This window comes from Bacillus sp. JK62 (assembly GCF_053663455.1).
On record NZ_JBSJQA010000009.1, the window covers coordinates 1 to 57,671 of the forward strand.

At 45.9% G+C, this 57,671-nt stretch carries 52 protein-coding genes, 2 tRNA genes, 2 rRNA genes and 2 riboswitches (1 of these 58 running past the window's edge); of the genes, 43 read left to right on the forward strand and 13 right to left on the reverse strand.

What is annotated here, in order from left to right:
• Positions 1–81: 81 nt before the first annotated feature.
• From ACWJJ4_RS18305 to tsaD, 9 genes are all read left to right on the forward strand, one after another.
• A 23S ribosomal RNA gene (locus ACWJJ4_RS18305) occupies positions 82–3,011 on the forward strand.
• A 50-nt stretch (positions 3,012–3,061) separates the two neighbouring features.
• Positions 3,062–3,177 (forward strand): 5S ribosomal RNA (gene rrf / locus ACWJJ4_RS18310).
• A 19-nt stretch (positions 3,178–3,196) separates the two neighbouring features.
• Positions 3,197–3,273, forward strand: a tRNA-Met gene (locus tag ACWJJ4_RS18315).
• A 10-nt stretch (positions 3,274–3,283) separates the two neighbouring features.
• Positions 3,284–3,360: transfer RNA gene (locus tag ACWJJ4_RS18320), tRNA-Asp, on the forward strand.
• A gap of 182 nt (positions 3,361–3,542) precedes the next feature.
• A complete protein-coding gene (thiL, locus tag ACWJJ4_RS18325) occupies positions 3,543–4,520 on the forward strand; it encodes a thiamine-phosphate kinase (protein ID WP_146283770.1) in 978 nt (325 codons plus the stop codon).
• A 15-nt stretch (positions 4,521–4,535) separates the two neighbouring features.
• Entirely contained in the window at positions 4,536–5,012 is a 477-nt protein-coding gene (tsaE, locus tag ACWJJ4_RS18330; protein ID WP_003155999.1) for a tRNA (adenosine(37)-N6)-threonylcarbamoyltransferase complex ATPase subunit type 1 TsaE, read from the forward strand.
• Positions 4,993–5,682, forward strand: coding sequence for a tRNA (adenosine(37)-N6)-threonylcarbamoyltransferase complex dimerization subunit type 1 TsaB (tsaB, locus tag ACWJJ4_RS18335; RefSeq protein ID WP_071391371.1), 690 nt, complete (start codon positions 4,993–4,995; stop codon positions 5,680–5,682). The genes tsaE and tsaB overlap by 20 nt, the downstream gene beginning before the upstream one ends.
• Before the next feature lie 10 nt (positions 5,683–5,692).
• A complete protein-coding gene (rimI, locus tag ACWJJ4_RS18340; RefSeq protein ID WP_003155993.1) occupies positions 5,693–6,148 on the forward strand; it encodes a ribosomal protein S18-alanine N-acetyltransferase in 456 nt (151 codons plus the stop codon).
• Positions 6,141–7,181 carry a tRNA (adenosine(37)-N6)-threonylcarbamoyltransferase complex transferase subunit TsaD gene (tsaD, locus tag ACWJJ4_RS18345; protein WP_454021859.1) on the forward strand — a complete coding sequence of 347 codons (1,041 nt, stop codon included), beginning with the start codon at positions 6,141–6,143 and terminating at the stop codon, positions 7,179–7,181. Before rimI ends, tsaD begins: the two co-directional genes overlap by 8 nt.
• Positions 7,182–7,406: 225 nt before the next feature.
• Here tsaD and ACWJJ4_RS18350 read toward each other — a convergent pair whose 3' ends face one another.
• Positions 7,407–9,335 (reverse strand): ABC-F family ATP-binding cassette domain-containing protein, encoded by a 1,929-nt coding sequence (locus tag ACWJJ4_RS18350; RefSeq protein ID WP_020953910.1) that lies wholly within the window; start codon positions 9,333–9,335, stop codon positions 7,407–7,409.
• Positions 9,336–9,474: 139 nt separating this feature from the next.
• On the opposite strand from ACWJJ4_RS18350, the gene moaC reads away from it, so the two are divergent.
• From moaC to tatC, 4 genes are read left to right on the forward strand one after another with little or no spacing between them, the layout of a single operon-like run.
• Positions 9,475–9,987, forward strand: coding sequence for a cyclic pyranopterin monophosphate synthase MoaC (gene moaC / locus ACWJJ4_RS18355; protein ID WP_003155986.1), 513 nt, complete (start codon positions 9,475–9,477; stop codon positions 9,985–9,987).
• Positions 9,984–10,631 carry a redox-sensing transcriptional repressor Rex gene (locus ACWJJ4_RS18360; RefSeq protein WP_003155984.1) on the forward strand — a complete coding sequence of 216 codons (648 nt, stop codon included), beginning with the start codon at positions 9,984–9,986 and terminating at the stop codon, positions 10,629–10,631. The genes moaC and ACWJJ4_RS18360 overlap by 4 nt, the downstream gene beginning before the upstream one ends.
• Before the next feature lie 18 nt (positions 10,632–10,649).
• Positions 10,650–10,820, forward strand: a complete 171-nt coding sequence (locus ACWJJ4_RS18365) for a twin-arginine translocase TatA/TatE family subunit (RefSeq protein WP_003155981.1) — start codon at positions 10,650–10,652, stop codon at positions 10,818–10,820.
• A gap of 6 nt (positions 10,821–10,826) precedes the next feature.
• Positions 10,827–11,585 carry a twin-arginine translocase subunit TatC gene (gene tatC, locus ACWJJ4_RS18370; protein WP_088005343.1) on the forward strand — a complete coding sequence of 253 codons (759 nt, stop codon included), beginning with the start codon at positions 10,827–10,829 and terminating at the stop codon, positions 11,583–11,585.
• A 41-nt stretch (positions 11,586–11,626) separates the two neighbouring features.
• Here tatC and ACWJJ4_RS18375 read toward each other — a convergent pair whose 3' ends face one another.
• Positions 11,627–11,818 (reverse strand): YdiK family protein, encoded by a 192-nt coding sequence (locus tag ACWJJ4_RS18375; protein WP_003155975.1) that lies wholly within the window; start codon positions 11,816–11,818, stop codon positions 11,627–11,629.
• Positions 11,815–12,549, reverse strand: a complete 735-nt coding sequence (locus ACWJJ4_RS18380) for a CPBP family intramembrane glutamic endopeptidase (RefSeq protein WP_003155972.1) — start codon at positions 12,547–12,549, stop codon at positions 11,815–11,817. The genes ACWJJ4_RS18375 and ACWJJ4_RS18380 overlap by 4 nt, the downstream gene beginning before the upstream one ends.
• A gap of 236 nt (positions 12,550–12,785) precedes the next feature.
• On the opposite strand from ACWJJ4_RS18380, the gene groES reads away from it, so the two are divergent.
• The 5 genes from groES to ACWJJ4_RS18405 all read left to right on the forward strand — a co-directional run bounded on the left by groES (position 12,786) and on the right by ACWJJ4_RS18405 (position 19,206).
• Positions 12,786–13,070 (forward strand): co-chaperone GroES, encoded by a 285-nt coding sequence (gene groES, locus ACWJJ4_RS18385; protein ID WP_003155970.1) that lies wholly within the window; start codon positions 12,786–12,788, stop codon positions 13,068–13,070.
• Positions 13,071–13,111: 41 nt separating this feature from the next.
• On the forward strand, positions 13,112–14,746 hold the full coding sequence (groL, locus tag ACWJJ4_RS18390; protein ID WP_003155941.1) for a chaperonin GroEL: 1,635 nt from the start codon (positions 13,112–13,114) through the stop codon (positions 14,744–14,746).
• Between the two features lie 325 nt (positions 14,747–15,071).
• Positions 15,072–17,357, forward strand: a complete 2,286-nt coding sequence (locus ACWJJ4_RS18395; RefSeq protein ID WP_146283768.1) for a glycoside hydrolase domain-containing protein — start codon at positions 15,072–15,074, stop codon at positions 17,355–17,357.
• Positions 17,358–17,414: 57 nt separating this feature from the next.
• The gene (locus ACWJJ4_RS18400; protein ID WP_146283767.1) at positions 17,415–18,014 is read left to right on the forward strand and encodes a hypothetical protein; all 600 of its coding nucleotides are present in this window, start codon (positions 17,415–17,417) and stop codon (positions 18,012–18,014) included.
• An 802-nt stretch (positions 18,015–18,816) separates the two neighbouring features.
• Positions 18,817–19,206 carry a hypothetical protein gene (locus tag ACWJJ4_RS18405; protein WP_070081453.1) on the forward strand — a complete coding sequence of 130 codons (390 nt, stop codon included), beginning with the start codon at positions 18,817–18,819 and terminating at the stop codon, positions 19,204–19,206.
• A 197-nt stretch (positions 19,207–19,403) separates the two neighbouring features.
• On the opposite strand, the gene ACWJJ4_RS18410 is transcribed toward ACWJJ4_RS18405, so the two are convergent.
• The gene (locus ACWJJ4_RS18410; protein ID WP_454021860.1) at positions 19,404–21,881 is read right to left on the reverse strand and encodes an NB-ARC domain-containing protein; all 2,478 of its coding nucleotides are present in this window, start codon (positions 21,879–21,881) and stop codon (positions 19,404–19,406) included.
• A 200-nt stretch (positions 21,882–22,081) separates the two neighbouring features.
• Between ACWJJ4_RS18410 and gutB the strand changes: the two genes are divergently transcribed.
• The 8 genes from gutB (at position 22,082) to ACWJJ4_RS18450 (ending at position 29,876) form a co-directional block, all read left to right on the forward strand.
• Positions 22,082–23,143 carry a sorbitol dehydrogenase gene (gene gutB, locus ACWJJ4_RS18415; RefSeq protein ID WP_015388610.1) on the forward strand — a complete coding sequence of 354 codons (1,062 nt, stop codon included), beginning with the start codon at positions 22,082–22,084 and terminating at the stop codon, positions 23,141–23,143.
• Between the two features lie 73 nt (positions 23,144–23,216).
• The gene (locus ACWJJ4_RS18420; protein ID WP_070082688.1) at positions 23,217–24,593 is read left to right on the forward strand and encodes an MFS transporter; all 1,377 of its coding nucleotides are present in this window, start codon (positions 23,217–23,219) and stop codon (positions 24,591–24,593) included.
• Between the two features lie 101 nt (positions 24,594–24,694).
• Positions 24,695–25,657, forward strand: a complete 963-nt coding sequence (locus tag ACWJJ4_RS18425; protein ID WP_060674424.1) for a carbohydrate kinase family protein — start codon at positions 24,695–24,697, stop codon at positions 25,655–25,657.
• A gap of 232 nt (positions 25,658–25,889) precedes the next feature.
• Positions 25,890–26,207, forward strand: a complete 318-nt coding sequence (locus ACWJJ4_RS18430) for a YjdJ family protein (protein ID WP_454021861.1) — start codon at positions 25,890–25,892, stop codon at positions 26,205–26,207.
• Between the two features lie 114 nt (positions 26,208–26,321).
• Positions 26,322–27,008, forward strand: coding sequence for a PspA/IM30 family protein (locus tag ACWJJ4_RS18435; RefSeq protein ID WP_025853951.1), 687 nt, complete (start codon positions 26,322–26,324; stop codon positions 27,006–27,008).
• Positions 27,009–27,058: 50 nt separating this feature from the next.
• Complete coding sequence (locus tag ACWJJ4_RS18440; RefSeq protein ID WP_263121856.1) at positions 27,059–28,084, forward strand: TFIIB-type zinc ribbon-containing protein; 1,026 nt, start codon at positions 27,059–27,061, stop codon at positions 28,082–28,084.
• Positions 28,084–28,845, forward strand: a complete 762-nt coding sequence (locus ACWJJ4_RS18445) for a TPM domain-containing protein (protein ID WP_039062723.1) — start codon at positions 28,084–28,086, stop codon at positions 28,843–28,845. Before ACWJJ4_RS18440 ends, ACWJJ4_RS18445 begins: the two co-directional genes overlap by 1 nt.
• Before the next feature lie 26 nt (positions 28,846–28,871).
• A complete protein-coding gene (locus tag ACWJJ4_RS18450) occupies positions 28,872–29,876 on the forward strand; it encodes an SPFH domain-containing protein (RefSeq protein WP_025853954.1) in 1,005 nt (334 codons plus the stop codon).
• Between the two features lie 41 nt (positions 29,877–29,917).
• Here ACWJJ4_RS18450 and ACWJJ4_RS18455 read toward each other — a convergent pair whose 3' ends face one another.
• The 4 genes from ACWJJ4_RS18455 to ACWJJ4_RS18470 form a co-directional block, all read right to left on the reverse strand.
• Entirely contained in the window at positions 29,918–31,849 is a 1,932-nt protein-coding gene (locus ACWJJ4_RS18455) for an acyltransferase family protein (protein ID WP_060674433.1), read from the reverse strand.
• A 271-nt stretch (positions 31,850–32,120) separates the two neighbouring features.
• Positions 32,121–32,981, reverse strand: coding sequence for an anti-sigma-V factor RsiV (gene rsiV / locus ACWJJ4_RS18460; protein ID WP_060674435.1), 861 nt, complete (start codon positions 32,979–32,981; stop codon positions 32,121–32,123).
• A complete protein-coding gene (locus tag ACWJJ4_RS18465; protein ID WP_003155802.1) occupies positions 32,981–33,478 on the reverse strand; it encodes an RNA polymerase sigma factor in 498 nt (165 codons plus the stop codon). Before ACWJJ4_RS18465 ends, rsiV begins: the two co-directional genes overlap by 1 nt.
• Positions 33,479–33,666: 188 nt before the next feature.
• Complete coding sequence (locus ACWJJ4_RS18470) at positions 33,667–34,707, reverse strand: 2,3-butanediol dehydrogenase (RefSeq protein WP_003155800.1); 1,041 nt, start codon at positions 34,705–34,707, stop codon at positions 33,667–33,669.
• A gap of 359 nt (positions 34,708–35,066) precedes the next feature.
• Between ACWJJ4_RS18470 and ACWJJ4_RS18475 the strand changes: the two genes are divergently transcribed.
• Positions 35,067–35,435, forward strand: coding sequence for a septal ring lytic transglycosylase RlpA family protein (locus ACWJJ4_RS18475; RefSeq protein WP_003155798.1), 369 nt, complete (start codon positions 35,067–35,069; stop codon positions 35,433–35,435).
• Between the two features lie 65 nt (positions 35,436–35,500).
• Positions 35,501–36,547: a TolB family protein gene (locus tag ACWJJ4_RS18480; protein ID WP_176283156.1), complete on the forward strand. Its 1,047-nt coding sequence runs from the start codon at positions 35,501–35,503 to the stop codon at positions 36,545–36,547.
• Between the two features lie 31 nt (positions 36,548–36,578).
• On the opposite strand, the gene ACWJJ4_RS18485 is transcribed toward ACWJJ4_RS18480, so the two are convergent.
• The 4 genes from ACWJJ4_RS18485 to gabP all read right to left on the reverse strand — a co-directional run bounded on the left by ACWJJ4_RS18485 (position 36,579) and on the right by gabP (position 40,285).
• Entirely contained in the window at positions 36,579–36,737 is a 159-nt protein-coding gene (locus ACWJJ4_RS18485; protein WP_165409795.1) for a hypothetical protein, read from the reverse strand.
• A 98-nt stretch (positions 36,738–36,835) separates the two neighbouring features.
• Complete coding sequence (locus ACWJJ4_RS18490) at positions 36,836–37,045, reverse strand: cold-shock protein (protein ID WP_007408879.1); 210 nt, start codon at positions 37,043–37,045, stop codon at positions 36,836–36,838.
• 207 nt (positions 37,046–37,252) lie between these two features.
• The gene (gene cotA / locus ACWJJ4_RS18495; protein ID WP_454021862.1) at positions 37,253–38,791 is read right to left on the reverse strand and encodes an outer spore coat copper-dependent laccase CotA; all 1,539 of its coding nucleotides are present in this window, start codon (positions 38,789–38,791) and stop codon (positions 37,253–37,255) included.
• Positions 38,792–38,899: 108 nt separating this feature from the next.
• A complete protein-coding gene (gabP, locus tag ACWJJ4_RS18500; RefSeq protein ID WP_012116987.1) occupies positions 38,900–40,285 on the reverse strand; it encodes a GABA permease in 1,386 nt (461 codons plus the stop codon).
• Positions 40,286–40,623: 338 nt separating this feature from the next.
• Between gabP and ACWJJ4_RS18505 the strand changes: the two genes are divergently transcribed.
• The 4 genes from ACWJJ4_RS18505 to guaA all read left to right on the forward strand — a co-directional run bounded on the left by ACWJJ4_RS18505 (position 40,624) and on the right by guaA (position 46,686).
• Positions 40,624–41,586 carry an AAA family ATPase gene (locus tag ACWJJ4_RS18505; protein ID WP_454021863.1) on the forward strand — a complete coding sequence of 321 codons (963 nt, stop codon included), beginning with the start codon at positions 40,624–40,626 and terminating at the stop codon, positions 41,584–41,586.
• Positions 41,586–42,755, forward strand: coding sequence for a DUF58 domain-containing protein (locus tag ACWJJ4_RS18510; RefSeq protein WP_146283760.1), 1,170 nt, complete (start codon positions 41,586–41,588; stop codon positions 42,753–42,755). Before ACWJJ4_RS18505 ends, ACWJJ4_RS18510 begins: the two co-directional genes overlap by 1 nt.
• An 18-nt stretch (positions 42,756–42,773) precedes the next feature.
• Positions 42,774–44,981 carry a DUF4129 domain-containing transglutaminase family protein gene (locus ACWJJ4_RS18515; protein WP_146276258.1) on the forward strand — a complete coding sequence of 736 codons (2,208 nt, stop codon included), beginning with the start codon at positions 42,774–42,776 and terminating at the stop codon, positions 44,979–44,981.
• Positions 44,982–45,144: 163 nt separating this feature from the next.
• Complete coding sequence (guaA, locus tag ACWJJ4_RS18520) at positions 45,145–46,686, forward strand: glutamine-hydrolyzing GMP synthase (RefSeq protein ID WP_007408887.1); 1,542 nt, start codon at positions 45,145–45,147, stop codon at positions 46,684–46,686.
• 196 nt (positions 46,687–46,882) lie between these two features.
• Here the strand turns inward: guaA and ACWJJ4_RS18525 are convergent, their stop codons facing one another.
• On the reverse strand, positions 46,883–47,650 hold the full coding sequence (locus ACWJJ4_RS18525) for a GNAT family N-acetyltransferase (RefSeq protein ID WP_049628018.1): 768 nt from the start codon (positions 47,648–47,650) through the stop codon (positions 46,883–46,885).
• A 326-nt stretch (positions 47,651–47,976) separates the two neighbouring features.
• Here ACWJJ4_RS18525 and ACWJJ4_RS18530 point away from each other — a divergent pair, with 326 nt between their 5' ends.
• The 11 genes from ACWJJ4_RS18530 to purC all read left to right on the forward strand — a co-directional run.
• Positions 47,977–48,510: a sigma-70 family RNA polymerase sigma factor gene (locus tag ACWJJ4_RS18530; RefSeq protein WP_003155783.1), complete on the forward strand. Its 534-nt coding sequence runs from the start codon at positions 47,977–47,979 to the stop codon at positions 48,508–48,510.
• Positions 48,492–49,934 carry a DUF4179 domain-containing protein gene (locus ACWJJ4_RS18535; RefSeq protein WP_454021864.1) on the forward strand — a complete coding sequence of 481 codons (1,443 nt, stop codon included), beginning with the start codon at positions 48,492–48,494 and terminating at the stop codon, positions 49,932–49,934. Before ACWJJ4_RS18530 ends, ACWJJ4_RS18535 begins: the two co-directional genes overlap by 19 nt.
• A gap of 123 nt (positions 49,935–50,057) precedes the next feature.
• A riboswitch (purine riboswitch) is annotated at positions 50,058–50,159 on the forward strand.
• A gap of 133 nt (positions 50,160–50,292) precedes the next feature.
• Positions 50,293–51,615 carry an NCS2 family permease gene (locus ACWJJ4_RS18540; protein ID WP_003155780.1) on the forward strand — a complete coding sequence of 441 codons (1,323 nt, stop codon included), beginning with the start codon at positions 50,293–50,295 and terminating at the stop codon, positions 51,613–51,615.
• A gap of 197 nt (positions 51,616–51,812) precedes the next feature.
• Complete coding sequence (locus ACWJJ4_RS18545) at positions 51,813–52,595, forward strand: hypothetical protein (RefSeq protein WP_014304542.1); 783 nt, start codon at positions 51,813–51,815, stop codon at positions 52,593–52,595.
• 138 nt (positions 52,596–52,733) lie between these two features.
• The gene (locus tag ACWJJ4_RS18550) at positions 52,734–52,907 is read left to right on the forward strand and encodes a Fur-regulated basic protein FbpA (protein WP_003155777.1); all 174 of its coding nucleotides are present in this window, start codon (positions 52,734–52,736) and stop codon (positions 52,905–52,907) included.
• Positions 52,908–53,025: 118 nt separating this feature from the next.
• On the forward strand, positions 53,026–53,580 hold the full coding sequence (locus ACWJJ4_RS18555; RefSeq protein ID WP_014469850.1) for a DUF2179 domain-containing protein: 555 nt from the start codon (positions 53,026–53,028) through the stop codon (positions 53,578–53,580).
• Positions 53,577–53,774 (forward strand): NETI motif-containing protein, encoded by a 198-nt coding sequence (locus ACWJJ4_RS18560; protein ID WP_007609843.1) that lies wholly within the window; start codon positions 53,577–53,579, stop codon positions 53,772–53,774. Before ACWJJ4_RS18555 ends, ACWJJ4_RS18560 begins: the two co-directional genes overlap by 4 nt.
• A 78-nt stretch (positions 53,775–53,852) precedes the next feature.
• Positions 53,853–53,954, forward strand: a riboswitch (purine riboswitch).
• Between the two features lie 132 nt (positions 53,955–54,086).
• Positions 54,087–54,575 carry a 5-(carboxyamino)imidazole ribonucleotide mutase gene (gene purE, locus ACWJJ4_RS18565; protein ID WP_003155768.1) on the forward strand — a complete coding sequence of 163 codons (489 nt, stop codon included), beginning with the start codon at positions 54,087–54,089 and terminating at the stop codon, positions 54,573–54,575.
• A complete protein-coding gene (purK, locus tag ACWJJ4_RS18570; RefSeq protein WP_454021865.1) occupies positions 54,529–55,710 on the forward strand; it encodes a 5-(carboxyamino)imidazole ribonucleotide synthase in 1,182 nt (393 codons plus the stop codon). Before purE ends, purK begins: the two co-directional genes overlap by 47 nt.
• Positions 55,710–57,002 carry an adenylosuccinate lyase gene (purB, locus tag ACWJJ4_RS18575; RefSeq protein WP_007408896.1) on the forward strand — a complete coding sequence of 431 codons (1,293 nt, stop codon included), beginning with the start codon at positions 55,710–55,712 and terminating at the stop codon, positions 57,000–57,002. The genes purK and purB overlap by 1 nt, the downstream gene beginning before the upstream one ends.
• 75 nt (positions 57,003–57,077) lie before the next feature.
• Positions 57,078–57,671, forward strand: the 5' portion of a protein-coding gene (purC, locus tag ACWJJ4_RS18580; protein ID WP_014417101.1) for a phosphoribosylaminoimidazolesuccinocarboxamide synthase. It continues 126 nt past the right edge of the window; only the first 594 of its 720 coding nucleotides appear in the window; it begins with the start codon at positions 57,078–57,080; its stop codon lies beyond the right edge, outside the window.

A 57,671-nucleotide genomic window follows, 5' to 3' on the forward strand; every position in this document is an offset into this window, starting at 1 on the left:
GTTGTTCTTTGAAAACTAGATAACAGAAGTAATTCACATTCAATTAGTAATGCAAGATATCACGTAGTGATTCTTTTTAACGGTTAAGTTAGAAAGGGCGCACGGTGGATGCCTTGGCACTAGGAGCCGATGAAGGACGGGACGAACACCGATATGCTTCGGGGAGCTGTAAGCAAGCTTTGATCCGGAGATTTCCGAATGGGGAAACCCACCACTCGTAATGGAGTGGTATCCATATCTGAATACATAGGATATGAGAAGGCAGACCCGGGGAACTGAAACATCTAAGTACCCGGAGGAAGAGAAAGCAAATGCGATTCCCTGAGTAGCGGCGAGCGAAACGGGACCAGCCCAAACCAAGAGGCTTGCCTCTTGGGGTTGTAGGACACTCTGTACGGAGTTACAAAGGAACGAGGTAGATGAAGAGGTCTGGAAAGGCCCGCCATAGGAGGTAACAGCCCTGTAGTCAAAACTTCGTTCTCTCCTGAGTGGATCCTGAGTACGGCGGAACACGTGAAATTCCGTCGGAATCCGGGAGGACCATCTCCCAAGGCTAAATACTCCCTAGTGACCGATAGTGAACCAGTACCGTGAGGGAAAGGTGAAAAGCACCCCGGAAGGGGAGTGAAAGAGATCCTGAAACCGTGTGCCTACAAGTAGTCAGAGCCCGTTAACGGGTGATGGCGTGCCTTTTGTAGAATGAACCGGCGAGTTACGATCCCGTGCAAGGTTAAGCAGAAGATGCGGAGCCGCAGCGAAAGCGAGTCTGAATAGGGCGAATTGAGTACGTGGTCGTAGACCCGAAACCAGGTGATCTACCCATGTCCAGGGTGAAGTTCAGGTAACACTGAATGGAGGCCCGAACCCACGCACGTTGAAAAGTGCGGGGATGAGGTGTGGGTAGGGGTGAAATGCCAATCGAACCTGGAGATAGCTGGTTCTCTCCGAAATAGCTTTAGGGCTAGCCTCAAGGTAAGAGTCTCGGAGGTAGAGCACTGATTGGACTAGGGGCCCCTACCGGGTTACCGAATTCAGTCAAACTCCGAATGCCGATGACTTATCCTTGGGAGTCAGACTGCGAGTGATAAGATCCGTAGTCGAAAGGGAAACAGCCCAGACCGCCAGCTAAGGTCCCAAAGTATACGTTAAGTGGAAAAGGATGTGGAGTTGCTTAGACAACCAGGATGTTGGCTTAGAAGCAGCCACCATTTAAAGAGTGCGTAATAGCTCACTGGTCGAGTGACTCTGCGCCGAAAATGTACCGGGGCTAAACGTATCACCGAAGCTGCGGACTGTTCTTCGAACAGTGGTAGGAGAGCGTTCTAAGGGCTGTGAAGCAAGACCGGAAGGACTTGTGGAGCGCTTAGAAGTGAGAATGCCGGTATGAGTAGCGAAAGAGGGGTGAGAATCCCCTCCACCGAATGCCTAAGGTTTCCTGAGGAAGGCTCGTCCGCTCAGGGTTAGTCGGGACCTAAGCCGAGGCCGAAAGGCGTAGGCGATGGATAACAGGTTGATATTCCTGTACCACCTCCTCACCATTTGAGCAATGGGGGGACGCAGGAGGATAGGGTAAGCGCGGTATTGGATATCCGCGTCCAAGCAGTTAGGCTGGGAAATAGGCAAATCCGTTTCCCGTGAAGGCTGAGCTGTGATGGCGAGCGAATTATAGTAGCGAAGTTCCTGATTCCACACTGCCAAGAAAAGCCTCTAGCGAGGTGAGAGGTGCCCGTACCGCAAACCGACACAGGTAGGCGAGGAGAGAATCCTAAGGTGATCGAGAGAACTCTCGTTAAGGAACTCGGCAAAATGACCCCGTAACTTCGGGAGAAGGGGTGCTCTGTTAGGGTGCAAGCCCGAGAGAGCCGCAGTGAATAGGCCCAGGCGACTGTTTAGCAAAAACACAGGTCTCTGCGAAGCCGTAAGGCGAAGTATAGGGGCTGACGCCTGCCCGGTGCTGGAAGGTTAAGAGGAGCGCTTAGCGTAAGCGAAGGTGCGAATTGAAGCCCCAGTAAACGGCGGCCGTAACTATAACGGTCCTAAGGTAGCGAAATTCCTTGTCGGGTAAGTTCCGACCCGCACGAAAGGCGCAACGATCTGGGCACTGTCTCAACGAGAGACTCGGTGAAATTATAGTACCTGTGAAGATGCAGGTTACCCGCGACAGGACGGAAAGACCCCGTGGAGCTTTACTGCAGCCTGATATTGAATGTTGGTACAGCTTGTACAGGATAGGTAGGAGCCTTGGAAACCGGAGCGCCAGCTTCGGTGGAGGCATCGGTGGGATACTACCCTGGCTGTATTGACCTTCTAACCCGCCGCCCTTATCGGGCGGGGAGACAGTGTCAGGTGGGCAGTTTGACTGGGGCGGTCGCCTCCTAAAAGGTAACGGAGGCGCCCAAAGGTTCCCTCAGAATGGTTGGAAATCATTCGCAGAGTGTAAAGGCACAAGGGAGCTTGACTGCGAGACCTACAAGTCGAGCAGGGACGAAAGTCGGGCTTAGTGATCCGGTGGTTCCGCATGGAAGGGCCATCGCTCAACGGATAAAAGCTACCCCGGGGATAACAGGCTTATCTCCCCCAAGAGTCCACATCGACGGGGAGGTTTGGCACCTCGATGTCGGCTCATCGCATCCTGGGGCTGTAGTCGGTCCCAAGGGTTGGGCTGTTCGCCCATTAAAGCGGTACGCGAGCTGGGTTCAGAACGTCGTGAGACAGTTCGGTCCCTATCCGTCGCGGGCGCAGGAAATTTGAGAGGAGCTGTCCTTAGTACGAGAGGACCGGGATGGACGCACCGCTGGTGTACCAGTTGTTCTGCCAAGGGCATCGCTGGGTAGCTATGTGCGGACGGGATAAGTGCTGAAAGCATCTAAGCATGAAGCCCCCCTCAAGATGAGATTTCCCATTCCGCAAGGAAGTAAGATCCCTGAAAGATGATCAGGTTGATAGGTCTGAGGTGGAAGTGTGGCGACACATGGAGCTGACAGATACTAATCGATCGAGGACTTAACCAATTTGAATGTATGCTTACTGTTATCTAGTTTTGAGAGAACACTCTCAATGGTTTGGTGGCGATAGCGAAGAGGTCACACCCGTTCCCATGCCGAACACGGAAGTTAAGCTCTTCAGCGCCGATGGTAGTCGGGGGTTTCCCCCTGTGAGAGTAGGACGCCGCCAAGCTTTTCTAAAATTTTATCATCGCGGGGTGGAGCAGTTCGGTAGCTCGTCGGGCTCATAACCCGAAGGTCGCAGGTTCAAATCCTGCCCCCGCAACCAAAAATTAAATGGTCCGGTAGTTCAGTTGGTTAGAATGCCTGCCTGTCACGCAGGAGGTCGCGGGTTCGAGTCCCGTCCGGACCGCCATTTTTATTGTAAACGAAACGATCATGTTTTCGTTTTTTTTGTGTTTTCTTTTAAATGCTGGCAGCTTGGTATCTAACCAAGCTTTCTTTTATATCGTTAAAGTCTTGGATATTGAAACATAATCCGATACACTAGAAAGAGCTGTATTTCACAAGAGCGTCAGAAAGGGAGACGGGAGATATATGGATGAGTTTGAGTTGATTCACAGTATTACTCCGCATTCGCATTATCATCCTTCCGTCGATGTAGGGATCGGTGATGATGGTGCGGTTTATACAGCGTCACCCCATATGCAGCAAATTGTCTGCCTTGATACAATGGTGGAGAATGTCCATTTTAAATTAGAGTATTCCTCTCCTCATGATATCGGTTATAAAGCGCTTGCTGTTAACATTAGTGACGTGGCGGCGATGGGAGGCATTCCGAAGTTTTATTTGGTGTCTCTAGCGGTTCCTTCTTGCTGGCAGAAAGCTGACGTCCAGGCAATGTATGAAGGGATGGCGGAACTGGCGAAACTATATCAAATGGATTTGATCGGGGGAGATACCGTCTCCGCTTCCGGTCAAGCCGTAATTACCGTTACTGTCATCGGAGAAGTTGAGAAGGATTGCGCTTGTCTGCGAAGCTCGGCAAGACCCGGAGATGTTGTGTTTGTTACGGGGGATATCGGCTCGTCCGCAGCAGGACTGTCTCTTTTGTTGGGAGAAACACTTTCTTCTGCTTTTCACACGAGTGATTATTTTATCCGAAAACATAAACGGCCCGTTCCGAGAGTTCAAGTCGGCCGCTTCTGCTCTCAGCTTCAGCGCGCGGCTCTGAATGATATCAGTGACGGATTGGCCAGTGAGCTGCATGAAATAGCTGCGGCAAGTTCAGTTACGATAGAAATTGAAGAACAACTTCTGCCGGTGCATCCGGATTTGCCTGAGGCAAATTCTGAGTGGAAGAAATGGGTGTTATTCGGCGGTGAAGATTTTGAATTGGTTGGAACGGTTTCTCAGCAAGAGTGGACCTCTCTGCTTGATTACTGCTCTCAGTCAGGCATTCCGATAGCGAAGATAGGGGCGGTGTCTGAACGGAAGGAAGCATGTGTTCTTTTGACAGCCAATGATCAGAGACAAATCGTCCTTGAGAAAAAAGGATACAATCATTTTAAATAAGACGGGTGACTCACTTTGAAGACATTACAATGGAGAACGAAAAACCCCGAAGAAACGAAAGCCGTAGCCAAGCTTGCCGCTTCTTTGGCAAAGCCGGGAGACATTTTGACACTGGAAGGCGACTTAGGCGCGGGAAAAACGACTTTTACAAAGGGTTTTGCCGAAGGACTGGGAATCACGAGAGTGGTAAACAGCCCGACTTTTACAATTATAAAAGAATACCATGACGGTTCGATTCCTCTATATCATATGGATGTGTATCGTATGGAGGATGAAAGCGAAGACTTAGGGCTTGAAGAATATTTTGAGGGACAAGGCGTCTGTTTAATTGAATGGGCTCATTTAATTCAGGATCAGCTGCCTGCTGAACGGCTGCAGATCGTCATCAAGAGAGCCGGTGATGAGGCAAGGGACATTACCTTTACGGCTTGCGGAACACGGTATGAAACGCTTTGTGAGGAGATAAATAAACATGACAATACTGGCAATTGATACGTCAAATTACACGCTGGGTGCCGCGCTCGTTCGTGACAAAACGGTGATGGCGGAGTATATTACATATTTAAAAAAGAATCATTCCGTGCGGGCGATGCCTGCTGTCAATTCATTGCTGAAGGATTGCGGCCTGACACCGCAGGACCTTACGAAAATAGCGGTGGCGAAAGGACCGGGATCGTACACAGGTGTCAGAATCGGTGTGACGCTGGCAAAAACATTGGCATGGTCGCTGAAGCTTCCGGTTTCCGCTGTCTCGAGCCTGGAGGTGCTGGCGGCTAACGGACGGCACTTTCAAGGACTGATCTGCCCGTTATTTGATGCCCGGCGCGGACAGGTATATACGGGACTTTATGAATATCAGGACGGCCGATTACAATCCGTTCTTCCTGATCAGAATGTCCTTTTGACTGATTGGCTCGGCATGCTGAAAGAAAAAGCGTCTCCGGTTTTATTTTTAGGACACGATACAGCCATTCATGAAGAAACCATTCTGCATGAATTGACATCTCAAGCAGTGATAGGAACGGCTGCACAGCATAATCCGCGGCCGTCAGAGCTGGCGTTTTTAGGCTTGGAAAAAGAAGAAACGGATGTCCACAGCCTTGTTCCGGATTATTTGCGTCTGGCAGAGGCTGAAGCGAAATGGATGGAATCTCAAAAATAGGGTGATAGGGATGAAAACGAAAACGGCGATTCGAAGCATGCGGCCGGAAGATATTGATCAAATTTATGAAATTGAAACAGCATCCTTTACTTCTCCGTGGACGAAGGATTCATTTTATCATGAGCTTTTGGAAAATCCGTATGCCCACTACCTTGTCATTGAAAAGGATGGCTGTCTGGCGGGGTATTGCGGAATCTGGATTATTATAGATGACGCGCAGATTACGAACATAGCCATTAAGCCGGAATATCGGGGCCAATCGTTGGGAGAAGCGCTGTTTCGCTCTGCGATAGAATTGTGCAGAGAAAAAAAGGCAAGAAGGCTCTCTCTCGAAGTCAGGGTCTCAAATCATCCCGCCCAATCCTTATATAAGAAATTCGGTCTTCAGGCCGGAGGAATCAGAAAACAATACTATACAGATAACGGGGAAGACGCGTTATTAATGTGGGTGACATTACATGAGTGAAAAACAAGATATTTATGTATTAGGAATCGAAACAAGCTGTGATGAAACTGCGGCCTCAGTCGTGAAAAACGGAAAAGACATCATTTCAAACGTTGTCGCTTCTCAAATTGAAAGTCATAAACGTTTCGGCGGAGTCGTGCCTGAAATAGCGTCCAGACATCATGTGGAGCAGATTACCCTTGTGATTGAGGAAGCTCTTTCAAAGGCGGAGATGGGCTTTGATGATCTTGATGCGATTGCCGTAACGGAAGGACCCGGACTTGTCGGAGCCCTGTTAATCGGGGTCAATGCGGCAAAGGCGTTAAGCTTTGCCCATCAAATACCGTTAGTCGGCGTCCATCACATTGCGGGCCATATCTATGCAAACAGGCTGATAGGAGAGCTTCAGTTCCCGGCGCTTGCTTTGGTTGTGTCAGGCGGACATACGGAATTGGTTTATATGAAAGAGCACGGTTCATTCGAGGTTATCGGTGAAACGCTGGATGATGCCGCAGGCGAAGCTTACGACAAAGTGGCAAGAACGATGGGGCTTCCTTATCCGGGAGGGCCGCAGATTGATAAGCTGGCTGCTGCGGGAACGGATTCCATTCCGCTTCCGCGTGCGTGGCTGGAAGAAGGGTCTTACAATTTCAGCTTCAGCGGCCTGAAATCAGCCGTGATTAACACGCTTCATAACGCCTCGCAAAAAAATGAGGTGATTCCTCCGGAGGATCTTGCCGCAAGCTTTCAGCAGAGTGTCATTGATGTACTGACGGCAAAAACCTCTAAGGCCGCGAAAGAATACGGGGTTAAACAAGTGCTGCTTGCAGGAGGCGTAGCCGCTAACAAAGGGCTGAGAGCCGCACTGCAGCGGGAATTCAGCCATTCGGGAGATCCCGAGCTTATCATCCCGCCGATTTCTTTATGCACGGACAATGCAGCGATGATTGCGGCTGCCGGAACCGTTGCTTTTGAAAAGGGGATCCGGGGCTCGTACGATATGAACGGACAGCCCGGTTTGGAATTAACATCCTTTGATCGTCTCACGTTGTAAAACGTGAGGCTTTTTTTTTTACTTATTAACAGATAATTCTAATATATCCACAGGATTGTGAATATATTCAGAAATCCAGTCTGGATAAGGGACTGTAAGTTGTTAGTAAAGTGGATAAAGTCAGAAAATTTTGTGGATAGTGTGTATAAAGCGCTTGCTTAAATGGCTGACAAGGAGGATAGCTGTGGATAAAAAAGCACCCCTTAAAGAGGTGCTTGACTTTTTCTATTCTTCTGAGGAGAGTTCCTCCCATTCTGCTAATAAGTTTTCGAGCTCTTGATTCAGGGCTTCATTCTCCGCGTGAATGGTCTGTACTTTTTCATGATCCTGATACACGTCAGGATCGCACAGCAGCTCCTCATTGGCACTGATTTTCTCTTCGGCGGATGAGACGGCCGCTTCGATTTCTTCAATGCGTCTCAGGCGCTGCCGTTCTTTCTTCTTCCATTCTTTTTCTTCCTCGTAAGTTCTTTTCGTATCCTGTTTGACCTTGCCGGCAGGCTGAGCCTGCTCCTTTTCCTGCCGCTTCATTTCTTCCAGTTCCAGCTGCTGTGCTTTTTTCTCGGTGTAATAGTCATAGTCTCCCAAATATTCTTCTGCATGATCAGGTGACAGCTCCAGCACTCTTGTGGCGATCCTGTTAATAAAGTAGCGGTCATGCGATACAAATAACAGTGTTCCCGGGTAGTCGATCAGGGCGTTTTCCAGCACCTCTTTACTGTCCAGGTCAAGGTGGTTTGTCGGCTCATCAAGGATGAGAAAATTTGCTTTTTGAAGCATCAGCTTGGCAAGCGCGACTCTTGCTTTCTCACCGCCGCTTAACGAACGGACCGGTTTCAGGACATCGTCTCCGCTGAACAGAAAGTTGCCGAGGCATGTTCTGATCTCTTTTTCCGGCATGTCCGGATATTCATCCCACAGCTCGTCCAGCACGCGTTTGGACGAGGTCAGTTCAGCCTGCTCCTGATCGTAATAGCCGATTGTGACATTGGAACCGTACGTGATCGACCCGGATTCCGGACTGATTGTATTCATAATCGTTTTCAGCAAGGTTGATTTGCCGATTCCGTTCGGTCCGACGAGGGCGGCGCTTTCGCCTCTTGTAATGCCGAAGGTCAGGTTTTTCAAGAGCGGCGGCTGGCCGTCATAGCTGATGGAAACATCCTGTACGCGCAGGACGTCGTTTCCGCTCTGTTTTGTAATGTCAAAACGGAAGGCGGCGGATTTCTCATCCCCGAGCGGCTTTGCCATGACGTCCATCCGTTCAAGCTGTTTTCGTCTGCTTTGGGCTCTTTTCGTTGTAGAAGCTCTGGCCAGATTGCGGTCGACAAAATCTTGAAGCTTGGCGATTTCGTCCTGCTGTTTTTCATACAGCTTCAGGTCTTTCTCATACTGCTCAGCTTTTTGTTCTAAATAGGCGCTGTAGTTGCCGAGGTATTTTTTGCTTTCTGTCCGTGAGACCTCGTACACTTGGCTGACGACTTTATCAAGAAAGTATCTGTCGTGGGAAACGATCAGGATTGCGCCTGAATATCCCTGTAAATAATGCTCAAGCCATGTAAGCGTATCGATGTCGAGATGGTTCGTCGGTTCATCCAGAATAAGCAGATCAGGCTGGGTCAGCAGCAGTTTTCCGAGCGCAAGCCTTGTTTTCTGACCGCCGCTCAGGCTTTGCACTTTCACGGAATCGTCAAATTTTCCGAAGCCGAGGCCGTGAAGGATAGATCGGACGTCCGCTTCATATTGATAGCCGCCTTTATCCTTGAAATCCTGCTGAAGCCTGTCATAGGTTTTCATCAGCGTCTCAAGCTCCGCCGGGGCGGCCGTGGCCATCTTTTCTTCAATAGAGCGCATCTCTTTTTCCATTGCTTTCAGGAAATCAAAAACGCTCAGCAGTTCTTCTTTTATGGTAAGCTGGGATTCCAAGCCTGTGTGCTGGGCAAGATATCCCATCGTTAATTCTTTCGGTTTGATTAATTCACCCTTTTCATATGAAAGGTGACCTGCGATAATTTTAAGGAGAGTTGATTTGCCGGCTCCGTTTCTGCCTACTATGGCGATGCGATCCCGAGATCTGACTTCAAGCTTTATATTGTTTAAAATAGGATCAGCGCCAAAAGATTTGGATAGCTGATTAATTTGTAAGATCATCATATTATTTCACCTCTGTTATAATAAGTTAAGTGTAGCTTATCAACCTGCTGTCAGCAAACAATACATCAGAATTGGAACATTATAGGATAAGACATCAGGGAGAAAATAGTGTATGATCAGAAGTAAGGAGAGTTTAAATATGAATGGATTTTCTCATTTTAATGAAGAAGGCCGTGCCCGCATGGTGGATATAAGCGATAAATCTTCAACAGTCCGTACTGCCGCTGCGATATCCAGCGTACACATGAAACATGACGTGTACAGCAGAATCAAAAACCGCGAGATCGGAAAAGGAGACGTGCTGGCTGTCGCACAGGTGGCAGGAATTATGGCCGCAAAGCAGACGTCAGCGATTATCCCGATGTGCCACCCGCTTTCTTTAAGCAGCGTCGACATTTCATTCGGCTGGGAGGAAAAGGATTCCGAAGCCGTTCTTCATATACAGGCAAGCGTAAAAACGAAAGGGAGTACAGGTGTGGAAATGGAAGCGCTAACTTCCGCTTCAGTCTGCGCTTTGACCGTGTATGACATGTGCAAGGCGCTGGATAAAGGAATGGTCATCGGCCCGACCTGCCTCATGGAAAAAACAGGAGGCAAAAACGGTGATTTTAAAAGAGATGCATCTGAGTATAAAGTGGAGGACCAATCATGAACAAGGATCAATCAAAAATTCCACAGGCGACGGCAAAACGGCTGCCGCTTTATTATCGCTTTTTAAAGAATTTACACGCGTCAGGAAAGCAGCGCGTTTCATCGGCTGAACTGAGCGATGCGGTAAAAGTCGATTCGGCCACGATCCGCCGGGATTTTTCCTATTTCGGGGCGCTCGGCAAAAAAGGATACGGCTATAATGTGGATTACCTGCTGTCATTTTTCAGAAAAACACTGGATCAGGATGAAACGACGAACGTCATTTTGATCGGTGTCGGGAATTTGGGGACGGCGTTTCTTCACTATAATTTCACAAAAAATAATAACACAAAAATATCTATGGCTTTTGATGTGAATCAGAGTAAAATAGGAACTGAGGTAGGCGGTGTGCCTGTCTTTGATCTTAATGATTTAGAGCTTCACATAAAGGATGAACCCGTGGCGATTCTTACCGTTCCGGCGGTTGCCGCCCAGTCAATCACCGACCGGCTCGTGTCGCTCGGAATCAAGGGAATCCTTAACTTTACGCCGGCCCGTTTGAATGTGCCGGATCACATTCGAATTCATCATATAGATTTAGCAGTAGAGCTTCAATCATTGGTTTATTTCTTAAAGCATTATTCTGTTTTGGAAGAAATTGAATAGCGAAAGGAGGAGCTGCACATGATCGGTCCTGGAAGCCTGGCGGTTATCGGTGTGGTGGCGGTGATTATTTTCGGTCCGAAGAAGCTTCCCGAATTAGGAAAAGCGGCGGGGGACACGCTTCGTGAATTTAAGAACGCTACTAAGGGATTAGCCGGTGAAGAAGAGGAAAAAAAGAAAGAAGAACAGTAAGATAGGATGACGCGTATGAGAGTGAATCAAATGACGCTTGTGGAGCATATTGCCGAACTTCGGAAACGATTGCTGATTGTGGCGTTATCCTTTACGGTTTTCTTTATTGCCGGCTTTTTTCTGGCAAAACCTATCATTGTGTATCTTCAAAAAGCCGATGAAGTAAAAGAGCTCACCCTTAATGCTTTTAACCTGACGGATCCGCTGTTTATCTTTTTGCAGTTCGCGTTTATCATCGGCATCATTTTGACTTCGCCGATTATTCTCTATCAGATTTGGGCGTTTGTCAGTCCGGGTCTGTATGAGAAGGAGCGCAAAGTAACACTCAGCTATATTCCGATTTCGATCGTGCTGTTTGTCGGCGGTGTGTCGTTTTCTTATTATATTTTATTTCCGCTGGTCGTTGATTTTATGAAGCGGGTCTCGAATGACCTGGATGTCAACCAGGTGATCGGGATCACCGAATACTTTCATTTTCTGCTGCAGCTGACGATTCCGTTCGGGCTGCTGTTTCAGATGCCGGTGCTGATCATGTTTTTAACGAGACTCGGTGTTATCACGCCGATGTTTTTATCGAAGATCAGGAAGTACGCATATTTTGTGCTGCTCGTGATCGCCGCGATGATTGCGCCGCCTGAGCTGCTGTCTCACTTGATGATTACCATTCCGCTTTGCATTTTATACGAGATCAGTATCCTGATTTCAAAAGCGGCGTATCGGAAAAGGCAGACCGGCAGTGAATCTGACCAGGACGTATCAGCATAAAAAAAGCCATTTCTCAATGATGAGAAATGGCTTTTCTTTTATTATTTTTGATTTTTCTTCACTTTAAATGAGAAGGCGAACATTTTAAACGAGATGCTGATATTATAAGCGGCGAAAACCATCAGCAGTATGGAATAAAAAGACCACATGCTTCCCGGAGAGCTTGCGGCCAAATACGTAAAGATACAGCCGACTGCGAAATAAATCAAGCCCCAAGTCATTGGGTTCCTCATACAAACAATCCTCCAATAATTAATTGCATTTGCTCACTATGCTGTTCAATATATTTTTGGGCGGGGCCGAGCTGCATGACCACGACAATGGTATTCATCATGACATGGGCGAATATCGGCACAATAATCCGTTTCGTCTGCACATACAAGAACGCAAAGGTAAAGCCCATGGCCGTATACAGCAGCAGGTGCGTGAGGTCTTGATGCACAATGCCGAAAATGACGGAACTGATCAGTCCGGCGATAAAGAAATTCGTTTTTTCATATAATACACCGAAGATGATCTTCCGGAAAATGATTTCTTCAAGAATCGGCCCGACGATAGAAGAAACGATAATCATGAGCGGCATGGCTTTAATAATGTTAAGAATGGCTTTCGTGTTTTCGGAACCGCTGCCCACATGAAAGACATACTGCTCAATCATCCCGGCGATTCCCTGAGAAAATAAAGCGAGCCATATTCCCGCGACCGCCCAGAGAACGGACATGCCGGCGGATGCTTTCTTCCCGTTTCTTAATGTCTGTTTCGGCGCGGTTCTCAAAATCAAGAGAACGATAATCAGGCAGATAAAAAAGCTTACGACGGAATAAATCCCCTGAGCCATGGTGAGATTCGCATTCGTAGGGTGCCCGCCCGCATAGCCGAATTTGTACATTAAAGGAATGCCGATCAATGCGGAAAGCTGCATGATAACATATGTCAAAATGATATACCAATACTGTTTTCTCAAATGATATGTACTCCTTTATCCTATAAAATCAACTTATTTGTTCTTATTGTAACACAAGTGAACTTGACGTGAAAAAAGGAGAAAATCAGTGCGAGAGAGAATCATGTAAGCGTGAAAATTTTTTATTCTTATGACTTGAAATTGGAAGTGAGATTCTTTATTATAATAACTGTGTTAGCACTCTTTAGAGCTGAGTGCTAAAATTACATATTCATACTATTGAGGAGGTTATTACATTGTTAAAGCCATTAGGTGATCGCGTTGTCATTGAACTCGTAGAATCTGAAGAAAAAACTGCCAGCGGAATCGTATTACCGGATTCTGCAAAAGAAAAGCCGCAAGAAGGCAAAATCGTGGCAGCCGGTTCAGGTCGCGTGTTGGAAAGCGGAGAGCGCGTTGCTTTAGAAGTAAAAGAGGGCGACCGCATTATCTTCTCAAAATACGCCGGTACTGAAGTGAAATACGAAGGTACTGAATACTTAATCTTACGTGAAAGCGACATTTTAGCTGTAATCGGCTAAGCAAATAAATATTTTTAAAAATTCGAGGAGGTTTCGTTAACATGGCAAAAGATATTAAGTTTAGTGAAGAAGCACGCCGCGCTATGCTTCGCGGTGTCGATGCGCTTGCTGACGCTGTAAAAGTAACTTTAGGGCCAAAAGGACGTAACGTGGTTCTGGAGAAAAAATTCGGTTCTCCGTTAATTACAAATGACGGTGTGACAATCGCAAAAGAAATTGAACTTGAAGACGCGTTTGAAAACATGGGTGCGAAGCTTGTAGCTGAAGTAGCCAGCAAAACAAACGACGTTGCCGGTGACGGTACGACGACTGCGACTGTACTTGCGCAGGCTATGATCCGCGAAGGCCTGAAAAACGTAACTGCGGGAGCTAACCCTGTCGGCGTACGTAAAGGTATGGAACAAGCCGTAACTGTTGCAATCGAAAACTTAAAAGAAATTTCTAAGCCGATCGAAGGCAAAGAGTCTATCGCTCAGGTTGCTGCGATCTCTGCTGCTGATGAGGAAGTCGGAAGCCTTATCGCTGAAGCAATGGAGCGCGTAGGAAACGACGGCGTCATCACAATCGAAGAGTCTAAAGGCTTCACAACTGAGCTTGAAGTTGTGGAAGGTATGCAATTCGACCGCGGATATGCGTCTCCTTACATGGTGACTGACTCTGATAAGATGGAAGCGGTTCTTGACAATCCTTACATCTTAATCACAGACAAAAAAATCACAAACATTCAAGAAATCCTTCCTGTGCTTGAGCAAGTTGTACAGCAAGGCAAACCATTGCTTCTGATCGCTGAAGATGTTGAAGGTGAAGCTCTTGCTACACTCGTTGTCAACAAACTTCGCGGCACATTCAACGCTGTTGCCGTTAAAGCTCCTGGCTTCGGTGACCGCCGTAAAGCAATGCTTGAAGACATCTCTGTTCTTACAGGCGGAGAAGTAATCACAGAAGACTTAGGCCTTGACCTGAAATCTACTGAAATCGGACAATTGGGACGCGCTTCTAAAGTTGTAGTAACGAAAGAAAACACAACAATCGTAGAAGGCGCCGGCGACACTGAAAAAATCGCAGCTCGCGTCAACCAAATCCGCGCTCAAGTGGAAGAAACAACTTCTGAATTCGACAGAGAAAAATTACAAGAGCGTCTTGCGAAACTTGCCGGCGGCGTAGCTGTCATCAAAGTCGGCGCTGCGACTGAAACTGAGCTGAAAGAGCGTAAACTTCGCATCGAAGACGCCCTCAACTCAACTCGCGCAGCTGTTGAAGAAGGTATCGTATCCGGCGGTGGTACAGCGCTTGTCAATGTATACAACAAAGTCGCTGCAGTGGAAGCTGAAGGCGATGCGCAAACAGGTATCAACATCGTGCTTCGCGCGCTTGAAGAGCCGATCCGTCAAATCGCACACAATGCAGGACTTGAAGGATCTGTCATCGTTGAGCGCCTGAAAAATGAAAAAATCGGCGTAGGCTTCAACGCTGCAACCGGCGAATGGGTAAACATGATCGAAAAAGGTATCGTTGACCCGACAAAAGTTACACGTTCAGCCCTGCAAAACGCAGCTTCTGTAGCAGCAATGCTCTTAACAACTGAAGCCGTTGTCGCTGACAAACCGGAAGAAAACGCCGGCGGCGCAGGAATGCCTGACATGGGCGGCATGGGCGGTATGGGCGGCATGATGTAAAAAAATTATGATCCCTGTTTGGACATAAGGGGTTGCCAGATGTAATGCCATATCGAGGTCTCTCACAAGTTCAATGAATTTGTGAGGGACTTTTTTTATTTCTATCATTCATCTTAAATTACAAATAAATGATTCTAATTTATTCAAGTTAGCATCAAGGCATATGATTTTGTTATAAATCTTTTAAAAGGATTTATGTTCATTGGCGCTTTGCTGATTTTTATTCTTTACATCTTTTGAAGTAAGAGCAGATATTCTTATTTTGTCATACGTTTGCCACTTTTAAATGAAGTACCTTACTAACAAAAAATAAGGAGTGGAAACAATGGATGAAATGGTACAAAAAGTTCAACAATGGGTAAATCTTGTTTACTTGAACAAGCCAGGTTATGTGAAAATTGATGAAAATGGAAAAACAGGGTGGCCTGTGATTGAAGCTTTGATTACAGGATTACAAATTGAAGAAGGAATTACGTCAACTACTGGAACATTTGGACCAGCTACTATGGCAAAATGTCCTACATTATCAACTAAATCTAATTCTTCGAATGAAAAAACAAGAAATGAAATTATGATTCTTCAAGGTGCATTGTATTGCAAGGGATATAATCCAACTGGTTTTACAGGAACCTATGGTGATGGTACAAAGGCTGCTATAAAAAAATTTCAAACTGATGCAGGGTTGTCTAACCAAGATGGAATTGCAACTCCTATAATCTTTAAAGCGTTATTAAATATGGACGCTTTTGTAAATGTAGGAGATGCCAAAATTCGTAATATTCAACAAGAGTTGAATCGGAAATATTATAAGGTCACTGGCCTTAATCCATGTGACGGTAGATACTCCCGACAAACTAATGAGGCTTTAATTTATGCACTCCAGGTCGAAGAAGGAATAGCAGAACCAACTGGAACATTTGGACCTGCTACAAAATCAAAATGCCCGACAATCTCAATGGGTAGCACAAAAGCTAATTTAGTAAAGCTCTTACAATATGCTTTGTACTGTAATAATCGTGATCCAGGAAGATTTGATGGTATCTTCGATGAAAATATGAGAACAGCACTTATTAATTTTCAAAAGTTTTCAGCATTACCTGCCGATGGAGTAGCTGGAATGCAGACCTGGGCATCTCTTTTAGTAAGCAAAGGTGACGAAGATAGGAAAGGAACAGCTTGTGATTGTGCCACACCAATTAATGCTGCCAGAGCAGCAACTTTGAAAGCCAACGGGTATACAACGGTTGGGAGATACCTTACTGGATCGTATCAGATGACGTTGCCTGAATTAGAGACTATATTTGCTGCAGGGCTTAGCGTATTTCCAATTTACGAGAGAAACTCAATTCAAGCTTCTTATTTTACAGAAACTCAAGGGGTATTCGATGCCAGAGCAGCTGTTGGTGCGGCTAAGGGATTTGGTTTTAAAGAAAATACTATTATTTATTTTACTGTAGATTACGACGCTATTGACGGTGAGGTTACCAGTCGCATACTCCCTTATTTTAAAGCAATTAAAAGGACATTTGCCCAACTCAATAGTGGTTATCAAATTGGTATTTATGGCGCGAGAAATGTTTGTAGTCGCGTGGCCGCAGCCGGTTATTCGGTCAGCAGTTTTGTATGTGATATGTCTTCAGGATTTAGCGGTAACCGTGGCTATTCACTTCCCACCGATTGGGCATTTGACCAAATAAAGACAAGGAGTATAGGGGACGGACCTGGGAAAATAGAGATTGATAATAATATCTCATCAGGCAAGAATAAAGGCGTTAATTCTATAGTTTATAATAAAGAAAATAGTAATAATTTTGTTTCCGCAACAAATAATAAGTTCTTCGAACAATTAAAAGTTTTATATAATACAGCAGTAGATTATGTTACTGAAAAGGAAGGAAATAAACCTAATCCGGTTGGCAATATTACTCAACAGGCAAATGAATTAGTTGCCCAGTATCTAAGAAAAGATGAATATGATGGTTTATTGTGGATTTTAACAGCGGATTTTATTGACACAGATTTTGTTAAAATAGCTGATAACGTATTGAAGGGACAAGAAAAGAGAATCCTGATAGATCCATTTTCTAAACTGACACTAGATGTCGCACATATGATGGCCACTTTTAATGCAATAATTCATAGTTCTGTAGGAATGATACAAGATCTTGCAGGATGGGCAGGTGATTTAATTACAGTAGGGGGAGACACTGTTCGTTATAATGCTAATTATAAAACAACTTATGATGCTGCAATAGATTTAATAGGAGGTCAAATTGGTACATTTGGAATTCAAGATTTATTAGGAGATGTAGACGCTGTTAACCTTGCTATGAATACAAGAACAGGGATTACCTCACAACCAGTTTACAAGGTATTTGAAGAATACTATACTACCGGCTATAGTAGAAGATACTCTCAATTTTTCAAAAACAGATTTAATAATTCATTTGAAGCAGTTACTAAGGATGCAGAGTACTATTTAAACACCAACAATCCTGTATGTTTGGAATTTAAACATCATTTTAATGTTAAGAATTATACCCAAGAGGATGGTCAAGTAATTGCACAAGCATTTGCAGATTGCCTTAAACAAAAAATAAAATTTGAATAATTAATTCTTCCCAAAAGTAAATCGCTGTTTTGATTTACTTTTGGGAAAAGCGTTATAATGCATATTGAGGGGGCGCATATCATTGTGATACAGTTAAAGATTATATATAAGGCAGTATTAGTAATTTTAATAAGTGCCTTTTTTTTATTGTTTAATGGATGGTATTTTCATAAATGTATTATTGATCCGCATTACTACCAATTAACAGATTTTTCGGAAGAAGATATTCAAATTTTTGAGCATTTTTATAATATTGATCTACCTTCAAATACGAAGTTTATTAAAGCTGAGCAATTTGAAACAGGGATAGGTAATTACTCTGCGATTTTGTACGTATCATTACCTGCCAAAAAGGTAAAGCCTTTAGTTTCTGACTATTCTTATATGCCTATCTTTTATAACAATAGGTATACAGTATTTTATGGTGTTAATATTACAAGTAGCAATAAGGAAACAGCACAAATTACATTTGGAGCAGACGATAGTTCGCTGAATGGTTCTTTATGGAGTAAACAAGTAAGGGATCTCTTAGAATCGAAAGGGAAGTATATTGGCGTTTCAGATGAAACTTATGTTATTTCTGCGTTTATATTTAATGTCGTTTTTATTGCATTACTTGTTTGGATCTTGAAAAAGGGCAGAAGAACTAGAGTTTGAATTAAGAAATATTTGAACTCAACAGCATAATGTTGATTAGGAATACTTAAGGGTATATCGGACAGAAAGAGTTTTCATTGCACAGATCTTTATTAAATAATAACGGTAAGCCAAATTTAAATGCAGTTCAAGGGTATTATAATAGTCTTGTTTTCTCAAGATATAAGCTATTATAAAAATAAATTTAATAGTATGGAAGGAAAGAGAAAGGGGGAAAACATGAGGAGATATTTAGGGATAGTGTCACTTATCATGCTGTTATTCACATTGTGTTTTCTACCCCATATCCATTTTAGAACTGCACAAAATCAAAGCTCCGTCGAAAAGTCATCACCCTGCATGTATGGGAAAACCAAAAGAAAAGAAGAGGTTGGAAAAATCACTTAAAGTTTCAGGAAAAAAATCCTATGAAAAAATAGAACGCAATTTTGGAGATGAAACCAATCACTGATTCGTTGTTTCGAGCAGGCAAATAAAATGCGCGCGAACAAATTCTCCTCGCATCCGCCGGCTAGAATGGAAAAAATAAAATTTTTTATAAAAGTGTATTTGTTTAGCACTTTGTAATCTTTTATTCATGTATATGGGTTTATTGGATACCTTGGCAAAGGTTTTATAGATGATACTTCAAATTTTAAGCTTCATTACACAAGAATCTTAAATTTGCATTAATATTAATAAATTTCTATCATACTTATTCATTTCTCAGAAGAAAGATATGGAAAAACCTCTGTTTTTTTAGGAAAATATGTTATTATAATTGTGAATTTAAAATATTAAAAAGAAAAGAGGAATTCTAAAGATGAAAAAGTTAGTAATGACCCTGTTTACAGCAGCACTTTTGGGAGTTGCCATTTTCGCAGGCGGGTCAGAAGCATTAGCTATGGATTCGAAAGGTACAATCAAATTTAAAACAGATGCTAATACATATACGAAAAGAGCTACTTCCATTGTGGTTACTGGTACTTTGGCTAGGGATTTAGATAATGGCTTTTCAGTAATTATATTAAATAATAAAGGTAAGGTAATTGCCAGAAAAGATATTTTGCATAGTATTGGTTCACGTAATTTTCGTGTGAGTTTTTCAACGAAAAATCTTCCTGCAGGTAAGTATGATGTGCAAGTTGGACAGGATTGGGGAGGAAGATATTGGTCAGGTGAACTAAAACATTATATTACAGTACAGCATTAATACGGCTGTATAAGTATTAACCTCTTGTTGTTAAAAGGTTTAACTTTAGAAATTTGTTTTCTGTGAAATAATAATTTTTCAATCAAGGTATCTTAATCAATTTACTGTACTGATAAAGATACCTTTTTATCTTTAAAAACAACAAGGTCATGAGTGTTTTTCAAAGCTTGTACCGCTAGCCGCAATGTAGTTGTCTTTTAAATGAGAATATCCATTTGCTCCACCTCACCCCGAATCCCAATCCCAGGCTCCCACGAATCAATCAGACGAATGGCCTTCTGATTCGATTCCATCGCTTTCGTTTTCTCTCCTTTTCGGTACAACAGCTGTGCCATTCCGTAATAATAGTAGATCAGTTCAACTTGATTGGCGTTGTGTTTGTCATAGAGCATCTGTTCAAAGGCTTTTTCCGCTTTTTCGAGTTGATCACACTTGACGTAAGCCATGCCCAGGTTGAAATAGGCTTCTATCGTTTTTTCGCCGCCGTATGCGGCGCTGGTTGTGTTTGCCGCTTCGTATAATGTGATGGCTTCTTCGTAGTGAGAGCGGGCGAAACTCAGGTCGCCGCGGACCAGAAGAACCCTGTGCCGGATAATGGGGGAGACGGGCTGATCTTTGATGCCGTTCAGCATTGCTGCCGCTTTGTTCGGTTCTCCAGTTTTTAACAGCAGCCTCGATTGCAGGGCGCTTCCCCATACTTTCAAGTCGTCGTGATCCGGCGCGCCTGATTGTTCGAGTATCTTCAGGCCGGCTTCTATTTGCCTGAGAGCTCCGTCTGAATCGTTGACTTCCATCAGCGCCCAGCCTGCCGTGTCGATCCTGAAGTAGGCTTCCCGTGTGTGTTCGCCTGATTGACGGGCGGCATCGGCGGCTTTTAATCCGTATTCGATTCGCAGGGGCAGGTTGATTCTGCTTAGAAAATGGCTGATGCGGATGATGAGTTTGATCAGGATGTCATGTTGTCCGGTTTCACTCGACCATTCGATGACCTTTAGGATGTTCGGCCATTCCTTTTTCATTTGCTCTAAATTCCGTCCCAGCAAGTAGCTCCAATAGACAGAATTGGGCTGTTCCCGCTTTATATGGGTTTCCGCATAATCGATATAATAATGCGCCCAGCGGCTGCGGGCTCCTTTTTCAAATTCGTGATTTTCGGATAAGTGCTGTTCTCCGTAAGCGACAACGGTTTGATGGGCTGCGTATTGAATCCTTCCTTCGCTTCGTTCCGGCTGTATTAAAGCATATGACCTCATTTGCTCAATGGCGTAATGAAACCGCCGGACGTCTAATCCGGCCGCTTGAGCCAAGCTTTTTTCATCAGGGGGCTTAGCGAAAAAGCAAAGCGTCTGCCATAGTTTCCGTGTGTCTTCATGACATCTGTCCCATGTGCGGCCAAAGAGAACTTCAAACAATTCCAATAATGAGTAACCCGCTTGTTTAAGTTCTTGAATGAGCTGGGGAGCGGGGATGTCGTCGTCTGACATGTAAGCGATGCTCAGTGCCATGGCCTTCGGGTTGCCGGCGGCTGCCGAGACGAATTCATTCTTAAGGTCAGGCGATAGCCACAGCAGCTGCTCCAGCTTTTCCCGTTTTTGCGGGAGGTTGCATGTTTGCAGACAGCGGTGCACTTCTTGATGGAAAAATTCAAGGGCATCCGTTTGTTCAAGGCCGCTCAGCTGGATGGCCGCCAGTTCCCCGAGGCCGTCCCGGTATGTCTGTTTTACGTTTTCCCGTGCCGTAAGGAGGACTTTTACGCCTTCCGGAAGACCGATGATAAATTCGTGAATGTCACGTTCCGCTGTATCGATGCTGTCAACGATCAGCAGCACGGGTTTTTCATTTGAATGAGCGGCTAATGCATTGCGGACGACGAAGCGTTTTTCGTTGATAGATTTGTCGATTTGTTCTGCGCGTCCAAGCTGATAGGCGATCGTGTTTAAAAAATCGCTGAAGCTCAATCCTTTCCAGTCAGCGCTGATCCAGATGATGCTGTTGAATGCCGGCCAATCTGGTGAACCGCCGGCACAAAGGTAGGCTGCTTCAAGAGCGATCGTTGTTTTTCCCATGCCGGCCCAGCCTGTGATTAAACAGACCGGTGACGGAGACAGCATCCATTGCCGAATCGCCTCTATATCAAAGCCGCGTCCGATAAAGTTCCCGGTCCGGCGTGACGGTAAGTTATGCGTGACGGGCTTTTCTGTAAGCGCATTCGTTTCATGGCTTGGTCTGTCATGAAACAGCCGCTTTACTGCTTTTTCAACATCTTCATCACTCGGCGCTCCGAATGATCCGTCTTTCCGGCGTATTTTTGCTTTTTTTAGACAAGACGCCGTCCAAACGGGCAATGCGGGTTTGATGACGGGAATGGTGGTGGTTTCCAGAAGGCCGGTCAGCCATTCAGGATCCATGTCAGTCTTTTCGATAATGATCCAGATCATGCCGAACAGCTTTCCGTCGTCAATTCGTCCGGGAATGTAGTTTGCGCCCATCTGTCCGATCCAGCTTTTGATCGTGTTAGAGGAAACGCCTAATCGGAGTGCGATTTGATCGATATAAGACTGTCCTGTTTTTTCGTTATTTTTCCTTCTGACTTTATAATCAGGATGAAGTTTCAGCGATTTGACGGCAGGTGCCAGCAGTTCTGCAAATTGTGTCCGGTTTTCTAGTTCAGCCATTAGCCTGCACCTCCTATTAGTACTATTTTATCAATTCAGTGTTTTTTGTATATGAAAAAATAAAAAGTACAGTGCGGCTGTCCTTTTATACAGCAGGAAAGGCTGTTGAACGTATGGAAAAGCAGATAAAATAGGAGAAGTAACAGAGAAAACAAAAATGTATGCACTTACATTTCAAAGCAGAGAAAGGATTTTGCCAAATGACTCACACAGTGCCTCAAAACATGAAAGCGGCGGTTATGCACAGCACGAGAGAAATCAAAATCGAAACATTGCCCGTGCCTGACATCAATCATGATGAAGTGTTGATTAAGGTGATGGCTGTCGGAATTTGCGGATCTGATCTGCATTACTATACAAATGGCAGAATCGGCAATTATGTAGTGGAAAAACCATTTATCCTCGGTCATGAATGCGCGGGAGAAATTGCCGCCGTCGGATCGTCTGTCGATCAATTTAAAATAGGAGACCGGGTCGCCGTCGAACCCGGTGTCACATGCGGGCGCTGTGAAGCGTGCAAAGAAGGGCGTTATAATCTTTGCCCGGATGTACAGTTTTTGGCGACACCGCCGGTTGACGGCGCGTTTGTCCAATATATCAAAATGCGTCAGGACTTTGTTTTTTCAATTCCGGATTCACTTTCCTATGAAGATGCGGCTTTGATCGAACCGTTTTCTGTCGGCATTCATGCGGCCGCGAGAACGAAGCTTCAGCCCGGTTCCACGGTTGCGATCATGGGCATGGGTCCTGTGGGGCTGATGGCCGTTGCGGCAGCGAAAGCATACGGGGCAGGCACAATCATTGTGACCGACTTGGAGCCGCTGCGGTTAGATGCTGCGAAAAAAATGGGCGCGACGCATGTCATCAATGTCCGGGAACAGGATGCCGGTGAAGAAATCAAAACGATCACGAATGGCAGAGGCGTTGATGCTGCCTGGGAAACAGCGGGGAATCCGGCGGCATTGCAATCCGCACTGGCTTCCGTGCGCCGGGGCGGAAAACTTGCGATTGTCGGTTTGCCTTCTCAGAACGAGATTCCGCTCAATGTGCCGTTTATTGCAGATAACGAGATTGATATATACGGAATCTTCCGTTATGCGAATACGTATCCGAAGGGAATTGAATTTCTCGCTTCCGGCATAGTGGACACGAAGCATCTTGTAACGGACCAATATCCGCTGGAAAAGACGCAAGAGGCGATGGAACGCGCCTTTCAATACAAAAATGAATGCTTAAAAGTGATGGTGTATCCAAATCGCTGAGTGAACGGGGAGGATCTTTGCATTCTCCCTCTTGCTTATCAAAAATGAAAACGGATTCTTGGGGTGGGAAATGATGATTGAAACAGAAAAAGCAGCGGCAGTAAAGACGAAACATCGCGGCCTGTCCTGGATGGAACGGATCGGCTACGGATTCGGCGATATGTCGTACAATATTATCTTTCAGTTTGTAAACGCATACTTATTATTCTACTATACAGATGTCGGCGGCATTAAGCCTGCGGTCATCGCAGCTTTGTTTCTTATCGTAAGGGTGCTGGACGCTATTTTTGATCCGATTATGGGCGTGATTCTAGACAAGACGAATACAAGATGGGGAAAGGCAAGGCCGTATCTTTTGTGGGTGGCGTTTCCTTTTGCGCTATTTACGTTCTTATGCTTTACGACTCCTCATTTCGGCGAGACGGGGAACATGGTTTATGCGTACATCACTTATATTCTGCTTGGGATGTCCTTCAGCATGCAGACGATTCCGGTCAACAGCTTAACGGGGCGGATGACGAATTCCGTGGAGGAACGGACGGTTCTGACGACGACCCGGATGATTTTGGTTTATATCGGGATTCTGTTGTCGATTTCCTGTGCGACACCGCTTGCGGACGCCATCGGCGGGAAAGATCAGGCGTTTGGATTTCAGATGACGGCGCTTATCTACGCGGCGGTGAGCATCGCATTGAATCTGTTCAGCTTCTTTACCGTGCGGGAACGGATTCAGCCTGAAAAAAGAAAAAAACAAGGAATGAAAAAAACGTTGTCTGTTTTATTCCGAAACAAGCCTTTGCTCATTTTGGTTTCTGCATTTTTGGCGTTTGCGATTGGGTTTAACATTAAGCTCAGCACGATGGTGTACTATTTTACGTATAACGTCAACCATAAGGAATTTGTGTTTTTAGGAACCGTGTTGTTTTTCGGCGCCGCGCTGATCAGCAATCTGTTTATTCCTTTCTTTTCTGAGAAGCGGGGCCGGAAGCAGGTCATGATCATCACGGCGGCGTTATCGCTGATTTCTTATGCGGGCCTTCAGTTTACATCGTATTCCTCCATTCCCCTTATTTTCTTTTGGCTTTTCGTTTCGGGATTTTTCACGACGCCTTTAAATACACTTGCTTGGGGAATGGTTGCCGATTGTGTCGATTATGCGGAATGGAAAACCGGAGTCCGGGCTGATGGCGTGGTGATTTCGAGCATGAGTTTCATCAATAAGCTCGGAGTTGCGTTAGCCGGGTCATTTTCGGCCGTTTATCTCGGAATCGCCGGGTATGCCGCGAATACCGATCAGACCGCCTCGTCATTGACTGCGATTAAAAATATGAATGCGCTCATTCCGGGATTGTTCATTCTGCTGTCTATTATTCTTATTTCTTTTTATCCTTTAACTGAAAAGAAATATCAGCAGATGATGTCTGATCTGGAGCAAAGGGCTGCAAGATGAGTATACGTAAAATTTAAAATATTCTATGTAAACGGTTGTATTTATGACTGAAAGCACTATACTGAAACTATAATCGAGAATTGATAAATGAGTGTGATAATGTGGGAAGCCAATCTGTTATTTGTATTGGAGAATTGTTAATTGATTTCTTTTGTACCGATGTGGATGTTGATTTGACGGAAGGGCGCAATTTCTTAAAAAGTGCCGGCGGCGCACCGGCGAATGTGTCGGCAGCCATTGCTAAGCTGGGCGGAGACGCGGCTTTCAGCGGAAAAACAGGCAAAGATCCGTTCGGGTATTTTCTGAAGCAGACATTGGACGCCGTACACGTCGATACGTCTATGCTCGTCATGGATGAGAAAGCGCCTACAACGCTTGCGTTTGTTTCATTAAAACAAAACGGGGAGCGCGACTTTGTGTTTAACAGAGGAGCGGACGCTTTGTTTACGCTGGATGATATTGATCTGGAAAAGGTAAACGATGCGAAAATCCTTCATTTCGGATCAGCGACGGCATTGTTATCTGATCCGTTTTGCTCGGCCTATTTACGGCTGATGTCGATTGCGAAAGACAATGGACAGTTTATTTCCTTCGATCCTAACTACCGTGAGGATTTATGGAAAGGAAGAGTTTCAGAGTTTATAAACACCGCAAAAAAAGCCATTGCCGTAAGTGATTTTGTGAAAGTCAGTGACGAAGAGCTTGAGATCATCAGCGGTGCGAAGGATCATAAAGAAGGCGTTGCGGTTCTTCATGAGCTCGGGGCCGGTATTGTGGCGGTGACACTCGGGAAAAGCGGCACCCTTCTTTCAAATGGGAAGGATATTGACGTCATTCCGAGCATTCCGGTGACATCAATAGACTCAACGGGAGCGGGAGATGCGTTTGTCGGCGCGGCGCTGTATCAGCTGGCGCGCACGGCTGAGATTCAGACGGCAGCCGAAGATTTTGCGAAGCTGCGTGATATTGTCTCATTTGCCAATAAGGTGGGGGCGCTCGTGTGCACCAAAATCGGTGCGATTGATGCTTTGCCGAGCTTAAAAGAGGTTGAAGTATCACTGTAAAGTATGGAGGATGTTTCTTGAAAGTCATCGGACTTCGGGAAGCATCCTCTTTATTTAGGTCTGAAACCCTTTTCGATATACGGTATACTTTAGAAAGGCATCCAGTAAATTGAACCGCTGTGAAGTACATACAATAATGTTTTTATCAGTTCTGAGTAAAACCAAGTTTCTGCTGCTGCCGTCATGTACAGTGTGACGGCCTGTGATATTGAACCGCGGAGGAATTTTTTTTATGAAACATGTTTTTCTTTTTGTGCAATGCGCGTTTTCTGTTTTTTGTTTTCTTTGTCTCGCCGCTGTCAATTGGTATCAGGGGAGTGAGCTTGTTTCTGATTCGTTTGATTGGAATGATACGGCTAAATTCTCAAAGCTTTTGAATGGGACGGATACGATTACAAGTCCGGAACAGATTTCGCAGTTGGATTTCTTTGTGTATGCTGCGAAGCATTATCCGTTAGTGAGCGGGTTGATGATCGGGCTGTTTGTTTATTTTTTGTTCTCACTGTATCTGCTTGTGAGGAATTTCCGCCGGCACAAATGGGCTGAATGAGACTATTTTCATATAAAAATATATAAATTCAAGAGAAAATGAAACCTTTTTCGAAAAAAGCAGTATATATAACTGTGAACTTGTTACTATTTAATTTTGGGAGGAAAATGAAAAATGAGTATTTTAGGAAGATTTAAAGACATTATGTCAAGCAATATCAATGCGCTGCTGGATAAAGCTGAAAACCCTGAAAAAATGGTTGATCAATATTTACGGAATCTGAACAGTGATTTAGGAAAAGTGAAAGCGGAGACAGCTTCTGTCATGGCTGAGGAACAGCGGGCGAAAAGAGCATTAACGGAATGCCAGGCTGATGCCGAAAAGATGGAAAGTTATGCGATGAAAGCGTTGCAGGCCGGCAATGAAGCCGATGCGCGGACATTTTTGGAAAGGAAAACGGCTGTTGAATCAAGACTGACTGAACTGCAGACGGCTTATCAGCTCGCTTCTTCCAACGCGTCTCAAATGCGCAAAATGCATGACAAGCTTGTCGCTGATATCGGAGAGCTTGAGTCGCGAAGAAATGCCATCAAAGCGAAGTGGTCTGTGGCAAAAACGCAGGAGAGAATGAACAAATTGGGGTCCTCTGTGTCAAACGCGGGCCAATCGCTGACAGCTTTCGGCAGAATGGAAGACAAGGTCAACCGGGCGCTTGATCACGCCAATGCGATGGCTGAGCTGAACGCGTCTCCGAAAGACGATATTGACGAGCTGACGGCTAAATATGACAGCAATCAAAGCAGTGTCGACGATGAGTTGGCGGCGCTTAAGCAGAAAATGCTTTTCAGTAAAGATCAATAGACAGCGGGCTGCAGTTTTGTCCGATACAAAGAGAAAGTGAGAGAAACAGAATGATCATTTCTTATAAATGCCCGAACTGCGGCGATGATATGGTCTTTGACAGTTCATCCGGCATGCTGACATGTCACAGCTGCGGGCGGCAGGATCAGATTGAGAGCCTGCCAAAAGAGTATATAACGACGAGATTTTCCGAAAATGAGGCGAACGAGTACCGCTGTGAGAACTGCGGCGCAGTATTAATGACTGAGGCGGAAACGACGGCCACGACGTGCGGGTTTTGCGGAGGAGCCGCCGTTCTCGCCGACCGATTATCGGGAAATCTCGCGCCTTCGATGGTGATTCCTTTTACGATCAGTAAAGAAGAAGCCATGAGCGCTTTTAAAAAGTGGTGCCGAAACGGCCGTCTGACACCGAAAGGATTTATGACTGCCGATCGGGTGAAGAGCATAACCGGCATGTACGTGCCGTTTTGGATGTTTGACTTAAACAGCAAGGTTCAGGTCAATGCCGTTTGTACGAGAGTGCGTCACTATGATGATGGAGAATACCGGGTGACGGAGACCGAGTATTACAACGCGTACCGCGATATCAATCTTGATTATCTCAAAATTCCGGTCGACGCTTCAGAAAAAATGAATGATGAATTAATGGACAAATTGGAGCCTTACGCTTACAGTGAGCTGAAGGAGTTTAATACGGCCTATTTAGCGGGATATATAGCGGAAAAGTACAATTATACCGATGACGATCTCTTTCCGCGGGCGAAGGATAAAATCAGCCATTATATTGATTCTTATATCAGATCCACCTTCTCCGGGTATACGACGGCTGACATTACGGATGAGCAGATTCAGACCGATAAAATCAGCAGCTTTTACGTACTGCTTCCGGTCTGGATGGTCAGCTACGACTATGAGCGGGCTGAGCACATTTTTGCGATGAACGGGCAGACGGGCAAGGTTGTCGGCAAACCGCCGATCAGTGCCGGAAAAGTGGCCGCGTGGTTCGGCGGCATAACCGCCGGTGCGTTTTTAGCATTAAGACTCGTCTCACTTATGATAGGAGGCGGTTTTTAATGAAAGTATCGATGAAAAAAGCGTGTCTCTTCTGCTTTGTCCTTTTTCTGATGCTGTCTTTTTCTTTACATACATCGGCGTCTGCCGCGGAACAGAAGCAATATGTTTATGACAATGCCCATTTATTAACGAAGGATGAAACGAAGAAACTTGAGGAATTGGCCGGGAAGCTGGGAGAAAAGCGCCATACCGATTTTATCATTCTTACCGCAAACGGAACGGGCGGTAAGGAGATCGAACAGTATGCCGGTGATTTTTATGACAGTCATTTTAGCGGAAGCACGGCGATATTGACTATTGATATGAAGGATCGGGAAGTATTTCTCTCCGGATATAAAAAGGCGGAGACGTATTTGAACAGCAGCCGGCTGAATACGATCAGAAATACGATCTCGTCAGATATTTCCGCAGGCCATTATGAAAAGGCGTTTCAGACCTACATCAAGATGGCTTATAAAGATATGGGGAAAAGTCCGGACGACAAGTCTGACAATCTGCTGCTCACATGGTGGTTTCAGCTGATTATCGCTGCAGCCGCGGCCGGAATCGCCGTCACCGTGATGGTGTACAATTCCGGCGGCAAGGTCACCGTCACCGGCAGCACGTATATGGATCACGATACGTCTGAAGTGCTGAGCCAGCATGACACATATATCCGAACCGACATTACAAGAGAAAAAAAGCCAGATAAAGATAATGACAATGACGGCGGAGTCACGAGGGGCGGCACGAGTTACAGCGGAAGCAAGGGTAGTTTTTAAATTATATGTAAAGGATTTGAGCATACATGGGTTTTTTCAGAAATCAGTTAGCAAATGTGGTGGAATGGGAAGAATTCAGAGACGACATGGTTTTCTATAAATGGAACAACCGTGAAATTAAAAAAGGCAGCCGTCTGATCATCCGGCCGGGACAGGATGCCATCTTTTTATACAACGGGAAGATTGAAGGGATTTTCCGTGATGACGGCGATTATGATATCGAATCAGAAATTATTCCGTTTCTATCGACACTAAAAGGGTTTAAGTTTGGCTTTAACAGCGGCATGCGGGCGGAAGTGCTGTTTGTGAATACGAAGGAGTTCACCGTGAAGTGGGGCACAAAAAACGCCATCAACATTCCGGCGGCAGGAATGCCGGGCGGTATGCCGATCCGCGCAAACGGCACATTTAACTTCAAGGTCATTGACTACATCGGATTGATTGATAAGATTGCGGGTGTCAAAGACAGCTATTTAGTGGAGGACATTAAAATCCGGATTACGTCTATTCTCGATCAGCTTTTGATGAAATGGATCACCAGAGAAGGAAAAGACATGTTCAATCTGCAGTCGAATTCATTTGAAATCGGAAAAGGGATTCAAGAAGATCTTGATATGCAGCTGATCGGAGACGGCATGTCGATTACGGGCTTCAATATTATGAGCTTTAACTATCCGCAGGAAGTTCAGGATATGATTACGAAAAACGCTTCTTACGGCATGGTGGGCGATGTGAACCGCTATCAGCAGATTTCCATGACGGACGGCATGTCATCCGGCAAAATGAGCGGAAGCGGCGCCGCCTCAGACATGGCGGGCATGATGATGGGAATGAATGTGGCAAATCAAATGATGAACCAAATGAATCAAAATCAGCAGAACCAGCCGCAGCAAAATCAAAGTCAGCAGAATCAGGGGACCGAACAGGCAAACGGCTCGGAAGGAGCGGCTAAGCCGAAATTCTGTCCGAACTGCGGAACGAAAACGGAAGGCGCGAATTTTTGCCCGAATTGCGGACAGAAACTTGCCTGATGATATACGAAAAAGAGGCCTTTTTGGGGCCTCTTTTTTTGTCATGATTTCATTGTTTGAACGATGAGGGATGTCAGCGCTTTTGATCCCTCAGGTATGAGATGGACGCCGTCCGGTGTGAAGTATTCAGGGTGCTGCAATGCTTTTGCGTGCCAATCGACAAGCGTCACATTTTTGCGTGACTCGGCCTGCCGGCGCAATGATTCGTTTACTTTGCTTTCCCACTGCCGCGGTACACGCGTGTTGACAAGATAGATATCGGCTTTTGAAAAGGAGCTGATCAGTGATTCAATTTGGCTGTTTGTGAAATAGCCATTCGTCCCTAACTCGATGATGACCGCTTTGTTCGGCTGATTAAATGACGCATATTCCGAAGTGAGCTGGAGTGCTTGAGAGACTTGTCTTCCTACCTTTCCGTCGATGGTGACATGAGGGAGGGACTGCCGCAGGTATGACGCAATGTCCAGCATCACCGAGTCACCGATGGCCAGCACGTCTTGCTGAGGCTGTGTTTGTTTTGGATCAGCCGTTTTTTGAGATGACCGTTCCTTTTTCTCGTCGTTTTTCTTCGTATCTGATTTGTCTGCTGGTTCTTTCTTGTTTTTGTCTGACGCGGTATCCGTTTTTTCGCCGCCGTGTTTTTTCTTGCTGTCTTCTTCTTTTGCAGGCTGATCGTGATCGGCCGTTTTGTGCGAAGAGGCGGCGGTTTCTTGCTGATCATTCTGCGCGTACGTCCATTGCGGCTGTTTTTTCTCTTCGGCTATCCCTGACAGCCCGCCCGCAAATACGAGAATGGCGGCAAGAATGAGGCCGAGCGACATTCTGCTGATGACAGAGGACGTCTTCCATTCCAGAAAGCGGTTCAGAAACACGCGGCGTAAAAATGGCCGGAAGCCCGCAGTGCGGATCGGCTGTTCAATGAAATGGTAAGATAGCTCGGCAAGAATGAAAGTGGCGCCGATTCTGACGGCGCAGTGCCAATAAACCGGATTTCCGATTTCCTGCACGGGTGTGCTCAGTACGAAAACCGGGTAATGCCAAAGGTAGATTCCGTATGATCTCGTTCCGATCCAGCGAAGCGGCTTCCATGAAAGGACATGTCCCAAAAAGCTGCTCGGATGGCATAAACATGCGACAAGAACCGCTGCGGTGATGCTGATCAAAAGCATGCCGCCCTTGTACAGGAAGGGTTCATATTCATCCGTGTAAAAGACGCAAAGCAGCAGCGCGGCAAAAGCGGCAAGCTCCGTCCCGTGAAGCAGGTGTTTCATGCTGCTCGGCAGCCGTTTGGAAGATAATCGTTTCATCGGCCACACTAAAGCTAAAGCGCAGCCGATCAGCAATTCAAATGACCGGGTATCCGTCCCGTAATAAACGCGGCTCGGATCTCCGCCGGGCACATACATCATACTCATTACGACTGCCGAACATAACGCGATAAACATGACCGCGGCCGCAAGCCGGGCCCGTGTTTTACATATGTACATTCCCGCAAGCAGCAGGAAGGGCCATATGATATAAAACTGTTCTTCAATCGCCAGCGACCAAAGGTTTTTTAATGGCGAAGGGGAGCCGAAGCTGTCGAAATAAGAAAGTTGATGAAAGATAAACCACCAATTGCTTATGTAAAAAAGTGAGGAGACCGCATCTCCGCGTACAGTATGCAGGAGCTCGCTGTTAAACAATACGACCCAAATGACCGTCGTGATAATCATGAGATAAGCCGCCGGCAGAAGCCGTCTGATCCGGCGCACCCAAAAATCACGCAAATCAAGGGTGATGGCATTGCCTTGGGCAGGCAATATAATAGATGTAATTAAATATCCCGATAAAACAAAAAAGATATCAACACCAATGAAACCGCCGTCGGCCCAGTTGAAATTCAGATGATATGCGATAACTGCGAGGACGGCAAAGGCGCGAAGTCCATCCAGTCCGGGAATATAGCGGTGATGCAGTGACTTGTCTGACATGGTATTCCTCCAATAAAGTGTGCGGAAATTCTCGCTGTTTTGCGGATAGCTATAGCTGATTTCTGTACAGTCTTCCATTTGTTCCGTTAATTAGACGCATTCGGAAGGGGATTTTGTTTCAGAAAAAATGTATGAAATGCTGTGATTTTCTTAAACTTTTCAGCCTCCGTCCGGCGTCTGTTATATGAAAAGGGTCCCTTATGCATCTTGGCTGTTGCGGGACGAAAGAAAAAATCCATGATCTGCGGATATCATGGATTTTTTTCTTTCTTTATCTGATGTAGCGGTCTCCGACAAGCAGCTTGGAGATGACGGAGGTCGGTATTGTAAACTCTGTAACGCCCATATATCCGGGTGCCGCTTCGTATTCATCAAATGAAATAACAAGTTTGTGCTTATCTGTAATATAAAAATTCTGGTCGGCGCGGATGGCTTTAAAAGGCTCCGTCATATCATCTTCTTCGACCCAGTATATTTTATTCGGATCTTCTTTCATCTGTTTTTTCATTTGTTCTTTAATATTTTCGCTGATGACTTTAATATAACGGTCATCTTTAAATAAACTCTTTAACGTAAGCACGGCCTCATTCTTTTTATCAATCGTGATGTAACGGCTTTGCGTATAAGATGAAGCTTGCGTTTTTTCGATATCACGGCGGATTGAGATCAGATCCGCTGTGTCAGTAACGGTTTCATAATCGCTGTAAATACTGAGGTGGCCTTTTTTGCTTTTTGAGGTCGCCTTCATAAATTCCTGATACAGCTCTTTGCTTTCTTTCATATAATGCCGGTTGATGCTGTCTTCGAGTTTATGATCGGAAAGTCCGGACAGAGCGGGCGTTTTTACATCAATGCTTGATTGGTTCTTTTCTTCCTTCATCTCTACGAATGTGATGGCTTGGACGACTTTGCCGATGACGGGGATTTTAGACATGGCTTGTGCGGCATCCGGGTTGATATTGACAACGGCGGTAAATAAGACGGCCGCAGCGACTGCCGCGGATGTCGGCCACATCACGATTCGTTTTTTCTTCGGTTTTTGCTGAAGGGCTTTTTCGATAATGCTGTCCAGTTCCTTAGGAATGGGCACACTTTTATACTCTTCTCTTAATTGTTCTAATCTCTTTTCCATTAAGAAAGATCCTCCTTCGTCAGCTGAATGCGCATGAGCTTCAGCCCCCTGTAAAGGCGTGTTTTGACGGTGTTGATGTTTTCCCCCGTGATATCCGCGATTTCTTCTAATTTCAGGTCTTCAAAGAAACGCAGAATGATAATGGTTTTATATTGATGCGGCAGGTCATCAAGCGCTTCGTGAAGGTCTGTGTCTTTGTAGTGATCTTCCTTTCCGCGGCTTAAAAACTCGATCGTTTCATCGTCCATCACTTTCAGTTTTTTCTGTTTGCGGAGAAAATCAATGGCCGTGCGCACTAAAATTTTATAAAACCAGCTTTTGATCACATCGGGGTTTTTGACGGATTCGACCGATGTCAGCGCTTTTTGAATTGATTCCTGAACAATATCTAACGCGTCATCCTTGTTCTTTACGTAACTGTACGCAAGCCGGTAAAAGTCTTCCTTGCGCTCAGTTATGCACGTCACAAGCGACGCTTTGGCTGTTTCGTTCTTCATTGCTTCAAAGGGCTCCTTTTTAAAAAATACGTATCATAGGCTGCTGCCTAAGGATAGACGGGACAGGGTGAAAAATAGTTTGCGCAGAGGGGATCATTTTTAAAAGGAAAAGGAAGGAAAGACGATGAGATGAAAAAAAGAGCCGGAACGGCTCTTTTTCGGATGTGTCTGATATTCAGCTGAACGGTTTAGTTCGGTTTGACTAAGATTTTCACTTGGTTTTTCTCTTTGATTAAAGCGCCGAAGCCTTCTTCAATGAGATCGTCGAGCACGATTTTTTTCGTGACGAGCTTATCTGCTGAGAAGTAGCCCTCTTTCATCAATGCAAGAACGGAAGGGAAGATGTCACGGTATCCGATAATGCCTTTTACGGTCCGTTCTTTGATGACGATATCGTTCGGATGAATTTCCGCTCCTTTTTCCCAGATGCTGACGATAACCGTTTCACCGGCAATGTTTGTTGACTGGATCGCCTGGCGGAGAACGACAGGAACGCCTGTTACTTCATAAGAAACATCAACGCCGCCGTTTGTGCGTTTAGCGATTTCTTCAACGACATCGTCCGTTTTTGACGGATCAATGATGATAGCGCCGAGTTCTTTCGCTTTTTCCTGACGTTCCGGTGAAAGTTCAACCGCGTAAATATCTGTGGCGCCGGCCGCTTTCAGGGCTTCAATCACAAGCAGCCCGATCGGTCCGCAGCCAAAAACTGCCGCCTTGTCGCCCGCTTTTAATTTGCTTTGGCGGACGGCGTAAAGCGCTACCGCTGACGGCTCAACAAGCGCGCCCTGTTCGTAAGAAAGCTCTTCAGGAAGCTTAAACAGCAATTCTTCGTCAACGGATACATATTCAGAAAATCCGCCGCCGCCTCCGGCTAATCCTAAAAATCCCATTTGTTCATCAAGGTTATAGGCTCCCTGATGTCCGTGTGTGGCAAAAATCGGTTCCACGACGACACGGTCGCCGACGCTGTAATTTTTGACGCCTTCGCCCACTTCCACGACTTCTCCTGAGAATTCGTGACCCATCGTGACGGGCGCCATTTCGTTTGTTAACGGATGAGGTTCGCCGACCGGAATAAAGATCGGGCCTCCCAAATATTCATGAAGGTCGCTTCCGCAAATCCCGCACCATTTGACTTTAATTTTGACTTTACCCGGTTCTGCTTTAGGTTCATCAATGTTTTCGATTCGAATGTCTTTTTGATTGTGCCATCTTGCCGCTTTCATTGATTATCACTCCTAGTCTGATTGAAACGAGTATAGGTACATGATCAATATGAACCACGGTTAAAAGGAATAAAGTGCTTCCTAAAGCCTGATTTCTCAAAATATATCATATTATGCAACTATCAATAGGCCTTATAAAAAGTCCATATTGAATGCAGAAATACTCTATGAATATTATAACGCTAATGAATTAAATTTTGTAGTATAATTTACCATGGAATTATATAGAACAGGTAATTGTGCCGTCGTTATGTGCATGTCTCATCACGTTGTAATGAACATGTAAAGTGATTGAAATATTATAATCGTCTTCTTGGTGTATAATTTTGCCTAGAATAAAGAATCAGGAGGACGAAAGCTTGAAGAAGTTATTCTTAGCCTTATTGATTTTAGCAGGAAGCACGCTGGGAGCGATCAGTTTCTCTTCTGATGCAAGTGCTAAAAAAGTGAACGGAAATATTACATGGTATAATGGAGTCGGTAAAAAAGGATCTTCCGGTAAAAAACTGGGACACTGGGATTGCGCGACAAAATTAGGATTTGACGTTCCGAGAAACGGAACGAAAATCAGAGCTTATGCGAAAGCAAAACCGAAAAAGGTTATCACAGTATACAAAAATGATGTAGGCCGTTTGCCGAATGCCGTGTTGGATGTCAGCCCGAAAGCGTTCAAAGCGCTCGGATATCCATTAAGCAAAGGAAGAGTATCCGGACACTACAGCTATTAAAATAGACCATCTTAAAAAGCAAGGACTCTGATTCTTGCTTTTTCTGATTGACGGAGAGATTGATAATGAAGAAGAAACGATGGATCTGGATTTTGCTGGCCGCCGTTTTGGCGGCGGCGGTCATCGCGTCCGTTTTACTGATTAAAGGAAAAAGCGACGGCGGCGGAAAAGCTGTTGTCTCCGGCGGCCATGACAAGCTGCTGGTTTCCATTACAGACAAAGATCTGATGACGAAATATTACGAGGACGGCCGCGTGCTGTACGAGGAAAAGCTTTCGGCATATCCGGCGTTTGCACTGGATGACGCCCATCAGGTGCTCTATTTTGTCGGGAATAATGACCAAAATGAGATGCGTCTGTATAAGCTTGATCTGAAGACGAAAAAGAAGACGGTGCTTTATAAAGGAACGGCAAGCGCTGACAGTCTGTTTTTATCAAAGGATCTGACGCACATTTATTTCCGTCTCGGAAAAGCGGATGAAGATATTTTCCGTCTCGCATCTTTTGATTTGAAAACGAAACGTTATGAAAATCTGTATCCTGCCGCCGATGAGAAAGACGACAGTGTAAGCAGCTTCTTTTATAACCGCAGCCAAAACGATTTTGCGCTTCTGCATTATTCCGTCAAAGAGGATTATCAAAAAACGGATGAGGCAAATGAGAAGGGGATTGACCCTGAACCGACGAATATCCGGTTTGCAGCAGGAGCGGGCGAACACCTTCAGGACCTGACAAACCTTGAACAGTTTATCAGCGGCGTGGCGGTGTCACCGGACGGAAAGAACCTTGTCTTTACATCTTATACACAAAAAGGGACGGAACAAAAAGCGTCCATCCGTCTGATGAATGTCAAAACGAAAAAAGATGAAACGATTATCTCAAACGGGAAGGATTTCGCTCCGCTGATTGATGCCCAGCCTCAGTTTTCTAAAGACGGCAGCATCATTTATTTCATGGCGGAAGCAAAAGGCGCTAAGCGTCTGAAGGATGAAACGGGGCGGAATGCGAAGGTCCGGACCATTTATGCTTATCATTTGGATACGAAAAAATGCGAGAAAGTCTGGGAAAATGACAACGGCATTATCAACAGTTTTTCCGTCATCCAATCATGAAAAAAAACACTCAGCGCCCGCTGGGTGTTTTTTAATGAACAAAGCTGGCTGCGGCTGAGGCGAGCCATTTGAAAAAACGGAGAATCGGAACGGCAAAATGAAGCGTTTCGATGAATGACTGTGCGGCAAGGTTGATTTTCCGCCGTTTTGCCATTTCCTTCAGATCTTTCTGCTGCCGATCGTTTTTCATGTTCATTGCTCCTTTGCATCGTAAAAGGACATGATAACGCAAAGGCCTCTCATGAGACATGGAGGCCTTCTCTATGTTGAGACTCGTAAAAGGGAGGTCTAACTTGATGCCGTTTGATTATTGTTTTGGAGATTTACCAACGAACGGACGCCGTCGATCATTTTACTGCCGCAAAGGGGGCAAGTCGGGGTATCACTGCCGGCAAAATTCTTTCTGCTCCAGCCGATACAGTCCTCTTTTGTGCATTCCCACGTACTGACATCTTCTTTAGGCAGCGGTTCCTGATTACGTTTGTTGTAGTAAGACATAAAGTCACTTCTTCCCTTATGAATTTTCGTGCACTCCTTCATTGTCTCATACTTTTCCCTAATCTCCTAATTCCTTTTTCTATCCAGATTTCCAATGAGGGTGCATCGTCTTCCTGTTATTACAGTATATGCAAATAAGCGCCTTCTTATTTTTTATTTTTGGATAAATAAAAAAAGCCCCTTCTGGAGAAAAGGGGGGATGTTTGTTTACTGCTTATCCGTGACGTCCATAGGTCTCATCATGTCGTAATCTTCGTGCTCTAAAATATGACAGTGCCATACGTAGCGTCCGCTGTAAGGAGCGAAAGTCGCCGCGATTCTGATGACTTCCCCCGAGTGCGCCTGCACGGTGTCTTTCCAGCCTTTTTCACTTGGAGGAGGCGGGACGGCGGGGCCTGTATACACAATGTCGCCGAATTTGTTATAACGCTTTAAGTCAAAAGGACGCCGGTCAAGGATTTGGAAGGAAACAAGGTGCAGGTGTATCGGATGGGTTCCCCCCATCGGATTGATAATCGACCAGATTTCCGTTGCGCCGAGCTTCGGCGCTTCTGTCACAGGATCATGCCATCGCTTGTTATTCAGCGTCAAAACGGGCCGGCCGTATTTGTCTTGCGTATTTGTGAGTTTAAGCGTCCTGATATTGTGTATTCTTTTTGATGTCACATTAGGCATTGTTGAAAGATATTTAGGCTTCCGGCTTGTGTCTTCTCCCTTCAGCGGTTTTGTGACGCGGAATTGCATCACATTGGCGTCTGTATCCGGATCGACGTCGCCCCCGCAGCCGGTGCCGTTCGTTAAAATGATATGTTCTCCGTCAAAGGCGGAGAAATCGATGAGCACATCATACCGCTCGGCCGGGGCTAAGCTGATAGATTGTGTTTTGACAGAGCGGGGAAGCAGTCCGCCGTCAGAACCGATTTGGATAAACTTCCCGCCGTTATTGAGCGAGAGAGAAAATGTTCTCGTATTGGAGGCATTAAGGATGCGGAAACGATATGTCCGCGGTTCAACTTCCATATACGGCCACGCTTTACCATTGACGAGAATGGTATTTCCGCAAAAAAACGGGACGATGGAAGGGTCGGGCAGCGTTTCGGAAGGGTTAGCAGGTCCGCTCGGATAAGACAAGGAACCGTCGTCATTTAACGTGCGGTCCAAAATCATAAGCGGTACGTCGTACTCTCCGGAGGGAAGCTTCAGCTGCTTTTCTTTTCGCTCGCGGATGATATACATCCCGGCAAGCCCGGCGTACACATTGAGCCTCGTAATCGCCATGGCGTGATCGTGATACCATAACAGAGCCCCGCGCTGTTTGTTTGGATAATGGTATACCTCTTTCTCAAAATAAGGACCCGTTTCCTTAAAATCCTTTGTGAACCAGGCTTCCGGGTAGCCGTCGCTGTCCGGCGGCGTTGCTCCTCCGTGTAAATGGACGACGGTTTTGACATCGGGTTCCTGATGGCCGCTTTCTGAATGGTGAATGGTATGATCCACGGGCAGAAAATGCTTATCCGGCAGGTCATTCATCCATTTAATATAGACGTTTTCATCTTTGTTCACGTCGATCGTCGGGCCGGGAAACAAACCGTTATACCCCCAAAGCCGGGTCGGCGGGAGATCGCGGTGCAGCTTGTGAAAGCATTCCTTCATGGTGACTTCATAATACGTGCTGCCGTCTGATTTCTTCTGCGGCTGGAGTGTTTCGATAATCGGCAGTTCATCTGCAAATTTTTCTAGTGCCATTTTTCATCCTGTCCTTATCATTTATTGAAATCCTGTACTACAGTTAATGCTGCCTGGAACAGGTTGGTTAAAAAAACACCCGCCCTTTTTTGAGGGGGGTGTCTGCGGTTATTGCGCAACCCGGCTTTCGGAAGCGCTCTCTTTCGGTTTTTGTTTTTTGCGGAATACATATGAGGCAAGTACCAGCAGAGTAATAAATCCTGTCAGCAGAAATTCAGACCGCATTGAACTGATAAACAGCATAGATAACAAGATGGCGCAAATGGCGATGATCGTCAGGTAGGTTAAGTACGGATAAAACCACATTTTGATTTTAAGAGATTCAGGGTTTGTCCGTTCGATTTTCTTTCTCATTCTCAGATGTGAGACGGCGATGACGAGATAGACGAGCAGTGCGATCGCCCCTGATGAATTGACCAGGAACAAAAATACGGAGTCGGGAGAAAAGTAGTTCATAACAACGGCAATGTAGGAGAAAAAGGTGCCGGCGATAATGGCTTGAACCGGTACGCCTCTTTTACTCAGTTTCATAAAACGCCGCGGCGCTTCATTTCGCTCTGCCAGTGAATACAGCATCCGTGACGTCGTATAAAGCCCGGAGTTCAGGCAGGACAGAACGGCTGTCAGGACGATGAAATTCATGATTTGAGCGGCTGCGGGAACCCCGATATGGCTCAAAACGGCAACGAAGGGGCTTTCCAAAATATTGGCTGAATCCCACGGCAGCAGTGTGACCACAACCGCAATGGAGCCGACGTAAAAAATAATGATCCGCCAAACGACTGAGCGGGTCGCCTTTGTGACGGATTCGACCGGATTTGACGTTTCTCCCGCTGCGATTGCGACGATTTCAGATCCCATGAAAGAAAAAATGACAACGACGATGCCGAGCAGAACGGAACTTGGACCTTTAGGGAAAAATCCGCCGCTGCCCGCCAGATTTTCCAGCCCGACCGGCTTGCTGCCGGGAACGATTCCGAAAATGAACGCAAATCCTGCGATTAAGAAGACAACGATCGTCGCTACCTTTACTAAGGAAAGCCAGTATTCAAATTCGCCGAACGATTTAACTGAATAAATATTCGTCAGTGTTAACAGCACGGTCAGAAGCAGACTCGTCAGCCATAACGGAATGCCCGGGAACCAGTACTGTATGATTCCGGCGCCTGCAATGGCTTCAATGGCAATGACGATGACCCAGAAAAACCAATACAGCCATCCGATCGTAAAACCGGCCCAAGGACCGATGGCGTCATGCGCGTACTGTGAAAACGAACCGCTTGTCGGGTTGACGGAGGACATTTCCCCCAGCATTCTCATAATAAAAATCACTAATAATCCTGCTAAAGCGTAGGAGACAATCGCTCCGGGTCCGGTGGAATGAATGACGGATCCGCTTCCGACAAATAATCCGGCGCCGATCACGCCGGCAATTGAAATCATGGTCATATGCCGGGTTTTTAATCCCTTAGATAAAGAGTTAGGCTGATTCATTCTTTGCCTCCTTTTGGTTTGTTTATGCTGAATATTCCGACAAGTATTATTCTATCATAAATGCTATAGACAATTGAAAATGATGTAAGAAAATATGACATTTTTTTCTCATCCGTACAGCAGAAGGTGCCGGGATGAAAGAGGAACATGCCTTTGACCATTCACACGTTCATATGGAGCCTCTCCAGCTGAAATAAAGCTTCCTTTCTAAAGAGAGAGCTTTTTTCCTTTTTCGGACTGGAAACAATTCGCTGGAAACGTTTTTTTATACTGTTTATATTTTGTGGTAAAGTTAGGTTACGATAATTGAAATTTGAGAGATGACTAGGAGGAGAAGAATGGCTTATAAAGAAGAGCTGCATCCGCTGCTGGAGAAAGCCGTTGAGCATATTGAAAACATCATCATAGGAAAACGGGATATCGTCATACTCAGTCTGGCCGCCATTCTCGCAAAAGGGCATGTGCTGCTGGAAGACGTGCCGGGAGTCGGAAAAACGATGATGGTCCGGGCTTTGGCCAAGCTGATCGGAGCTGACTTTAAGAGGATTCAGTTCACGCCGGATCTTCTGCCGTCAGATGTGACGGGTGTCTCTATTTATAATACGAAAACAATGGAATTTGAATACCGCCCGGGGCCGATCATGGGGAATATCGTGCTGGCTGATGAAATTAACAGAACCTCTCCGAAAACGCAGTCTTCCCTGCTTGAGGCGATGGAGGAAGGGAATGTCACGATTGACGGAAAGACAATGCGGCTGGCTGAGCCGTTTTTCGTCATGGCCACACAAAACCCGGTTGAATATGAAGGAACGTATCCGCTTCCCGAAGCCCAGCTTGACCGGTTTTTATTTAAGCTGCGCATGGGCTACCCGACTGCCGAGGAGGAGCTTCGGGTTCTGTCTTTGCAGGAAGGGCGCAATCCGCTTGAAACAATCGAGCCCGTCATTTCTAAAGAACAGTTCATCACCCTCCAGCAAAAACTGGAGCAGGTGCGGGTGGATGATGGAATTAAAGCGTATATCGTCGGAATTACTCAGCATACCCGCCGGCATCCGTCCGTACATCTGGGCGTCAGCCCGCGCGGTTCAATTTCATTAATGAAAGCCGCGCAGGCGTACGCGCTGCTTCATGACCGCGATTACGTCATTCCTGATGACGTCCAGTATTTGGCTCCGTATACGCTGCCGCACAGAATGATCTTGACCGCCGAGGCGAAATTTAACGATGTGACGGCGGAAGCGGTTATAGAAGACATCATGCAAACGGAAAAAGTTCCCGTTCAAAGGATGTCGGTCCGCTAATGAGAAAGAAGATGCATTGGCTTCTATATGGCTGGAAGCTGCTTATGTTGGCCGTACTGACGGCGGCTGTCTTTTCTTATGCCATGTTTCAGGGCGGATTTGTGAGCTGGTTTTTATTTTATGCGTTTTTGCCGTTTACCGTTTACGCCGGGCTGGTCGCTGTGTACCCGCTGCGGGCGTTTCAGGTGACGCGTGACGTGTCCTCCGCCCAGTTAACCTCAGGCGACAGGCTGTCTGTCACCATCAGGCTGACGAGGCGCCTGCCGTTTCCGCTGACATATATGGTCATTGAAGATGTGATGCCGGAAACGCTTGGCGAGAGGCGCAGTGCGAAGCAGCTTGTGTTTCCCTGGTTTCAAAGGAAGCTGACGTTACAATATGAGCTGCCGCAGGTGCCGCGCGGAGAGCATCATTTACATACGATAAGAGTGCGGACGGGAGATGTTCTCGGGCTTTTGGACAAGACGGCGTCGTTTTCCGTAACGGATACGGTTCTGGTTTTCCCGGCGTACGGGCCTGTTCACTATAAGCCGCAGGCTGCATCCGGAGAAGAGGGTGCGGGTGCCGGCGCTCCGTTTCAGGTACACCGCACAGCAATGGCTGCGAGCGTCAGAAATTATCAGCCGGGCGACCGGTTTTCCGCACTTGACTGGAAAACATCGGCGCGGCGAAATGAGCTGATGACGAAGGAATTTGACCCGCTGCAGAGTATGAATATGATTCTCCTTTTGGACTGCAGGCCGTCCCCTTCGTTTGAAGCCGCGGTGTCAGCTTCGGCATCCCTGCTTTACACGGCGCTTGTGAAGGGCTCTCCCGCAGGATTTATTTCATTGGGGAGCGACCGGACTGTATTTCCCGTCCGGGAGGGAGACCGGCATTTCAGAAAGATGCTGCGTTACCTGGCATCAGCTTCAGAATCGGAAGAAGCTGATGCAGGCGGGCGTTTAGGAAAAGAGCTGGGTAAAGCTTCCATTGCCGTCGTGACGGGCAGTCTTACAGAAGACCTTCTCAAACAGGCTGAGCCCGGCCGTGCTGACATGACGGTGTTTTTGGCGAAAGAAACGAATGCCGCGCTTTCGGAGAAAGAACGGAAACTCGCTCTCATCTTCGCTCAGAAAAATATTAAGGTGCAAATGATCAGGGGCAAACAGGTGTCCCATGTTGTTTAGAAAGAGAGGTGGCGCGCCATGCCGCATGACGAGAACCAGGGAAGCAGGCTGAGTCTGCTGCTGTTTTATTTTCTCGCTTTTTTATTGTTATGGGAATGGCTCAGGCCGCTGCACAATTTTACGGATACAAAACATACCGGTTTTTTCATCGTTTTTATCGGTTTGGCATTTCTGCTGTCATTCTTCCGGATGAGGTGGTACGTCACCGTGCCGTCCTGCATTCTGTTTACGTTGATCAGTATTCACATCCTGTTTTATAAAGGTTCTATTTTTCAGCCGGAATGGCTCGTTTCTTTTTTGCGGGACGTGATGCAAAATGCCCGCCACATCGGGACCGGAAGATGGAATGATATGAATCCGTCATTCCGCACGTTGCTGTTTTTTGTGCTTTTATGGCTGCTCGTGTATTTGCTGCATTACTGGGTGATCTATCAGCGGAAAATATTATTCTTTTTTATCATGACGGTGGCTTATATCACCGTGCTTGATACGTTTACTCCTTATGATGCCGCGTACGCCGTCATCCGGATCGTCTTTATCGGCTTTTTGATGATGGGGCTTTTGTATATGGAGCGCATCAGGCTTACGGAACACATAGCGTTTAAAAAAAGATTGATACTCAAATGGTTTCTGCCGCTGATGCTGTTTATCTGCGCTTCCGTCGTGTTCGGTCTGGCGGCTCCGAAATCAGACCCGAACTGGCCGGATCCCGTGCCGTTTCTAAAAAAAATAACAAACCACAAAGAAGTGCCCGCCGCCGAAAGCAAAATCGGCTACGGCAATCATGATGAAACATTGGGCGGCCCTTTTCAGGAGGATGATACGCCGGTTTTTACATGGAAGGGAAAAGAACGGGCGTACTTCCGGGTGGAAACGAAAGATACATACACCGGAAAAGGCTGGGTGGAGACCGATCAGGGCATGTCCTATAAACTGAACGGCGGCAATGTGGAAGATGTATGGTTTGACCGGAGTGTGCAGACGAGACGGTATACGGCACAGGTGTCCATTGATGAGAATTATCTCTATAATCACGTCATGTATCCGATCGGCGTCTCCAATATTAAACCGAAGCACTCGATTCAGCTTGAAATGAACGGAAACACCGAGCAAATTACGCCGGTCAGTGAACAAGTGGGCAACATCCGCAATATGGGACGGTACACGGTGACTTTTCAGGCGCCCGTCTTTAAGCTGAATGATCTCAGAAAAGTGAAAGTGAAACGATACCGTGAGCAGAATCAATTCAATGACCGGTATTTACAAGTCCCCGACAGCCTTCCGGGAAGAGTGAGACAGCTTGCGGACAGACTGACGCGGGATCATTATAATATGTTCGATAAAGCGAAGGCGATCGAGGATTATCTCGGATCTTCCGCATTTTCGTATAATACACAGGATGTCGCGGTTCCGGAGCACAATCAGGATTATGTCGATCAATTTCTGTTCGAAACGAAAAGAGGATATTGTGATAACTTTTCATCGGCAATGGCCGTGCTGCTCCGCTCTGCGGGAATTCCCGCCCGTTGGGTGAAGGGCTATACATCCGGCGAATATAAAGGGGCAGGCGACCATAACGGCCACATTTATGAAGTCACAAACAACAACGCCCATTCGTGGGTAGAAGTGTATTTTCCCGATCAGGGCTGGGTGACGTTTGAGCCGACAAAAGGCTTCACCAATCCGACGGAGTTTACGTCAGAGCAAAATCATACCGCGGCAAAAGACAGCGGAGGCTCAGCGGGGAATTCGGATTCACCGTCTGACAAGCAGCGTCAGGAAACAAAGCCGGAAAAAGAAGAAACACCGAAAAAGCGGGATCACAGCGCGGCACCGCAGCCTGTGATCCGCAACAAAACCGCGGCACACCTGTGGCCGTATGCAGCCATCGTCATCGTAATTTCAGCCGCGGCGGCACTCGCCTGGCTGTTCCGGGCGCGCTGGATTCCGCACGTTACAGCAGCCAGATTGAAGCGGCGAACGGATGAAGACGTCTTTTTCGACGCATATGCCGCGCTGCTCCGTCAGCTGAAACGAAAAGGTTTCAGCAGGGGAGACGGAGAAACACTCCGCGATTTTGCCGCGAGGATTGACGAGGCGTACCATACAAACGACATGTCCGAGCTGACGCTGCGCTATGAGCGGGCCTTATACCGCAGGGATAATGCCGCAAAGCTTTGGAATGAATCGGGACAGTTGTGGGAAAATATAATTAAAACAAGATAGTCTTGACCGCATATCGTCCTGTTGTTAGAATAAATGAATGTTAAATGGGAGCCCGGGAGCGTTAAAAAGCCGGGCTTCCGGACAAGTCTTGCGCGACAGAGGGCTGAACGTTTGTCCTCCGTTTTTTCTGTGTCAAAAACTTAGAGGAGATTAGGTGACAACCATGACGAAGTTAGTGAATGAAATGATTCTTGTTCTTGATTTCGGCAGTCAGTATAACCAGCTGATTACCCGCCGGATCCGTGAATTTGGCGTATATAGCGAGCTGCACCCCCATACGTTGACAGCTGAGGAAATCAAAGAAATGAATCCAAAAGGAATTATCCTTTCAGGCGGACCGAACAGTGTATATGATGAAGGATCTTTCCGCTGTGACGAAAAAATCTTTGAACTCGATATTCCTGTATTAGGCATCTGCTACGGCATGCAGCTGATGACTCATTATCTCGGAGGAAAAGTCGAGGCGGCAAGCCAGCGCGAATACGGAAAAGCCAACATTCAGATTCAAGGAACTCCTGACTTGTTTAAAGATCTTCCGGAAGAACAAGTTGTCTGGATGAGCCACGGCGATTTGGTTGTAGAAGTTCCAGAGGGCTTCACTGTTGACGCAACAAGCCATCACTGCCCGAATTCAGCGATGAGCAAAGCGGACAAGAATTGGTACGGCGTTCAGTTCCACCCGGAAGTGCGCCACTCTGAATACGGCAATGATCTTCTGAAAAACTTTGTATTCGGCGTTTGCGATTGTGAAGGCAAATGGTCAATGGAAAACTTTATCGAAATCGAAATGCAAAAAATCCGTGAAACAGTCGGAGACAAACAGGTTCTTTGCGCGCTAAGCGGCGGTGTTGATTCCTCTGTTGTGGCTGCTTTAATTCATAAAGCGATCGGCGACCAGCTGACTTGTATTTTCGTCGATCACGGCCTGCTCCGTAAAGGCGAAGCGGAAGGCGTCATGAAAACGTTCAGCGAAGGCTTTAATATGAATGTCATTAAAGTTGATGCGAAAGACAGATTCTTAAACAAGCTGAAAGGTGTTTCTGATCCTGAGCAAAAACGCAAAATCATCGGCAACGAATTCATTTACGTATTTGATGATGAAGCGGACAAGCTGAAAGGCATCGATTATCTTGCGCAAGGAACGCTTTACACGGATATTATCGAGAGCGGTACTGCAACGGCGCAAACGATCAAATCGCATCACAATGTCGGCGGACTTCCTGAAGATATGCAGTTTGAACTGATCGAGCCGCTGAACACCCTTTTCAAAGACGAAGTGCGCGCGCTTGGCACAGAGCTCGGCCTTCCGGATGATATCGTATGGCGTCAGCCGTTCCCGGGCCCTGGACTTGGCATCCGCGTACTCGGCGAAGTAACGGAAGAAAAACTTGAAATCGTTCGTGAATCAGACGCGATTCTGCGTGAAGAAGTGGCGAATCACGGCCTTGAGCGCGACATCTGGCAGTACTTCACGGTTCTTCCTGACATCCGCAGCGTCGGCGTCATGGGAGATGCGAGAACGTATGATTACACAATCGGTATCCGTGCCGTAACATCAATTGACGGCATGACATCTGACTGGGCGCGTATCCCTTGGGATGTGCTTGAAGTGATTTCTACACGGATCGTCAACGAAGTGAAACACATCAACCGCGTCGTGTATGACATTACGAGCAAGCCGCCTGCAACGATTGAGTGGGAATAGTCAAAAGAAGCTTAGAATCCTTGGTTTATAAGGGTTCTAAGCTCTTTTTTTCTTTTATAGCAACAATTGATCCAATATTATTAATTGAACCGTGAATTTTAAAAACTCTCTTGGAACAAGTATTCCTTAATGAGATAATAATTAATGTTGTTTTAGAATAAGGTTTGTTCAAATTAAGCAAATTAAAGGAACCTCCTTATTCAAATACAACCATTTCACCGACATCTGTAAATCCAAATCGCTTATAGATATTTTTTCCATCATCTGAAGCCTGTAATACCACTGGTTTTTGTTTATCCTTTGTTTGATTTAGAAGAAATTGAAACATTTCACTGCCAATTCCTTTACCTCTAAATGTTTCTTTTGTCATCACATCATAAATACCATAGCTATCTTTGGTTTCTATTAATAAACCAGTAGTTACAGGCATTTCATCTATGCATCCAATAAACATTTGAACTTCTGAACCTAATTTTACTTGTGAAAACCTATTAAAATAACTTTCTAATGCATCTTTTTCTGGTGTTCCCTCAAATAAGCTCATGAATACGTCTATATATTTTAAAAGTTCTTCATCATTTTTCACAGCAGTAATCATAAGTTGATGGGAAATTCTTTGCCCGGCATTAAGAGTATTTTCAAGTTTCATCATTACATTACGTTCCGCTTCTTTTAGATCATATTCTTGTATAAGTTTAGTCCAATCCTCAGTTAAATACTGAGCATCAATCCAAATACTAAAGGGATATTTTTTATATGAAAAATTATCGATTCCATGTCTGATCTTAACTGTATTTTTGATATTTGGAGATTTCGGCAATATTACATTGAATGTATCAGTAGGAATTTTTGTATTTGCTATGATGAAATCTTCTTCCTTTGTAAGCTCTCCGCTAACTGTATGAGTAAATGATTTTAATTTTTCTTCCAAATTGTTTATGACTAATTGTTGATTTGTAATCATGTTTTTGCACCTTTCAATTTGATTTAGTGCGCTTTTTTTATTATAAGGTCAACTAAAACACTAAAAATACAGTGTTCACAGTATTTCCCCCCTCCCATAATATTCAGAACACGGGGGGCAATATTTTTATGGTAACTTCTAAATGAAGGAACTGCAAACCCCAAAAGGCTTGATATTCAATAAATTAATTCTTATAATGTTTAGATACCATTGAGTGGGAATAAATGAAGATAAAAAACGTCTCTTTTAAAAAAGAGGCGTTTTTTTTCATCTTTTTGAAACCGTTTTGCCCCGATTCATATCTAACAGCATAGGAGGTGGATAAGGTGAAGGAAGAACGATTGATCAAAAAGGCGAAAAAAGGTGATGCCGCAGCCTTTGAAAAACTGATCACAACCCATCAGGAGACTTTATATAAAACAGCTTATCTTTATTTGCATCACAAGGAAGATACACTGGACGCTGTTCAGGAAACGGCTTACAAGGCTTTTCTTCATATCGCACAGCTGAAGGAGCCGAAATATTTTAAAACGTGGCTGATCCGGATTCTGCTTCATACGATTTTTGCGATGAGGAAAAAGCACGGAGACGTCATTCCGTTTGAGCCGCAGCACGATACGCGCGCGGAGAATAAGAACATTGAAGAATACATAGATCTTCGGAATGCTCTGGAAACGCTTGATGAACATATACAGCTGACCATTCAGCTTTATTATTTTCAAGATTTCTCGATTGGTATGATCGCTGAACAGACCGGTATGGCGGAAGGCACTGTGAAAACGCATCTGCACAGGGCGAGAAAAGCATTGAAGCAGGAGCTGGAAAAGGAGGATAAACACATATGGAAAAGCATCAAATGAAGCAATTGTATCAGGACATTGACGTGCCGAAAGCTGAATTGAAAAACGTGATACACAGCGCTGCTGTCCGTGCCGGAAAAGAAGGCGCCGTCAGACGGAGATGGGGACGAAAAGTGATAAACGGCCTCGCGGTTGCTGCTGCTTTGTTTATTCTGTATCTGTCCTCAGGCTTATTCATGCCCTCCGTTAACACGGCTATGGGAAACATTCCTGTTGCCGGACAAATTTACAGTCTGTTTCAGGATAAGGCAGGTTCTGCGCTGTTTAAAAGCAATTTGGTGACAAAACTGAACGAAAAAGCGGAATCACGCGGAATCACGGTGACAGTGAAAAGTGTGTATTACGACAGCGGACAGCTCGTTTATAACTTTATCGTTGATAATTTGAAATCAGATGAGGAGAGCATCTCTTTTCAAGTCGATTATAAAGATCCACGGAATATGTTAGCAGAGGATTATGACAGCAGTGATATGAAAAAAATGAAAGACGGGCGGTACGCGGGGCAGCTTCGCCTGTTCATGGACGGCTCAAAGCTGAAAGACGGTGATAAGCTTCCGCTTGTCATTACACAAATCAAGGATATCCCCGGAAACTGGCGCTTTACACTCCCTATTAAAAAACAAAAGTCCGTTTCTCTTGAAGGAACGAAAGCTGTGAATGTAAATCACGGATTATACCGCTTTTTCGATATCCGGGCGGAAAACGGAACGATGGGATCGGCCCTCCTGTATTCTATCGACTTCTATGATGCAGCCAAAAATGATGCCATCTCGATTTACGAAGCAACGGATGATGCTGGAAACCATTATGAAATGACGATGTCGAATATTGAACTTGGCGGCAGGAAGAATCTTCCTGGCGGTGGGAAAAGAATACGCGGCCAAACTCAATTCAGCAAACCGATAGACCCGAAAGCGAAAACACTTTTCATAACGGGCGATATAAAAACAGAATCAGAGCCGGGAGAAATCGTGCCTCTGAAAACAAAACTGCCCGTCAGTTATAAAACGAAACATCATCATGTCGGCATTACCATCAAAAAGATCAAACAGCAAGACAGACGGGTAATTGTCGATTATCAATTCAGCGGAATTGATGTAAGCAAGGCGGATGAAGATCAGCTGATGAATGTCGGTGAATCAATCGGTCTCGGCAATACGAAAAAAATGAAAACTTGGCCATCGCTTAATGAGTATGAAAAAGGCTATTATCTGAAAGGGAATAAGGCGAAAGTCACGAATCTTAAAACGGGTGAAATGGAATCCGTTTTTGAATTGGATGATTCATCCGATAAAGACTATTCATTGCGCGATTTCTCATTCGATTCATATGCTTTGTACGTCAATCAAACGGTTATGAACTTGCTGGCGGATGACAAGGGGATTACATTCGCGGTGCCGGTTCGGCCTGCGGACGGAAAATAATGTCGGGAAGGCGGCTTTTGCCGTCTTCCATTTTTGGTCAATTAACGAATAAACCAAATTTTTTTAACGGGATTGTTCGTTTTTTTTATTGAGTTTTCAAAATTGAATTGATACAATAGACTCAGAAATCAAATATGCAGATATCGTATAATGGCGGGAATATGGCCCGCAAGTTTCTACCAAGCTACCGTAAATGGCTTGACTACGGATCAATCTCAATCGTTTGATATAAATAATCCATTCTTATTTATTCAGACTGAACGTATGTAGTCAAGCGTCCCAAAATGTTATTTGGGGCGTTTTTTATTTGGCGGATAACGGGCAGAATAAATGGGAGAGAATGAAGGAGGCAATTGGCTTGAAGCAATTTTTTCAGTTTGATGAGCTGGGGACAAGCTATCGTAATGAAATCATCGGCGGTTTAACGACCTTTTTGTCAATGGCGTACATTCTGTTCGTCAATCCGCTGACATTGTCTTTAAACGGTGTGAAAGGATTTCCAGAAGCATTAAAAATTGACCAGGGCGCGGTGTTCACCGCTACAGCCTTGGCATCTGCGGCCGGCTGTATTTTAATGGGGCTCATTGCAAAGTATCCGATCGCGATTGCGCCGGGTATGGGATTAAATGCGTTTTTTGCTTTCTCTGTCGTACTCGGCATGGGGATTTCATGGCAGGCTGCGCTTTCCGGCGTCTTGATTTCCGGAATTATCTTCGTGGCGCTTTCACTGACGGGATTGCGGGAAAAAATCATTAATGCGATTCCGCCTGAGCTGAAATTGGCGGTCGGCGCGGGTATCGGTTTGTTTATCACATTTGTCGGTTTGCAGGGTTCGGGCATTATTGAAGCGAACTCATCGACTTTGGTGTCTATCGGCAATATTCACAGCGGCCCTGTGCTGCTGACGGTTTTCGGTGTTATTGTGACGGTCATTCTGATGGTGCTTCGCGTAAACGGCGGCGTGTTTATCGGAATGCTTCTGACGGCGGTTGCCGGTATGATCTGCGGGCTGATTCCGGTTCCGACACACATTGTCGGCAGCGTGCCGAGTCTGGCGCCGACTTTCGGACAGGCGTGGATGCACCTTCCGGATATCTTCTCCGTACAAATGCTGATTGTCATTTTAACTTTCCTGTTCGTCGGATTTTTCGATACGGCCGGTACGCTGGTAGCTGTAGCGACACAGGCCGGACTGATGAAGGAAAACAAACTTCCGCGCGCGGGAAGAGCGCTTCTGGCAGATTCAACATCAATCGTTATCGGAGCCGTGCTCGGTACGTCTACAACGACTTCTTATGTTGAATCCAGCTCAGGCGTTGCGGCGGGGGCGCGCTCCGGCTTTGCGGCTGTTGTGACGGGCATTCTCTTTTTGCTGGCGATGTTTTTCTCGCCGCTTCTGTCAGTTGTCACCACGAATGTGACGGCTCCGGCTTTAATTATCGTCGGCGCGCTGATGGTGGCGCCGCTCGGTAAGATCGCCTGGGATAAATTCGAGGTGGCTGTTCCGGCATTTTTAACGATGATTATGATGCCGCTGACGTACAGTATTGCGACGGGGATTGCGATCGGTTTTATTTTCTACCCGATTACAATGATCTGCAAAGGAAAAGGAAAAAGCGTTCACCCGATTATGTACGGGCTGTTCGTCATCTTTATCCTGTATTTCATCTTCTTGAAATAACGGAAAAACCGGCTGAGGACAGCCGGTTTTTTGTTTTTGTCCTATTCCGTAAAACCAATACATACTATAAAACGTCATGTGGGTGTCCGGGTGAAGAAAACCGCTTGACTGTTTAAGGCCGCTTCGGTACCTTATATAAGTGTTTTATTTTCTTGCTAAACAAATTCCGCCGTATTTTTTTGATAGGAGTTGCTGACATGACGGAAGAAAGAAAAGAAACGTTGGAAGAAGAAAAACAGCATCAGGGAACTGATGAAGAACCGCTGTCGAGAATGTCCAGAAATGCGGGACGTTATCAAAAGCAAAAGAAAAAAGAAAAGGAACGGCGCCCGGCTCCGGCTTTTACAGAAAAACTCGCTTCTGCATGGGCCGCGGTCAAACGTTATTGCCGTTTCGCGCTGCGCATTTTGACTTCACCGGTGAAGGTCGTTGGGGAAGACGGCTTTTCCCGCTTTAAATATGCTCTTATTTCAATGCTTGTATTCAGTATCTTTTTCTCAATCGGAAATTGGTTTCAGCTGAGGGCAAGCCAGCAAAGGCCTCTCGGATACGGGGAGCGGCATCATACGTTTTTTGACGGCTTTACCGTCGTTCTCGTGTACACGCTCGTCTTTTTTGCCGCTGCGGCGGGCGCGGTCTGGCTTGTATCACGTTATATGATGAAGCAGAAAATTACGATGCGGGATGCGGCCGCGGGGGTCGGATCGCTTTTGGTTCCGGCTGTCGCCTGCTCTATCGTGTGGATGATTTTCGCGATATTGAATCTGCCGGTCATCACCGTGGTGTTTACGGCGCTGACCTTGTTTCTGGCCGCCTCGGCGATGGTGCAGTTTGTGCAGATTCTATACAAATCGGCTGAAAAGCCTGCGGCTGACGTGATGTACTGTATTTCCGCGGCGGTCATCATCATGCTCGTTTTTACGGCTGTGACATGGCCGCTCATTTCCGAGTACTTTACTGCTTCGCTGATCCCTTTATAAGTCGAAATTTGTCTTTCACAATGTTTACAAATTTTTCTAATAAAGCGTGTTGTTTTGAGGACCCGGCCGAGATATGATGAGAGCAACAGCAATTCGAAAGCGGCACTACTCTTTATGATTCGGAAAGGGATGATGAAGATGGCCCCGTTGTTGCGAGAAGCCATTAATCGGAAAAAACAGCACCTGAGGACAAAACTGATCCGCTCTGGGTTTTATCAAGACCATGTTCAGGAACTGTCCGGATACACGCTGAGTGAACTTGAGAAGGAATATGAAGCCGTCAAACGATTGAAAAAAGCCGAGCTTCACTGATAAGAGCTTGAAAGTCTGCCTTGCGGGGCGGGCTTTTTTTTCTTTTGAAAATGATGAAAAGAGGGTAAACTATCCTTAATTGAAAGATTGGCTTTTCAAAGTCAGAGGAGGGGAATCAGTGATGCAGACAATTTTATCCAACAGTATAGGTATGGTTCTCATTATTCTCATCATTAACATTATATATGTCTCTTTCTTTACGATCAGGATGATTCTGACATTAAAGGGACAGCGCTATTTCGCCGCAGGCATCAGTACGATTGAAATCCTTGTGTATGTGACCGGCCTGAGTCTCGTTCTCGGCAATCTGAATCAAATTCAAAACGTCATTGCCTATGCGCTCGGCTACGGCCTCGGCGTCATAGTGGGAATGAAAATTGAAGAAAAACTGGCGCTCGGCTACATAACAGTCAACGTCATTACGAAAGAGCTTGATCTGGACCTGCCGAAACAGCTCCGGGAAAAAGGATACGGTGTTACAAGCTGGGTTGCGGGCGGACTTGAAGGAGACCGGACCGCCATGCAGATTCTGACGCCGCGCAAATATGAGCTTCAGCTTTATGATACGATTAAAACGCTTGATGAAAAAGCGTTTATCATCGCCTTTGAGCCGAAAACGATCCACGGCGGATTCTGGGTGAAAGCAGTGAAGAAGAGGAGAATTAAGGAATGACAAAGCCAAAAAAGAAACGGTTTGAAGTAACGGAAGATGAAACGATTGACACCATTCTCACTTTAATGAAGGAAGAGGGTTATATGCCCGTCCGGCGGATGGAAGAGCCGATCTTTACAGAAAAGAAAGAAAATGGATCAATTCAAGTCGTTCCTTGCGGGAAAAAAATCGTATTTGAAGGGAAATTGATCTAAACACGAACATTAAAAGAAAGAATTTTTATATCGTTCGATAATGTCGTTGACATTATCCAAGTCCGTTGTTAAGATAAACATGAAATCAAAACACGACCTCATATAATCTTGGGAATATGGCCCATAAGTTTCTACCCGGCTGCCGTAAACGGCCGGACTATGCAGGAAAGTGATAAACAGCTGACATGGATATCGCAGAAGCGAACGACTGACGATACGCGCGCCATGCCCGGTTTGTATTGCTTCCTCATAGTTGCAATATAAGCCGGGCTTTTTTTTCTGAAAAACAAAGCATGAGAAGGTGGGAACAGAATGCAGCCGCTAGCAGGAATCATCATGGGAAGCACCTCCGATTGGGAGACAATGAAACATGCATGCGACATACTTGACGAACTTCACATTCCTTATGAAAAACAGGTAGTATCCGCGCACCGGACGCCTGATTTGATGTTTGAATATGCAGAAAGCGCCAGAGACAGAGGCTTAAAAGTCATTATTGCCGGAGCTGGTGGAGCGGCGCATTTGCCGGGGATGACGGCGGCCAAAACGACGCTGCCGGTGATCGGCGTACCGGTTCAGACAAAATCGCTTAACGGGCTTGATTCTCTTCTGTCTATCGTACAGATGCCCGGCGGCGTGCCGGTCGCGACGACGGCGATCGGAAAAGCGGGCGCAGTGAACGCGGGTCTGTTAGCCGCGCAGATTTTGTCGGCATTTGACGGTGACATTGCGGATAAACTAGAGGCGAGAAGAAATGCGACAAAACAAACGGTGCTGGAAAGCAGTGATCAGCTTGTCTGATAAAAAAACGATTTATCCCGGCGCCGTCATCGGCATTATCGGAGGCGGACAGCTCGGAAAAATGATGGCTGTCGCCGCAAAACAGATGGGCTATAAAGTCGCAGTCGTCGATCCCGTGAAAGACTCGCCATGCGGACAGATCGCCGATATTGAGATTACCGCCCAGTATAATGACCGTGAAGCGATTCAAAAATTGGCCGGAGTCAGTGACATCATTACGTACGAATTTGAAAATATCGATTACGAGGCGCTCAACTGGCTCAAAGAACATGCATATCTTCCCCAGGGAAGCGAGCTGCTGCTTATCACCCAAAACAGGGAAACGGAAAAAAAGGCGATCCAGTCAGCAGGCTGTCAAGTCGCTCCTTATCGGATCGTAAACAGCGGACGGGAGCTTGAGGAAGCTGTTCAGGCACTGGGGCTCCCGGCGGTGCTGAAAACATGCCGCGGCGGATATGACGGCAAAGGCCAATTTGTCATTAAGGAAGAAGGACAGACAGATGAAGCGGCCGCGCTGCTAGAAAACGGCACGTGCATACTGGAAAGCTGGGTATCATTCCGGATGGAGCTTTCCGTTATCGTGACGAGATCGGCTCACGGTGAGATTTCAACCTTTCCGGCTGCTGAAAATATCCATAAAAATAATATTCTGTTCCAAAGCATCGTGCCCGCGAGAGCGGAGGAAACGGTTCAAAAGCGGGCAGAGGCGCTTGCCGTTCAGCTCGCGGAGAAATTGGAGCTTGTCGGGCCGCTTGCGGTGGAAATGTTCGTCACAGAAGACGGAAACCTTTTGATCAATGAACTGGCGCCGCGTCCTCACAACTCCGGGCATTATACGCTCGACCTTTGTGAAACGAGCCAGTTCGAACAGCACATCAGAGCAGTCTGCGGACTTCCTCTCGGCAGAACCGATCTTCTCAAACCGGGGATGATGGTGAATCTGCTCGGTGATGAAGTGAAGCTTGCGGAGGAGCATACGGAGCTTTTAAAAGAAGCCAAACTGTACCTGTACGGAAAACATGAGATTAAAAAAGGCCGCAAAATGGGGCATATGACATTTTTGCGGAAGCCTGATGAAACATGGATTCAGGACATCACGAACATATGGATGAAAAGAGACGGAGGACGAGCATAATGATCGAACGTTATTCAAGACCTGAAATGTCCGCGATCTGGACGGACGAAAACAGATACCAGGCATGGCTGGAAGTCGAGATTTTAGCCTGTGAAGCCTGGGCTGAGCTTGGCGTCATTCCGAAAGAAGACGTCAAGGTCATGCGCGAAAACGCGTCTTTTGACATCAACCGCATTTTGGAAATCGAGCAGGATACGCGCCATGACGTCGTTGCATTTACCCGCGCGGTTTCAGAATCATTAGGCGAAGAAAGAAAATGGGTCCACTACGGCCTGACGTCAACAGATGTCGTGGATACCGCTCTTTCCTATCTATTAAAACAGGCGAATGAGATCTTGCTCAAGGACATTGAGAGATTTGTTGACATTATAAAAGAAAAAGCGAAAGAACATAAATACACGGTCATGATGGGCCGCACGCACGGCGTACACGCGGAACCGACGACATTCGGCCTGAAACTCGCGCTTTGGCACGAAGAAATGAAACGCAACCTTGAACGTTTCAAGCAGGCAAAAGAAGGGATCGAAGTCGGGAAGCTTTCCGGCGCGGTCGGCACATATGCAAATATTGATCCGTTCGTAGAGCAGTATGTCTGCGAAAAACTCGGCCTGAAAGCGGCGCCGATTTCCACTCAGACATTACAGCGCGACCGTCATGCGGATTACATGGCGGCACTGGCTTTGATCGCGACGAGCATTGAAAAATTCGCAGTGGAAATCCGCGGTCTGCAAAAGAGTGAAACACGTGAAGTGGAAGAGTTTTTTGCAAAAGGACAAAAAGGCTCATCGGCTATGCCTCATAAACGGAATCCGATCGGGTCGGAAAATATGACGGGCATGGCGCGCGTGATCCGCGGGTACATGCTGACGGCATACGAAAATGTACCGTTATGGCATGAGCGTGATATTTCTCATTCATCAGCTGAACGCATCATTCTTCCTGACGCGACAATCGCGCTGAATTACATGCTGAACCGATTCAGCAATATCGTCAAAAACTTAACGGTATTCCCGGAAAATATGAAACGCAACATGGACCGCACACTCGGTTTAATCTATTCTCAGCGCGTGCTGCTCGCTTTAATCGACACGGGTCTGCCTCGTGAAGAAGCATATGACACGGTTCAGCCGAAAGCGATGGAAGCTTGGGAAAAACAAGTGCCGTTCCGCCAGCTTGTCGAAGCGGAGGAAAAAATCACGTCCCGCCTCACACCGGAACAGATTGCCGATTGCTTTGACTACAATTATCATCTGAAAAACGTCGACTTGATCTTTGAGCGTTTAGGTTTATAGAAGAAGCCAGCTGGAGGCGGCTTCTTCAGCCGCCTTAGATTGAATATTCCCAACATTCGGGTTAGGAGGCCTTCCGTGAATATTGTGAACAATAATCTTCTTTATGAAGGAAAAGCGAAACGAATTTATCAAACTGAAGACGAACAGATTCTCCGCGTGGTCTACAAGGATTCCGCAACAGCCTTTAACGGTGAGAAAAAAGCGGAGATCAGCGGAAAGGGCCGTCTGAACAATGAAATTTCAAGCCTGATTTTCAAACATCTGCACGCCAAAGGAATTGACAACCACTTTGTGGAGCGTGTTTCAGAATCAGAGCAGCTCATCAAAAAAGTGAGCATCATTCCGCTTGAAGTCGTGGTCAGAAACATTGCCGCCGGAAGCATGTCGAAACGTCTCGGCATCCCGGAAGGAACAGAGCTCCCGCAGCCGATTATCGAATTTTACTACAAGGATGACGCACTGGGTGATCCGCTCATCACTGAAGATCATATCTGGCTCTTAAAAGCAGCGGCTCCTGAGCAGGTCAAAACGATCAAATCGATTACAAACCAGGTGAACCAAGAGCTGCAGCATATTTTTGAAGACTGCGGCGTCAGATTAATAGATTTTAAGCTGGAATTCGGCTTAGACGCAGAGGGACGGGTGCTTTTAGCGGATGAAATTTCTCCT

Bases quoted from the DNA above. Each gene is read 5' to 3' on its own strand.
- ACWJJ4_RS18505 (WP_454021863.1), top strand. From the start codon at position 40,624: ATGGCTTATAAAGAAGAGCTGCATCCGCTGCTGGAGAAAGCCGTTGAG.
- ACWJJ4_RS18405 (WP_070081453.1), top strand. From the start codon at position 18,817: ATGAAAAAGTTAGTAATGACCCTGTTTACAGCAGCACTTTTGGGAGTT.
- ACWJJ4_RS18350 (WP_020953910.1), bottom strand. From the start codon at position 9,335: ATGATGATCTTACAAATTAATCAGCTATCCAAATCTTTTGGCGCTGAT.
- ACWJJ4_RS18560 (WP_007609843.1), top strand. From the start codon at position 53,577: ATGACAAAGCCAAAAAAGAAACGGTTTGAAGTAACGGAAGATGAAACG.
- ACWJJ4_RS18445 (WP_039062723.1), top strand. From the start codon at position 28,084: ATGAAAGTATCGATGAAAAAAGCGTGTCTCTTCTGCTTTGTCCTTTTT.
- tsaB (WP_071391371.1), top strand. From the start codon at position 4,993: ATGACAATACTGGCAATTGATACGTCAAATTACACGCTGGGTGCCGCG.
- ACWJJ4_RS18440 (WP_263121856.1), top strand. From the start codon at position 27,059: ATGATCATTTCTTATAAATGCCCGAACTGCGGCGATGATATGGTCTTT.
- cotA (WP_454021862.1), bottom strand. From the start codon at position 38,791: ATGGCACTAGAAAAATTTGCAGATGAACTGCCGATTATCGAAACACTC.
- thiL (WP_146283770.1), top strand. From the start codon at position 3,543: ATGGATGAGTTTGAGTTGATTCACAGTATTACTCCGCATTCGCATTAT.
- ACWJJ4_RS18470 (WP_003155800.1), bottom strand. From the start codon at position 34,707: ATGAAAGCGGCAAGATGGCACAATCAAAAAGACATTCGAATCGAAAAC.
- ACWJJ4_RS18420 (WP_070082688.1), top strand. From the start codon at position 23,217: ATGATTGAAACAGAAAAAGCAGCGGCAGTAAAGACGAAACATCGCGGC.
- ACWJJ4_RS18490 (WP_007408879.1), bottom strand. From the start codon at position 37,045: ATGTCTTACTACAACAAACGTAATCAGGAACCGCTGCCTAAAGAAGAT.
- rsiV (WP_060674435.1), bottom strand. From the start codon at position 32,981: ATGGAAAAGAGATTAGAACAATTAAGAGAAGAGTATAAAAGTGTGCCC.
- ACWJJ4_RS18410 (WP_454021860.1), bottom strand. From the start codon at position 21,881: ATGGCTGAACTAGAAAACCGGACACAATTTGCAGAACTGCTGGCACCT.
- gutB (WP_015388610.1), top strand. From the start codon at position 22,082: ATGACTCACACAGTGCCTCAAAACATGAAAGCGGCGGTTATGCACAGC.
- groL (WP_003155941.1), top strand. From the start codon at position 13,112: ATGGCAAAAGATATTAAGTTTAGTGAAGAAGCACGCCGCGCTATGCTT.
- ACWJJ4_RS18455 (WP_060674433.1), bottom strand. From the start codon at position 31,849: ATGTCAGACAAGTCACTGCATCACCGCTATATTCCCGGACTGGATGGA.
- purB (WP_007408896.1), top strand. From the start codon at position 55,710: ATGATCGAACGTTATTCAAGACCTGAAATGTCCGCGATCTGGACGGAC.
- ACWJJ4_RS18465 (WP_003155802.1), bottom strand. From the start codon at position 33,478: ATGAAGAACGAAACAGCCAAAGCGTCGCTTGTGACGTGCATAACTGAG.
- ACWJJ4_RS18400 (WP_146283767.1), top strand. From the start codon at position 17,415: ATGCATATTGAGGGGGCGCATATCATTGTGATACAGTTAAAGATTATA.
- ACWJJ4_RS18510 (WP_146283760.1), top strand. From the start codon at position 41,586: ATGAGAAAGAAGATGCATTGGCTTCTATATGGCTGGAAGCTGCTTATG.
- ACWJJ4_RS18515 (WP_146276258.1), top strand. From the start codon at position 42,774: ATGCCGCATGACGAGAACCAGGGAAGCAGGCTGAGTCTGCTGCTGTTT.
- ACWJJ4_RS18485 (WP_165409795.1), bottom strand. From the start codon at position 36,737: ATGAAAAACGATCGGCAGCAGAAAGATCTGAAGGAAATGGCAAAACGG.
- ACWJJ4_RS18430 (WP_454021861.1), top strand. From the start codon at position 25,890: ATGAAACATGTTTTTCTTTTTGTGCAATGCGCGTTTTCTGTTTTTTGT.
- ACWJJ4_RS18545 (WP_014304542.1), top strand. From the start codon at position 51,813: ATGACGGAAGAAAGAAAAGAAACGTTGGAAGAAGAAAAACAGCATCAG.
- ACWJJ4_RS18435 (WP_025853951.1), top strand. From the start codon at position 26,322: ATGAGTATTTTAGGAAGATTTAAAGACATTATGTCAAGCAATATCAAT.
- guaA (WP_007408887.1), top strand. From the start codon at position 45,145: ATGACGAAGTTAGTGAATGAAATGATTCTTGTTCTTGATTTCGGCAGT.
- purE (WP_003155768.1), top strand. From the start codon at position 54,087: ATGCAGCCGCTAGCAGGAATCATCATGGGAAGCACCTCCGATTGGGAG.
- moaC (WP_003155986.1), top strand. From the start codon at position 9,475: ATGAATGGATTTTCTCATTTTAATGAAGAAGGCCGTGCCCGCATGGTG.
- ACWJJ4_RS18550 (WP_003155777.1), top strand. From the start codon at position 52,734: ATGGCCCCGTTGTTGCGAGAAGCCATTAATCGGAAAAAACAGCACCTG.
- tatC (WP_088005343.1), top strand. From the start codon at position 10,827: ATGACGCGTATGAGAGTGAATCAAATGACGCTTGTGGAGCATATTGCC.
- ACWJJ4_RS18450 (WP_025853954.1), top strand. From the start codon at position 28,872: ATGGGTTTTTTCAGAAATCAGTTAGCAAATGTGGTGGAATGGGAAGAA.
- ACWJJ4_RS18480 (WP_176283156.1), top strand. From the start codon at position 35,501: ATGAAGAAGAAACGATGGATCTGGATTTTGCTGGCCGCCGTTTTGGCG.
- ACWJJ4_RS18525 (WP_049628018.1), bottom strand. From the start codon at position 47,650: ATGATTACAAATCAACAATTAGTCATAAACAATTTGGAAGAAAAATTA.
- tsaD (WP_454021859.1), top strand. From the start codon at position 6,141: ATGAGTGAAAAACAAGATATTTATGTATTAGGAATCGAAACAAGCTGT.
- ACWJJ4_RS18395 (WP_146283768.1), top strand. From the start codon at position 15,072: ATGGATGAAATGGTACAAAAAGTTCAACAATGGGTAAATCTTGTTTAC.
- purK (WP_454021865.1), top strand. From the start codon at position 54,529: ATGCGACAAAACAAACGGTGCTGGAAAGCAGTGATCAGCTTGTCTGAT.
- gabP (WP_012116987.1), bottom strand. From the start codon at position 40,285: ATGAATCAGCCTAACTCTTTATCTAAGGGATTAAAAACCCGGCATATG.
- rimI (WP_003155993.1), top strand. From the start codon at position 5,693: ATGAAAACGAAAACGGCGATTCGAAGCATGCGGCCGGAAGATATTGAT.
- ACWJJ4_RS18365 (WP_003155981.1), top strand. From the start codon at position 10,650: ATGATCGGTCCTGGAAGCCTGGCGGTTATCGGTGTGGTGGCGGTGATT.
- ACWJJ4_RS18360 (WP_003155984.1), top strand. From the start codon at position 9,984: ATGAACAAGGATCAATCAAAAATTCCACAGGCGACGGCAAAACGGCTG.
- ACWJJ4_RS18375 (WP_003155975.1), bottom strand. From the start codon at position 11,818: ATGAGGAACCCAATGACTTGGGGCTTGATTTATTTCGCAGTCGGCTGT.
- ACWJJ4_RS18535 (WP_454021864.1), top strand. From the start codon at position 48,492: ATGGAAAAGCATCAAATGAAGCAATTGTATCAGGACATTGACGTGCCG.